This window comes from Parabacteroides sp. AF21-43, from assembly GCF_003635435.1.
GTDB classification, from domain to species: domain Bacteria; phylum Bacteroidota; class Bacteroidia; order Bacteroidales; family Tannerellaceae; genus Parabacteroides; species Parabacteroides distasonis.
Genome location: NZ_QTMG01000034.1, coordinates 1 through 57,145, shown reverse-complemented (window position 1 = coordinate 57,145; position 57,145 = coordinate 1). Strand labels below are relative to the sequence as shown.

Annotated in this window: 42 protein-coding genes and 1 tRNA gene; 26 read left to right on the top strand and 17 right to left on the bottom strand. The window is 46.8% G+C overall.

Translation table 11 applies throughout. The annotated features are described in order from the left end of the window. Positions 1 to 307: 307 nt before the first annotated feature. Both DWX84_RS18885 and DWX84_RS18880 read left to right on the top strand, forming a co-directional pair. Complete coding sequence (locus DWX84_RS18885; RefSeq protein ID WP_083434122.1) at positions 308 to 3,250, top strand: SusC/RagA family TonB-linked outer membrane protein; 2,943 nt, start codon at positions 308 to 310, stop codon at positions 3,248 to 3,250. Between the two features lie 13 nt (positions 3,251 to 3,263). Beyond that, entirely contained in the window at positions 3,264 to 4,808 is a 1,545-nt protein-coding gene (locus DWX84_RS18880) for a SusD/RagB family nutrient-binding outer membrane lipoprotein (protein ID WP_005865336.1), read from the top strand. 95 nt (positions 4,809 to 4,903) lie between these two features. Here the strand turns inward: DWX84_RS18880 and DWX84_RS18875 are convergent, their stop codons facing one another. From DWX84_RS18875 to DWX84_RS18865, 3 genes are all read right to left on the bottom strand, one after another. Continuing rightward, positions 4,904 to 6,376 carry an ATP-binding cassette domain-containing protein gene (locus tag DWX84_RS18875; protein ID WP_048927757.1) on the bottom strand — a complete coding sequence of 491 codons (1,473 nt, stop codon included), beginning with the start codon at positions 6,374 to 6,376 and terminating at the stop codon, positions 4,904 to 4,906. Positions 6,377 to 6,512: 136 nt separating this feature from the next. Further along, complete coding sequence (locus DWX84_RS18870) at positions 6,513 to 8,000, bottom strand: SusD/RagB family nutrient-binding outer membrane lipoprotein (protein WP_008771696.1); 1,488 nt, start codon at positions 7,998 to 8,000, stop codon at positions 6,513 to 6,515. A gap of 25 nt (positions 8,001 to 8,025) precedes the next feature. Next, entirely contained in the window at positions 8,026 to 11,271 is a 3,246-nt protein-coding gene (locus DWX84_RS18865; RefSeq protein WP_048927756.1) for a SusC/RagA family TonB-linked outer membrane protein, read from the bottom strand. A gap of 560 nt (positions 11,272 to 11,831) precedes the next feature. Between DWX84_RS18865 and DWX84_RS18860 the strand changes: the two genes are divergently transcribed. Then, positions 11,832 to 12,500 (top strand): DUF1080 domain-containing protein, encoded by a 669-nt coding sequence (locus DWX84_RS18860; RefSeq protein WP_048927755.1) that lies wholly within the window; start codon positions 11,832 to 11,834, stop codon positions 12,498 to 12,500. Between the two features lie 51 nt (positions 12,501 to 12,551). Here DWX84_RS18860 and argB read toward each other — a convergent pair whose 3' ends face one another. After that, positions 12,552 to 13,319, bottom strand: a complete 768-nt coding sequence (gene argB, locus DWX84_RS18855) for an acetylglutamate kinase (RefSeq protein WP_005855613.1) — start codon at positions 13,317 to 13,319, stop codon at positions 12,552 to 12,554. Positions 13,320 to 13,396: 77 nt separating this feature from the next. Here argB and DWX84_RS18850 point away from each other — a divergent pair. From DWX84_RS18850 to DWX84_RS18825, 6 genes are all read left to right on the top strand, one after another. Next, positions 13,397 to 13,469 (top strand) — tRNA-Gly (locus tag DWX84_RS18850). 361 nt (positions 13,470 to 13,830) lie between these two features. Continuing rightward, complete coding sequence (locus DWX84_RS18845; RefSeq protein ID WP_048927753.1) at positions 13,831 to 15,018, top strand: DUF4105 domain-containing protein; 1,188 nt, start codon at positions 13,831 to 13,833, stop codon at positions 15,016 to 15,018. Then, complete coding sequence (locus tag DWX84_RS18840; protein ID WP_083434125.1) at positions 15,015 to 16,601, top strand: alkaline phosphatase family protein; 1,587 nt, start codon at positions 15,015 to 15,017, stop codon at positions 16,599 to 16,601. The genes DWX84_RS18845 and DWX84_RS18840 overlap by 4 nt, the downstream gene beginning before the upstream one ends. Before the next feature lie 133 nt (positions 16,602 to 16,734). Next, positions 16,735 to 20,115, top strand: a complete 3,381-nt coding sequence (secA, locus tag DWX84_RS18835; RefSeq protein ID WP_005855607.1) for a preprotein translocase subunit SecA — start codon at positions 16,735 to 16,737, stop codon at positions 20,113 to 20,115. A gap of 96 nt (positions 20,116 to 20,211) precedes the next feature. Beyond that, positions 20,212 to 21,306 (top strand): alanine dehydrogenase, encoded by a 1,095-nt coding sequence (gene ald, locus DWX84_RS18830; RefSeq protein ID WP_005865321.1) that lies wholly within the window; start codon positions 20,212 to 20,214, stop codon positions 21,304 to 21,306. Positions 21,307 to 21,461: 155 nt separating this feature from the next. Beyond that, positions 21,462 to 22,205, top strand: a complete 744-nt coding sequence (locus tag DWX84_RS18825) for a lipopolysaccharide assembly protein LapB (RefSeq protein ID WP_005855602.1) — start codon at positions 21,462 to 21,464, stop codon at positions 22,203 to 22,205. A gap of 91 nt (positions 22,206 to 22,296) precedes the next feature. On the opposite strand, the gene rseP is transcribed toward DWX84_RS18825, so the two are convergent. The 8 genes from rseP to DWX84_RS18785 form a co-directional block, all read right to left on the bottom strand. Beyond that, positions 22,297 to 23,625 (bottom strand): RIP metalloprotease RseP, encoded by a 1,329-nt coding sequence (gene rseP / locus DWX84_RS18820; RefSeq protein ID WP_005865319.1) that lies wholly within the window; start codon positions 23,623 to 23,625, stop codon positions 22,297 to 22,299. 30 nt (positions 23,626 to 23,655) lie between these two features. After that, positions 23,656 to 24,807, bottom strand: coding sequence for a 1-deoxy-D-xylulose-5-phosphate reductoisomerase (locus DWX84_RS18815; protein WP_022193136.1), 1,152 nt, complete (start codon positions 24,805 to 24,807; stop codon positions 23,656 to 23,658). 6 nt (positions 24,808 to 24,813) lie between these two features. Next, positions 24,814 to 25,677 carry a M23 family metallopeptidase gene (locus tag DWX84_RS18810; RefSeq protein WP_048927751.1) on the bottom strand — a complete coding sequence of 288 codons (864 nt, stop codon included), beginning with the start codon at positions 25,675 to 25,677 and terminating at the stop codon, positions 24,814 to 24,816. Positions 25,678 to 25,705: 28 nt separating this feature from the next. Then, positions 25,706 to 26,227 carry a ribosome maturation factor RimM gene (rimM, locus tag DWX84_RS18805; RefSeq protein WP_008780929.1) on the bottom strand — a complete coding sequence of 174 codons (522 nt, stop codon included), beginning with the start codon at positions 26,225 to 26,227 and terminating at the stop codon, positions 25,706 to 25,708. Positions 26,228 to 26,239: 12 nt separating this feature from the next. Beyond that, positions 26,240 to 27,544, bottom strand: coding sequence for a UDP-N-acetylglucosamine 1-carboxyvinyltransferase (murA, locus tag DWX84_RS18800; RefSeq protein WP_044545151.1), 1,305 nt, complete (start codon positions 27,542 to 27,544; stop codon positions 26,240 to 26,242). Then, entirely contained in the window at positions 27,541 to 28,146 is a 606-nt protein-coding gene (locus DWX84_RS18795; protein WP_005855584.1) for a DUF4290 domain-containing protein, read from the bottom strand. Before DWX84_RS18795 ends, murA begins: the two co-directional genes overlap by 4 nt. A gap of 66 nt (positions 28,147 to 28,212) precedes the next feature. Continuing rightward, positions 28,213 to 28,710 (bottom strand): GNAT family N-acetyltransferase, encoded by a 498-nt coding sequence (locus DWX84_RS18790; protein WP_048927856.1) that lies wholly within the window; start codon positions 28,708 to 28,710, stop codon positions 28,213 to 28,215. A 95-nt stretch (positions 28,711 to 28,805) separates the two neighbouring features. Then, entirely contained in the window at positions 28,806 to 30,620 is a 1,815-nt protein-coding gene (locus DWX84_RS18785) for a glycoside hydrolase family 2 protein (protein ID WP_005855578.1), read from the bottom strand. Between the two features lie 395 nt (positions 30,621 to 31,015). Here DWX84_RS18785 and DWX84_RS21975 point away from each other — a divergent pair, with 395 nt between their 5' ends. The 13 genes from DWX84_RS21975 to DWX84_RS18715 all read left to right on the top strand — a co-directional run bounded on the left by DWX84_RS21975 (position 31,016) and on the right by DWX84_RS18715 (position 47,003). Beyond that, positions 31,016 to 31,300 carry a hypothetical protein gene (locus DWX84_RS21975; RefSeq protein ID WP_227793693.1) on the top strand — a complete coding sequence of 95 codons (285 nt, stop codon included), beginning with the start codon at positions 31,016 to 31,018 and terminating at the stop codon, positions 31,298 to 31,300. Positions 31,301 to 31,748: 448 nt separating this feature from the next. Then, positions 31,749 to 32,201 carry a hypothetical protein gene (locus DWX84_RS18775; protein ID WP_005865306.1) on the top strand — a complete coding sequence of 151 codons (453 nt, stop codon included), beginning with the start codon at positions 31,749 to 31,751 and terminating at the stop codon, positions 32,199 to 32,201. 11 nt (positions 32,202 to 32,212) lie between these two features. Continuing rightward, on the top strand, positions 32,213 to 33,982 hold the full coding sequence (locus DWX84_RS18770; RefSeq protein WP_122377593.1) for a T9SS type A sorting domain-containing protein: 1,770 nt from the start codon (positions 32,213 to 32,215) through the stop codon (positions 33,980 to 33,982). Between the two features lie 927 nt (positions 33,983 to 34,909). Beyond that, positions 34,910 to 35,344 (top strand): hypothetical protein, encoded by a 435-nt coding sequence (locus tag DWX84_RS18760; protein ID WP_005865304.1) that lies wholly within the window; start codon positions 34,910 to 34,912, stop codon positions 35,342 to 35,344. 201 nt (positions 35,345 to 35,545) lie between these two features. Beyond that, on the top strand, positions 35,546 to 36,397 hold the full coding sequence (locus tag DWX84_RS18755; protein WP_005855566.1) for a DUF3298 and DUF4163 domain-containing protein: 852 nt from the start codon (positions 35,546 to 35,548) through the stop codon (positions 36,395 to 36,397). Positions 36,398 to 36,410: 13 nt separating this feature from the next. Continuing rightward, positions 36,411 to 37,103, top strand: a complete 693-nt coding sequence (gene rsmG, locus DWX84_RS18750) for a 16S rRNA (guanine(527)-N(7))-methyltransferase RsmG (RefSeq protein ID WP_008778511.1) — start codon at positions 36,411 to 36,413, stop codon at positions 37,101 to 37,103. Further along, positions 37,100 to 37,738 (top strand): MBL fold metallo-hydrolase, encoded by a 639-nt coding sequence (locus tag DWX84_RS18745; RefSeq protein WP_005865301.1) that lies wholly within the window; start codon positions 37,100 to 37,102, stop codon positions 37,736 to 37,738. The genes rsmG and DWX84_RS18745 overlap by 4 nt, the downstream gene beginning before the upstream one ends. A gap of 12 nt (positions 37,739 to 37,750) precedes the next feature. After that, a complete protein-coding gene (gene gcvP / locus DWX84_RS18740) occupies positions 37,751 to 40,603 on the top strand; it encodes an aminomethyl-transferring glycine dehydrogenase (protein ID WP_122377592.1) in 2,853 nt (950 codons plus the stop codon). Then, on the top strand, positions 40,600 to 41,709 hold the full coding sequence (locus tag DWX84_RS18735) for a hypothetical protein (protein WP_122377595.1): 1,110 nt from the start codon (positions 40,600 to 40,602) through the stop codon (positions 41,707 to 41,709). Before gcvP ends, DWX84_RS18735 begins: the two co-directional genes overlap by 4 nt. Before the next feature lie 111 nt (positions 41,710 to 41,820). Further along, complete coding sequence (locus DWX84_RS18730) at positions 41,821 to 43,206, top strand: MFS transporter (RefSeq protein WP_008771675.1); 1,386 nt, start codon at positions 41,821 to 41,823, stop codon at positions 43,204 to 43,206. A gap of 155 nt (positions 43,207 to 43,361) precedes the next feature. Further along, positions 43,362 to 44,267 carry an electron transfer flavoprotein subunit beta/FixA family protein gene (locus tag DWX84_RS18725; protein ID WP_057329207.1) on the top strand — a complete coding sequence of 302 codons (906 nt, stop codon included), beginning with the start codon at positions 43,362 to 43,364 and terminating at the stop codon, positions 44,265 to 44,267. Positions 44,268 to 44,271: 4 nt separating this feature from the next. After that, positions 44,272 to 45,291 carry an electron transfer flavoprotein subunit alpha/FixB family protein gene (locus DWX84_RS18720; RefSeq protein ID WP_005865289.1) on the top strand — a complete coding sequence of 340 codons (1,020 nt, stop codon included), beginning with the start codon at positions 44,272 to 44,274 and terminating at the stop codon, positions 45,289 to 45,291. A 2-nt stretch (positions 45,292 to 45,293) separates the two neighbouring features. Then, positions 45,294 to 47,003 (top strand): acyl-CoA dehydrogenase family protein, encoded by a 1,710-nt coding sequence (locus DWX84_RS18715; RefSeq protein WP_122377591.1) that lies wholly within the window; start codon positions 45,294 to 45,296, stop codon positions 47,001 to 47,003. A gap of 136 nt (positions 47,004 to 47,139) precedes the next feature. Here DWX84_RS18715 and DWX84_RS18710 read toward each other — a convergent pair whose 3' ends face one another. The 3 genes from DWX84_RS18710 to DWX84_RS18700 are packed head-to-tail and all read right to left on the bottom strand — an operon-like array spanning position 47,140 to position 49,825. Further along, positions 47,140 to 48,447, bottom strand: coding sequence for an MATE family efflux transporter (locus tag DWX84_RS18710; RefSeq protein ID WP_057327313.1), 1,308 nt, complete (start codon positions 48,445 to 48,447; stop codon positions 47,140 to 47,142). Positions 48,448 to 48,461: 14 nt separating this feature from the next. Next, positions 48,462 to 49,304 carry a PAS domain-containing sensor histidine kinase gene (locus tag DWX84_RS18705; RefSeq protein WP_008771670.1) on the bottom strand — a complete coding sequence of 281 codons (843 nt, stop codon included), beginning with the start codon at positions 49,302 to 49,304 and terminating at the stop codon, positions 48,462 to 48,464. Next, positions 49,301 to 49,825 (bottom strand): response regulator, encoded by a 525-nt coding sequence (locus DWX84_RS18700; protein WP_122377594.1) that lies wholly within the window; start codon positions 49,823 to 49,825, stop codon positions 49,301 to 49,303. The genes DWX84_RS18705 and DWX84_RS18700 overlap by 4 nt, the downstream gene beginning before the upstream one ends. A gap of 176 nt (positions 49,826 to 50,001) precedes the next feature. Between DWX84_RS18700 and DWX84_RS18695 the strand changes: the two genes are divergently transcribed. Together DWX84_RS18695 and DWX84_RS18690 are read left to right on the top strand one after the other, a co-directional pair. Beyond that, positions 50,002 to 52,344, top strand: a complete 2,343-nt coding sequence (locus tag DWX84_RS18695; protein WP_057327312.1) for an FtsX-like permease family protein — start codon at positions 50,002 to 50,004, stop codon at positions 52,342 to 52,344. A gap of 49 nt (positions 52,345 to 52,393) precedes the next feature. Further along, entirely contained in the window at positions 52,394 to 53,074 is a 681-nt protein-coding gene (locus DWX84_RS18690; RefSeq protein ID WP_005865277.1) for an ABC transporter ATP-binding protein, read from the top strand. Positions 53,075 to 53,171: 97 nt separating this feature from the next. Here the strand turns inward: DWX84_RS18690 and tpx are convergent, their stop codons facing one another. Beyond that, complete coding sequence (tpx, locus tag DWX84_RS18685; protein ID WP_005865275.1) at positions 53,172 to 53,672, bottom strand: thiol peroxidase; 501 nt, start codon at positions 53,670 to 53,672, stop codon at positions 53,172 to 53,174. Positions 53,673 to 53,836: 164 nt separating this feature from the next. Between tpx and DWX84_RS18680 the strand changes: the two genes are divergently transcribed. Both DWX84_RS18680 and DWX84_RS18675 read left to right on the top strand, forming a co-directional pair. After that, positions 53,837 to 55,108 carry a DNA recombination protein RmuC gene (locus DWX84_RS18680; protein ID WP_121962381.1) on the top strand — a complete coding sequence of 424 codons (1,272 nt, stop codon included), beginning with the start codon at positions 53,837 to 53,839 and terminating at the stop codon, positions 55,106 to 55,108. Beyond that, on the top strand, positions 55,105 to 56,688 hold the full coding sequence (locus DWX84_RS18675; protein WP_122377590.1) for a YfcC family protein: 1,584 nt from the start codon (positions 55,105 to 55,107) through the stop codon (positions 56,686 to 56,688). Before DWX84_RS18680 ends, DWX84_RS18675 begins: the two co-directional genes overlap by 4 nt. Here DWX84_RS18675 and trxA read toward each other — a convergent pair. Further along, entirely contained in the window at positions 56,685 to 56,984 is a 300-nt protein-coding gene (trxA, locus tag DWX84_RS18670) for a thioredoxin (protein WP_005865269.1), read from the bottom strand. The two genes, DWX84_RS18675 and trxA, sit on opposite strands and share 4 nt — an antisense overlap. Positions 56,985 to 57,145: the final 161 nt, after the last annotated feature.

The following is a 57,145-nucleotide window of genomic DNA, read 5'->3' as shown; positions in this document are numbered from 1 at the left end:
GAAGAGCTTAGTTGCGGATTTGAGGATAATTAAAAAATTTCAATAAAATAATAAGAAAAGATAAACGGGGTAGAAAATTTGGAGACTTTTTTAGCCCCTAATTTAAATATTATAATATATACACAAGAGATTACGGCTTACATCAAGTATAAAGAATTACATATTTAACACTTTGAGAGATAAAAATATACATAAAATAACAGCGAACGATTCCTGCGTACATCATGATTTTCAGACTATAACGAGGTTCCGCGAAAACTAAGTAATAATAAAAAATAACCTATTATTCATAGGTTCCGCGAAGACTCTGGTATTCTCTTATGTGGGAATGGTGGCGAAAGAAGTTCCTATCGAGCCTGTAATGAAAGTGGAGCTACAATCAGGGGCACAGAACCTAAGTGAAGTCGTTATTACGGCCATGGGTATCTCCAAAGAGAAAAAAGCTTTAGGTTATGCGGTACAAGATGTAAAATCTGATGAATTAACGCAAGCGGCAAACTCCAGCCTATCGGGAGCCTTACAAGGAAAAGTCTCCGGATTAGAGATTAAGCCATCTAGCGGTATGCCCGGCGCTTCTTCTCAGATAACGATTCGTGGAGCCCGTTCATTTACGGGGGATAACTCTCCTCTATATGTTGTAGATGGCATGCCTATTTCTTCTGCCGCAGACATGAGTACTTACGATAGCGTTAGCGGAGCAGATTATGCGAACCGAGCAGTCGATATCGATCCTAACGATATCGAGAGCATTAACATCCTGAAAGGACAAGCAGCTTCCGCCTTGTATGGTATCCGTGCCTCTAATGGTGTAATCGTTATTACAACAAAAAGTGGTAAAGGGGCAAAAAAAGGGAAACCACAAGTATCGTTTTCTTCTAACTTGAGTTTTGACAAGATTTCCAGAAAACCTCATCTTCAGAACATATACGCTCAAGGTAGTAACGGTAAATTCAATCCTAACGCTTCAACTAGCTGGGGACCTAAAATCTCAGAATTACCCAATGATCCTACCTACGGAGGAAATACAGATAATACATACACCAAGCAATCGGGCAAACATGAAGGTATGTATTACGTTCCTCAACGTGCCAATGCAGGAATGGATCCATGGACTACTCCACAAATTTATGATAATATAGGAGAGTTCTTTGATTTAGGTACGACTTGGAACAATTCATTAAATGTCGCACAAGCATTGGATAGAGGCTCTTATTCCTTTTCTTTGGGTAGTACTACCCAAGATGGTATAGTCCCAACTACAGGTATGGATCGTTACAATGTAAAATTAACAGCGGAATCCCGATTGGAAGAGCATTGGACTACCGGTTTTTCCGGAAACTTCGTGAATTCAAAAATCCAAAAATCGACCGGAGCTAATGACGGTATCGTGGCGACCGTATATCCCGCACCCGCTCATTATGATTTAGCAGGTATACCATCCCATTATGCCAATAATTTATACCAACAAAACACGTATCGTGGTACAGGGGGATTCGACGCTGCTTATTGGTCTGTCAACAACAACGAATTTACAGAAAAGACCAATCGTTTCTTTGGTAACGCATATGTAAACTTCGGTACAAAATTCAATACCGAAAATCATAAGTTAGATGTAAAATATCAAATGGGGGTAGATGCTTATACTACCCATTATCAAGACATTTGGGGATATGGACATGCGAACGGAAAAGGACAGATAGAAAACTCGGGATGGACAACAACAACGTTCAACTCTCTATTAACCGCGACTTACGCATGGAAGATCTCCGAAGCTTGGGACTTTGATGCCTTACTAGGTAATGAGATCGTACAAGACAATAATAAATATTACTGGCAATATGGTGGTACATATAATTTCCCGGGATGGAATCACATCAATAACACCGTAACTAAAGATAATGAAGAAAAACAGAGCAGCCAACGTACAGTAGGTTTCTTTGGCAGTCTTTCTGCTTCGTATAAGAATATGTTATATTTAAATGTTACGGGCCGTAATGACTATGTATCTACAATGCCGGCAGGTAACCGCTCATTTTTCTACCCCTCCGTATCGGTAGGCTGGATATTGACAGAATTAGAACCTTTAAAGAATGAAATCGTAAATTACGCAAAAATACGTGCTTCGTACGCTGAGGTTGGACAAGCCGGGAAATACTATCAGAACTACTATACGACTCCTTCTTTTGGTGGAGGATTTTATAGCGGGACACCTTTGATGTATCCTATCGATAGCCAAAATGCTTTCACGGAATATGGGATCGTGTATGACCCTAATTTGAAACCTCAAAATACTCGTTCTTATGAACTAGGAGCGGATATTAGTTTCTTCAACAATTTGGTATCGATTAATTACACTTACTCTCGCCAAAATGTAAAAGATCAAATTTTCGAAGTACCATTAGCTTCTTCCACGGGATCAAGCAGTTTTATGACAAATGGAGGAAAGATTCACACGAACGCTCATGAGTTAACGGTGAATATCAATCCAATCCGTTTGAAGAATGTAGATTGGAATATCGGGATCAACTGGAGTAAGATCGATAATTATGTAGATGAATTGGCTCCCGGAGTAGAAAGTATCTTCTTAGGCGGATTTACGACTCCTCAAGTACGTGCGGGTATTGGTGATAAATTCCCGGTAATATACGGAGTCTCTTACGCAAGAGACGATAACGGTAACTTGATTGTCGACGAGGATGGAGTTCCCATGGCTGGTAAAGATGATGTAATCGGTAAAGTCTCTCCTGATTTCATCCTTGGTTTCAATACAAATTTACGTTTGTGGAAATTCAACATTAGCGCTGTATTCGACTGGAAGCAAGGAGGACAGATTTATTGTGGTACAAATGGTCTTCTTGACATGTATGGTGTAAGTAAAAACACTGAAAATCGAGAAGGATCATTCCTTGTTGAAGGAGTTAAGGAAGATGGTTCCAAAAACACGACACCTATATCCGGAGCGAACGAGATGCAACATTATTATGAGACTATCAATAATATCAATGAATCTTCCGTATATAATAGCTCGTTTATTAAATTAAGAGAATTAGCTGTTAGTTATCCTGTATTCCAGAAAAAATGGTTAGAAGTCAACTTGAATGTTTTCGCAAGAAATATCTTGGTTTGGTCCGAACTTGCTAACATAGACCCGGAATCCACTCAAGGAAACACGAATATGGCTGGTTCTTTTGAACGTTTCTCATTACCAACAACTTCTAGTTACGGTTTTGGTCTAAATGTTAAATTCTAAAATGATTACTCATATGAATAAATATAAGTTAACGCATGGATTATTGGCTCTGGCATTGCTGGCAGTTCCTATGATTTCTTGTACAGATAGCGTAATGGACGATATTAATGTAGACAAAAATCACGCACAGGATGTACAAGCCAAATTTATTGTAACAGACTTGATCACTTCTACCGCATTCAGCACCGTAGGAGGCGATTTCTCTACTTATGCATCTGTATATATTGAGCAAGAAGCAGGTATTCATAATCAGTTATTCAATGCCGAGACTCGAAATGGAGAACCATCTTCAACAAATACTTATAACAATGTATGGTCTTCTACCTATACCAACCTAAAGAACGCTAAAACAGTAATAGCTAAGTGTTCCGGAGAAGGAGAAGAAGCAGGTAACCAAATCACGCTAGGAATCGGACAGTTTTTCGCCGCCTATAACCTAGCGGTACTTACCGATTTATTTGGAGATGTGCCTTGGACAGAAGCTTGCGATATGAATATTAGCATGCAGCCTAAAATAGACTCTCAAGAATCTATTTACAGTGACATCTTTAAATTAATAGATGACGCTATCAGTAATTTCGATGGTACAGATGCCATGGGAGCGGTAGGAACAAATGATCTGGCTTATGGGGGCAACGGAGGTAAATGGAAAAAAGCGGCTTACGCCTTAAAAGCCCGATTAACAATGCATCTCTTAAATAGAGCATCGGACAAGACCGCTTCATTGAACACTGTCCTAGATTGCATATCTAAATCGTTTGAATCTTCAAGCGAAGAGTTAAAATTTAATTTCTATGATGGTGTCACCAATATCAATCCTCTATTTGGGTTCTGCTTTACTCGTGATGCTCTAGCCGCTAGCCAAAGTATAGTGGAAAAGTTTGTAGAACGTAACGATCCGAGGGGAACACGTGCCTTTATGGACCCGGACTGGGTACAACGTGAAGATCCTTCAGAGGTTAACGCCGCACCAAACGGGAAGCCTGAACAAGTGCAATTCACATACGACACTTCCATATTTTATGGCTCTTCTTTAGCTCCGACAATGATGCTAAGTTATCATGAATTATTATTCCTGAAAGCAGAAGCTCTTTGTCGATTGAATAAAAAAGACGAGGCTGAACCAATACTAAAAGAGGCGATACAAGTAGCATTTAATAACATGAATCGTTCTATCCAAGCAACGATCAATTGCCCGGATTTATTAAATTATGGAGGGGCTACAGCAAAAGCCGATCTAACAGAAGAGGTTGCCGCTGAATATTTTGATAAGAACGTAAAACCGTTATTCGAGGCTAACCCGCTGAAAGAAACCATGATCCAGAAATATCTTGCTTTCTTTGGCGCATCAGGTGAGGCTGTCGAGGCTTATAACGATTATCGTAGATTAAAAGCGGCGGGTGAAGACTTTATCACATTAAAAAATAAAGGTAAATTCCCATTACGCTTCATTTATGGCTCTGGTGACGCAACAGCAAATAACAATATCAAGGAAGCTGTTGGCGATGGCCAATATGTATACAGCGAACCGGTCTGGTGGGCGGGTGGTAGCCGTTAAATGACCTTATAAATTCATAGTTATGATTTTTTCAATTCATACTTATCTTTTGAAAAATCATAACTATGTTTTTTTCAAGTCCTTATAAGGATAATTTACGCATGCTTCACTAGCTCGAACCGCTTGTCTACGCAAGCAGGTAATTCATGCGGGTAATGGGTTACGTAAATCAAGGTTTTTCCCGGGCGATCGCAGAATTGCTCGATAATAGCAGCCGCCTTTTTCTTATTGCTCACATCCAGACCGTGGAGAGGCTCATCTAATATAATTAAATCGGGATCTTTCACGAAAGCTCTCGCTAATAAAGCCAAACGTTGTTCTCCCGATGATAAGGTCAAGAATAAACGGTCTTTCAAATGTTCGATGCCAAAAACTTTCATCCACTCCAAGGCTACCGTTTCTTGCTCCGCATTACACTTACGAAACAAGCCGATCGAATCGAAAAAGCCGGAACCGACAATATTCAAGGTAGGGACATTCTCTTTATAATATAAGTGCATCTCCGGCGATACATATCCGATACGCTTCTTGATATCCCAAATACTTTCCCCGGAACCTCTCTTTCTATCAAACAAATACAACGTATTCGCATACGACTGGGGATTATCCGCGTAAACCAAACTCAGCAAGGTAGATTTACCAGCGCCATTCGGACCGAATAACGCCCACTTCTCCCCATTCTTGATTTCCCAATCCAAATCTTTCAAGATCGTACGGCTACCATAGCGTATTTTCACATGTTCCATGCGTAAAGTCACCTCATGTAAAGAGGCTATCTTGTTCATATCCACAGGCAAACGAACCTTTCCAACTTCCTCGCATGCATGAATGCCTTCCGTTGGAAAAAGACGGGCGATTAATTCCGTATCCGACATAAACTCCTCTCGAGTCAGCGGAGGCAAGCAAGTACAATCATGGATAGGCAATACATGCGTGATCATTGCCGGTATGTCATTGGGGTTAGATAATAACAAGACAACTTGAACACCATTCAATTTTGTCATTTGCCCCAGCATCTCTACCAATAAATCCCGGGAAGGAGCGTCTAAGCCGATAAAAGGATTATCCAAGATCAAGACACGAGGACGGCTAAGCAACGTCCTGACAATCAAGAATTTTCGTAATTCACCACTTGATAAGAAGATCAACCGCTTAGGCAATAAATCCTCTATACCGAAAAGAGTCAATATCTTCGCTAAATTATCAGAGCCCGCATATTCCTTCAACAATTCCTCGACAATAGGCATCTCCTCCGTCTCTGTCGAATGCCAACGCTGTTGGTAATAAGAATTCCGGCAATCCGCCAACGAATAAATATCCTTAAACGCTATGCTCTTGATAAAGTCACTCACCTTACCATCCCCGGAGAACACGACCTCACCTTCCTTAAAAGCGAATTTACGCTGCATAATATCCGCTATCAAGGTTTTACCAGCACCATTCGGACCGATTACAGCCCATTGCTGCCCTTCATCAATTCTCCAATTCACGGGTGTCGTAAACCGCAATTCCGGCAAACGAGTAACGATATTCTTAATATCGACCACCATCATTCCTTCTTTTTCCATCTTTTTTCTAAATAAGCCGGACAAAGGTACATAGTTTATTTAAAAATGACAGCATAATGACAAAAAAAGGGGCCACTCATCACGAGCAGCCCCTCTATAGTATACAGGCACTTGGTATGTCTATGTTAACTAGTAGTTAATGAACGCCTGTACGTGTATCCCACCACATTTGTTTACCCCACAAATTATCCACGACTTCCGCATCAAACGGAGCGCAATTCGCATTGTTCAAATTACGTTCCTTATCAGGATACGGAGAGCGGAACGGGGGTACGTTATGATTAGAATAGTTTGCCGGACGGCCCGGAGCCGGATACAAGTTGTCTGGCACGCCTGTACGGCGATACAATGACCAACCTTCCATTCCTTGCTTGAACATGGCAACCCATTCCTCATAATAAATCTGTTTCTTATCATTCGTGAACTTACCCGCGTTCGCAAGGTAATCCGCTATATCTTCGGCAGATACGCTATTCTCTTCCATGGAATAGGTAACAGCCTTATTGTATGCGTCCTCTGCGGAGATTCCGGTATTCCATCCCAACATAGATGCCTCAGCGACACAGAACCAAGGCTCAGCGACACGCATATAAGGAGAAAAACCAGCCAAGTCCGTGAAGAAACGTGCTCCCCAAATGGAATATTTAGAAGCTACCGCATTCGCTTTCGCCCCGATCGTATAACCTACATACTTAGGCTCACCGGCCTCCACACTTTCTTTTGTGGGTTGGAAATAAGATGAGCAACGAGGGTCCTCACGTGTATTCATATGATCCACGATCACGTCTGCGGCACAATACTCCGTCTTACGTGTACGATAACCGTCTGCCATCGGTTCGTAATAGTTGGGGTCTGTTCCGATCCACCAGAAGAAAGCATTATCATCGTTGCTTTCCATGATCGGATACTTAGTGGGATTACCCATGACTTCCTCTACGGTCTCCTTAGCCAACGCCGGGGAAACCTCTGAGATACGCATCGCTAAACGAAGACGCATAGAATTACAATATCTCTGCCACTTCTCGATATCACCACCGAATAACAAGTCTCCCTCGCCTAAGTCATCACTACCACCATCGGCAAAGCCATCCGCAGCTTCCTTCAACGTAGCCAATAAGCCCGGATAAATATCCTCTTGCTTATCGTATTTCGGCTGCAAGACCCCATCTGTCATCTTAGCGGCATCCGTATAAGGGACATCCCGCCAACGATCCGTGGCTACCTGCATCAAATGAACCTGCATAACCTTCGATACGTTCAGCATATTAGGAGTCTCATTAAACGTGGCACGCTTCTCGATATCTTTTAGGTTATTCAATATACGATACAAATACTCCCAGTTCGTATCCTGTACACCCGTACGGAAATTATAGCGGGACTCGTCGATATAAGTCATCTTCGAAGCATATCCGCAGAAAGTCATCGGCTCATCCATCGCGAACCACCGATCATACAGACGATAGGATGTGTAATATAAAGAATACGCCAGAAGATTCGTCGTAGGCACATCCGTAGGGCTATCCGGGTCTGTATTGACCTCCTCAAACGAATCGGTACACGAGCTACCGAATACAGTAGCACCGACCATCATAGCCATCATGAAATTCTTGATATATCTTTTCATATTAAATTCCTCAGATTAATGTTGATTAAAATGTTACACCTAATTTAAGACCAAAGCTACGAGAAGGAGGATAAGAGTTGGACTCAAAACCTACACCAGAGTTAAATCCTCTGCTTGTAGCCGTAGTCTCGGGGTCATCGCCACCGGTACTTGTAGACTCCGGATCAATATGAGCGATATTTGACTTATGCACCCAAAGCAACGCCAAGTTCGTACCAACCAATGATACATGAGCGGCCTTGATACATTTAGTCTTCTCTAGAATTGATTTCGGGAAATTATACGTCAGGTGAGCCTCACGCAATTTCAAGTAAGAACCATCGAATACCGACATCTCACAAATCGTATAATAATTATAGAAGAAGTCCTCCGCGTTGACAGCGACATCATTAATCTTACCATCAGCGGTCTTGAAGACCTTGTCCGTCATATAATTCTGGCCAAGTACGACGCCATTCTCACGCAAATCGCCTTCTGCTGTGTGTTTCAAGATACCTGTCTGAGAACCGAATGCTTGTGTAACAGAATACACGTCACCGCCCAAACGGAAATCCAATAAGAAACCGAAGCTCCAATCCTTATAAGAGAACTCATTGCTGAAACCAGCCAACCACTTCGGCGTAACATCACCGATCTCTTTTCCAGCCTCGTAGACAGGAATACCATCCTCTACCAAGATCGAGCCATCCTCATTATATACGTAACCTGTACCTACCAAAGTACCCCAGCTCTTACCGACCATAGCATAGTTCTTCACGCTCCAGCTACTACCGATTTGGTAAGCGTCCAAGGACTGTCCGGTAACGGGATCTGTATAAAGCTCATCGATTCGGCTCTTATCCTTCGCCCAGTTCAACGTAGCCGTCCAGTTGAATCCCTTCGGATTCTTGATGATATCACCGGATACCTGCAACTCGACACCCTTGTTGCTGATCTTTCCAGCGTTGATATACATAGAGGTATAACCAGTAGAGGTAGCCACGTTCGCATTCATGATCTGATCGCTCGTCACCTTATTATAATATGCGGCATCAATATGCAAACGATTGTTGAACAAATTAGCCTCAACACCAACTTCCCAAGTCTTTACGCTCTCCGGACGAAGATTTGTAGGAGGAAGGATTGTCGGATTATAGAACAATGTAGTACCATTGAACGAAGAACTGATCAATGAATAATAAGCGTTCGAACGATACGGGTCCGTTGCGGAACCGATCTTTGCCCAACCACCACGTAATTTCAAGAAATTCAAATAATCGCCATTTTGCAATCCGGGGAATGTCTCGGTCAAGATCCAGCTACCACTGAAAGAAGGATAGAAGAAAGCGTCCTTGATCGTAGAGTCCCAGTCATTACGGACACTGACCTCGGCATAAGCCATATTCTTGTAGCCGATAGAGGCATTAGCGTATACAGAGTTTGAACGACGTTTCTCATGGTCGTTCAAGGTGTACGGGGTTCCATGAGCGTTCGCTACGGTAAACAACCCCTCTGCGGTCAATTCGTCCGCACCTGTCCCCATGATAGCTGTTTGATAATCACGATAGTTGGCTCCAGCCAAACCATTCAAGGCCCAATCACCGAAGTTCTTGTTCACGTAGGCGATAAAGTCTGCGTTAAACTCAGTCATCGAACGGTCGAAGCTACGGAAATATCCATTCGGATAGTCGATATTCCATAAAATACGAGAGAACTGATTAGAATCGTAATGATCCAAGCCCATACGACCTTCAAACTTTAACCAATCGGTCGGTTTGATATACAAAGAGGTCTTGCCATAGAAACGATTACGATCATAACTATTGGTATTCTTATTCAATGTCCAATACGGATTCGCATGGAAAGACTGTATCCAGTTATAATGCGTATATTTTCCATACTCATCCACTTGATCCCAATTATTCTTCAAATCCTTCAAATCAACTTGACGACCAAACCACTGCATGATAGACTGCAAAGCATTCGTACTGTTATATCCCGTACCCGGCAAGTTCGCACTTTTCGTGCGAATATAATTCGCGGACAAGTCGAAATCAATATACTTATTAAACGTCATTTTCGTGTTCACCGCCATAGCATAGCGCTTCTGATCAGTGTTCGGGGTCGTACCGCCTTGATCACGGAAAGATAAAGACGCGCGTGTAGACGTTTTATCCGTAGAGGCAGACAAAGCCACCGTATGATTCATAGAATAACCCGTTTGGAAGAAATTCTTGATATTGTCCGGGCAGGAAACCCAAGGAGTAGCCTGACGCACGCCATCGATCACCGGGCTATTGTATTGCGGCAAATTCAATCCGATATCCAAGCGAGGTCCCCAAGACTCATCCGCGTTATCGTTGATACCACTCCCCATACCATCTACATAATTGTAACCATTCTCCAAGGCAAAAGCTTGATAATCGCCAGAATATCCCCCCGCTTGCGCTTCCTTCCAATCATACTCGGAAGCGTAATAGCCTTGTCCGTACTTATTCTGCAATCTAGGCAAATTATAAACCCGGTCAATCGTGATATCACCCTCATAAGAGATAGATACACCCTTGTCTTTCTTACCGGATTTAGTAGTAACCAAGATAACGCCATTACCGGCACGCATACCATACAAAGCGGCAGATCCACCCTTTAACACAGAGATAGACTCTATATCCTCCGGATTAATATCATTCAAGCCGGAACCCAAGTTTACAGTGGCACCTTTCGCATTATCATTAGCGATAGGCACACCGTCCACGACGATCAACGGTTGGTTATTACCAAAAGAGGAATTACCGCGAACCACGATATTCTGCGACGCACCAACCTGTCCACCTTGAGAAGTAATCTGCACACCGGCGATCTTACCGGAAAGTGAGGTCGCCAAGCTCTGTTGGCCAGCTTTTGTCAACTCATCAGATTTCACCTCTTGCAGGGCATAACCCAAGGCTTTCTTCTCACGAGTCAAACCCATAGCGGTTACAACCACCTCATCCAACGCTTTTGAATCCGAGTCCAAAACAACGTTGATCACGGATGCCACAGGGACTTCCTTCGTTTTCAATCCTACATAAGAAATAAAGATCATCTTAGCGTCTCTCGGTACATCTAAACTAAAGTTTCCCTCAAAGTCCGTAACCGTACCAATCGTAGTGCCTTTCACAACGACAGCCGCACCGATCACGGGTTGCTGATCTTCCGATGATATAACATTACCTGTTATCTTCATCGTCTGTGCCGTTGCGACTCCTATGCCTATAAACAAGCATAATAACAAAAAAGTCAACCTTCTCATAAACACACTTTTTATTTAACAATTAATTATTTAAATCAAAATTCACACATAACTTACCATAGTTTACGAAGAACTTAGTTTATAACAGCAGGATTATACATGCATATATATAAAATTACATTAAAATATTTACTTTACTTTTACATACAATCACACATACACCTAATCTTCACACTGCAAATATAAAGAATATTTTCTGTTAAAAACAAATAACACCATGATTTTGTGTCATTAAAACAGTCAAATATATTTCACAACGTCATTTTTAGACCTATTAAATTCATATTTTGACACATAAGCAATATCATAATAACACAAAACCAATCAAGCAATAGGTATTTTTCAGTTAATCTATTTTACAACAATAAAGATTATACAAGATTTTAATATCATTTTAACAAACTATTTGATCTTTGATAAAAAAAAGAAGATTTCCTTAAGAATCATAGCATTTCAACCTATTTCGCTTTCACTTGTAAATAAAATCGTTCTTCGTAGACTATGTTTCTTCCAAAATAAATGAATACATTTGCCTCACGTAAATCTTTAAAACTAATAGCATGAAACATTTTCTTTTAGCCATGGCTACTTTATGGTGTGTGGCAGGTACATTCTCCTCATTCGCGGCGGATAACAATAAATGGAAGCCTCTCTTCGGTAAAAATCTGGAAAACGCCAACTACAATCCGGAAGTTTGGAGCGAGACTGATGGCGTGTTAGGTGCCGTGAAGGACGAGTCTATCTGGACAAAGGATGAATATGAGAACTTCGAGCTGGATCTTGATTTTAAGACCGACGTGGGCACGAACAGCGGAGTAGTCGTTTACTGTACGGACACGAAGGATTGGATACCCAACTCGGTAGAAATACAGATAGCGGACGACCATTGTGAAAAATGGGGAAACGGCAAGCCGTATGAGAAATGCGGAGCCATTTACGGACATCTAGGCGCCGTGCAAGACAAGGTAGTCAAAAAACCCGGGGAGTGGAATCATATGCGTATCAAATGCGCCGGACAACATATCATGGTTATCCTCAACGGAAAGAAAGTTACCGAAATGGATATGAGCAAATGGACTTCCGGCACCAAGAACCCGGATGGAAGCGATATCCCAAGCTGGCTGCCCAAACCTTTCGCCGAATTACCGACAAAAGGATTTATCGGATTACAAGGAAAACACGGGGATTCATTAATCTGGTTCCGTAATATCAAGATTCGGAGTCTTTGATAGACCTATTATATAATGTACGTGAGGGGCTATAAACAGCCCCTCATTTATTTAAAAGACTCTCGTCCCTTTTCCTTGGTGAATCTCCGAGGCTTGCGTAATAATCACCTGCTTCACCCCGGCGTCTATCGCTTGGTAAGCGTTTTCTAGCTTTGGGATCATGCCCCCTTGGATAATTCCCTGTTCTACATATCCCTTAAACGCTATACGATCGATTTCCGGTATCACGCTCTCATCATCGTTCTCGTCCAACAAAACGCCTTTTTTCTCGAAACAGAACATCAATGTCACCTCAAAATGTTTCGCCAACGCTTTAGCGGCTTCTCCCGCTATCGTATCAGCGTTCGTATTCAACATATGGCCTTGTTTATCATGTGTAAGAGGAGCCAGTACCGGCACGATACCTTGATGGATAAGAGAGGCTAGCAAATCGGCATTCACCTCTTTCACGTCGCCTACGAAACCATAATCCACCTCTGCCACGGGACGTTTGTCGGAGCGCATCAAATTCATGTCCGCACCGGTCAATCCTAAAGCGTTTACGCCCAACGCCTGCAAGCCCGCTACGATGTTTTTATTCACCAACCCGCCATAGACCATTGTCACGACCTTCAAGGTCTCGGCATCCGTAATACGGCGACCGTTCACCATCTTGCTCTCGATCCCTAATTGGGCGGCAAGCTTGGTAGCCGAGCGTCCTCCCCCATGCACCAAGACCTTATATCCCTCGATAGCAGCGAAATCGTTCAATAATTGACGAAGCGTTTCTTCTTCCTCAACGATCTTCCCTCCTACCTTTATCAAGACTAGTTTTTCCATACTTAATTCTTTTTTATAAAATTTTCTCGCCAAAGTTACTAAAAAAAGAAAGATTTGTATACATTTGCACTCGCAATGCGGTAGTAGCTCAGTTGGTAGAGCATCAGCTTCCCAAGCTGAGGGTCACGAGTTCGAGCCTCGCCTACCGCTCTATCAGGCATTAGGCGATTATCCAAATAAGGATGGTCGCCTAATTTTGTTTTATCTCCTCAATGCTCCTTCTAAAAGCAACGTCTGTTTCTCTAGCTAGAAACTAGAGTTTTGTGCAAGGGAAACTTCTGTTTCCTCATAGGAAAACTTTTGTTTTCCCTAGAAGAAACTAAAGTTTCTTAAAAAAAATCCGCAAAAACTGCAACACTCTTATAATCAAAGACGTAACCAAGTTTCCTTTTCCCTTTATAATAAAAACAAAGCTATCTCTTTTCTCGACATAAAGCCATATGTTATGCTTAAACGATCTATACTGTTTAAGAAAAATAATCTACCTTTGCGTCAAATAATCAAGAAGAGAATGACAAAAAGCATATTTCTATTTCTGCTGGGGATTCTTTCCCTATCGGCGATGGCGCAACCCAAACTGAGCGAGGAAGCCCGTATCAGTCTGATGACCAGCGCACCATACGATGAAGAGGTATTCACCGTGTACGGGCATGCCGCTCTACGCATATACGATCCCAAGCAAAATATAGATTATATATTCAATTACGGTATATTTGATTTCTCCAAGCCTAATTTTATCTACCGATTCGCTAAAGGAGAGACGGATTATAAACTGGGAGTAGCCGATTTCCAAGACTACGTGATCGAGTACCAAATGCGGGGCAGCGATATCACGGAGCAAGTATTGAACCTCACCCAAGAAGAGAAAGAGCATATATGGGATGCCCTGCTTATTAATTACAGGCCGGAGAACAGGGTATATCGTTATAACTTCTTCTTCGATAATTGCGCTACCCGCCCTGCCGCGATCTTGGAAAAGGAGATCAACGGGAGCGTCGATTATCAGTATCCCTATCAATCCCAGACCTTCCGGGATCTTATTAATTATTGTACCCGAAACCATCCGTGGCTCACATTCGGATGCGACCTAGCGCTAGGCAGCCCCACCGACCGGGAGGCCACCCAGCACGAGATGCTCTTCCTCCCCCCTTATCTAAAAGAAGCGTTCTCTAAAGCCACCATCACGGGCCCGGACGGGACAATCCGCCCATTGGTGAGCGAGACCCACGTGATCGGAGCCGGGGAAGCCGACGAGCCGGAAAAAGATATCTGGGATTTATTCACTCCTTTAGTCTGCGCTTGGCTTCTGTTCGGAATCGTTTTAGGGCTTACTTGGATCGAATGGCGCAAAAAAAAATACTTCTTGTGGGTGGATTGTGTCCTTTTCTCGGTAGCCGGAGCCGGAGGTGTCATCCTCTTCTTTCTTAGCTTCATATCCGTCCATCCCTGCACGTGGCCGAACTGGTCTTTGGTATGGTTACAGCCGCTGGATTTGATCGCTGTTATTTTGTTTTGCGTAAAAAAGCTGAAGAAGGCTGCATATTACTATCATTTTATTAACTTTGCGGCGCTTACGCTGATGTTACTGGGATGGTATTTCATTCCGCAACATCTAAACAGTGCCTTTATTCCGCTTGTAGCCTCGATTTGGGTTCGTTCGGGTTGGGGTGTTTACAGAAATATATGGAGAATCGGATGAGAAAAATTATAACGTCACTTATCGCTATCCTCGTGGTAACAAACCTTGAGGCGCAGCAACGTACCCCCAAATTGGTGGTATGTATTACTGTGGATCAGCTAAGGGGCGACTATATAGAATACTTTTATAATACATTTGGTGAACGTGGCTTCAAGCGTTTGATGAACGAGGGGTTGGTGTACAACAATATCCGCTTCGAGTTCTCGGACATAGACCAAGCCAGCGCGTTCGCGACTCTTTTTACCGGAAGCAACCCTTGCTTCAGCGGTATCGCGGGGGAGAAGACGTTTGATTTCGAGAAAGAGAAAGAGGTCTCGATCTTAAATGATCCTGAATATCTGGGTAATTACACGAAAGAGAATTATTCGCCCAAAAATTTATTCAGTTCCACGATCGGCGACGAGTTGAAAATCGCCTCTCAAGGAAGAAGCGACGTATATTCCATCGCCCCGGATGCCGAGAGCGCCATCCTTTCCGCCGGACATGCGGCCAACGGAGCTTTCTGGATGGATAACACCAACGGGAAATGGGCTACCACGACGTACTATAAGGGTATCCCTTGGTATGTAGACCGCTATAATAACGGCCCGGAATCCTTGGTGTCACGCTTGGAAACCATGGTATGGACTCCTACCCTTCCGATGGAGAAATACGATGCCTTTCCTTACGTATTGGATGATCTTCCTTTCCGCTATACGTTCAGCGAGAAGTTCGCGAACTGCTATCCGAACCTAAAGACCTCGCCGTTTATCAATAAGGAGATCAATCGTTTGGCCCTCCAGTTCCTAGAGTACGGAGGGTTTGGTACACGCAGTTGCCCGGATATGTTGTCTATCACGTACTACGCGGGCAATTACCGGGGTACGATGAGCAAAGAATACACCCGGGAGATTCAAGATACGTATTATCAACTCGATCAAGATATCGAGAAGCTACTGGATACGATCGACAAGAAAGTGGGCTTGGCCAATACATTGGTAGTCTTCACCGGTTCCGGTTATTATAAAAGCGAGGAGTCTTATCCGGACGGCCTGATGGTGAACGGTGGCGAGTTCCACCCGAAACGTTGTCTGGCCCTGCTTAATATGTACTTGATGGCCATTTACGGCCAACATACCAGTTGGGTACAAGGATACTACAACAACCAGATCTACTTGAACCGCAAGGCGATAGAAGACGCCAAGCTGGATTTGACGACTTTACAGAACAAGGCCGCCGAATTCATACAGGAATTTAGTGGCGTACAACTCGTCACCACGGGCAGGAGCTTGCTTACGGGCGACTGGAACGAGGGAACCGCCAAATTCCGTCAAGGTACGCACCATTTGAGACGGGGCGATCTGATCATCGAGTTGCAACCCGGTTGGAAAGTGAACCTCGACAATCCGAAAGAAAAAGTCAAGATTATACGCAATAATGCTGTTATCACCCCGCTGGTATTTATGGGCAACGGGTTGAAACCCCAACATATCTACCGCGAAGTCAAGGCCACTGAGGTAGCCCCCACGGTAACCCATGTGCTAAGAATCAGGCCACCAAACGCTACGCAAAGCTTGCCACTCTGGGAGCTGACAACCAAATAATAGAGAATTGATCATTAAAGTTGATAATTATCAAGGGTTGTGTGGCTCTTCTTTTATTTATTATTATCTAATTATTCAAACAACAAAGTAATAACAGACGATAGTTGCTCAACTATCCATTAACATAAGAATCATGGGATTTAATGAGTTTATGACGAAGCTGTTCGGCAATAAGTCGCAGCGTGACCTTAAAGAAATCACACCTTACGTAGATAAGGTAAAGGCCGTATATCCGTCAATCAAGGCACTCTCGAACGACGAGTTGCGTGCGAAAACAGATGAGATCAAACAACGTATCCAAGACTACGTAGCCGAGGAGAAAGCGCAAGTGGAAGAGCTTCGCAAAGGCATCGAGGATAAGGAACTGGAAGAACGTGAGGCGATCTGGGCCGAGGTAGATAAAATTGAGAAAGCCATCACGGACAAGATGGAAGTGGTACTGGAGCAATCCTTGCCCGAGGTATTCGCCATCATGAAAGATACGGCCCGCCGTTTCGCCGAGAATGAGGAAGTGGTAGTTACCGCTAACCAATTCGACCGGGATCTGGCCGCTCGTTTCGACTTTGTCCGCATCGAGGACGATAAGGCGATCTACGCCAATCACTGGAAAGCCGGTGGTAACGAGATCACTTGGGATATGATCCATTACGACGTTCAGCTATTCGGTGGCGTCGTTCTTCATAAAGGTAAGATCGCCGAGATGGCGACCGGTGAAGGTAAGACCTTGGTGGCTACCCTTCCGGTATTCTTGAACGCCTTGACACGTAACGGCGTACACGTGGTAACCGTGAATGATTACTTGTCAAAACGTGACTCCGAGTGGATGGGACCGCTTTATATGTTCCACGGGCTTTCCGTAGACTGTATCGACAAGCACCAGCCGAACTCCGAGGCTCGCCGTAAGGCTTACGAGGCGGATATCACGTTCGGTACGAACAACGAGTTCGGTTTCGACTACTTGCGCGACAATATGGCGATCAGCCCGAAAGACTTGGTACAACGCAAGCATAACTACTCCATCGTCGATGAGGTGGACTCCGTATTGATCGATGACGCTCGTACGCCGCTGATCATCTCCGGACCGATCCCTCGTGGCGAGGAACAATTATTCGAGCAATTCCGCCCGAACGTGGAGGTTGTCGTGAACGCGCAGAAAGACCTTTGCTCCAAATTATTGATCGAGGCCAAAAAGAAAATGGCTAGCGACGACCAGAAGGTCGTTGAGGAAGGCTCTATCCTTCTGTACCGCTCCTTCAAGGGATATCCCCGCAACAAAGCGTTGATCAAGTTCTTAAGCGAGCAAGGCGTAAAAGCTCAAATGTTGAAGACGGAAGAATATTTCATGTCCGAGAATATGCGCCATATGCACGAGGCGACCGATGAGTTGTATTTCGTGATCGACGAGAAGAACAACAGTATCGAATTGACGGATAAAGGTATCGACCTATTGACCGGTAAGACGGACGACCCGACCTTCTTCGTACTTCCCGATATCACTTCCCAATTATCTCAATTGGAGAACATGACCGGCACCGAGGAAGAGAAACAAGCTCAAAAAGACGAGATCTTGGCGAACTATTCCGTTAAGAGCGAGCGTGTACATACCATCAACCAGTTGTTGAAAGCTTACACCTTATTCGAGAAGGATGATGAGTACGTGGTTATGGACAACAAGGTCATGATCGTTGACGAGCAGACGGGTCGTATCATGGACGGACGTCGTTATTCCGACGGTCTGCACCAAGCGATCGAGGCTAAGGAACGTGTAAAGGTAGAGGCCGCTACACAAACATTCGCCACGATCACCTTGCAGAACTACTTCCGTATGTACCATAAATTATCCGGTATGACCGGTACGGCGGAGACGGAAGCAGGCGAGTTCTGGGATATCTACAAATTGGACGTGGTAGTGATCCCGACCAATCGCCCGATCGCCCGTAACGATATGAACGATCGTATCTACAAGACAAAACGTGAGAAATATAACGCTGTCATCGAGGAAATCGTTCAGCTGACGGAGGCAGGCCGCCCGGTATTGGTGGGTACAACATCCGTAGAGATCTCCGAGTTATTGAGCCGTATGCTTACGATGCGTAAGATCCAGCACAATGTATTGAACGCTAAGTTGCACCAGAAAGAGGCCGAGATCGTGGCCTTGGCAGGTCAGAAGAGTACGGTTACGATCGCTACCAACATGGCCGGTCGTGGTACCGATATCAAGCTGTCCAAGGACGTGAAAGACGCAGGCGGTTTGGCGATCATCGGTACGGAACGTCATGAGAGCCGTCGTGTAGACCGTCAGTTACGTGGTCGTGCCGGACGTCAGGGAGACCCGGGTTCATCCGTATTCTTCGTATCTCTGGAAGACGATTTGATGCGTTTATTCGCTTCCGAGAAGATCGCCGGCTTGATGGATAAGCTTGGTTTCAAGGAAGGCGAGGTTCTGGAGCACAATATGTTGAGCAAGTCCGTAGAACGTGCCCAGAAGAAGGTAGAGGAAAACAACTTCGGTATCCGTAAACGTCTGTTGGAATACGACGACGTGATGAACTCACAACGTAACGTAATCTACACCCGCCGTCGCCACGCCTTGATGGGAGAGCGTATCGGTCTGGACGTATTGAACACGATTTACGATACTTCTACGGCTATCGCCGATCAACACGCCGAGGACTTCGAGGGCTTCAAGTTAGAATTGTTCAAGACATTCGCCATGGAAAGTCCGTTCACGGAAGACGAATTCAAGAGCATGAAACCGGAGCAACTCGTAGAGAAATTGTTCGAGGAGGCATTGAAGACTTATAAACGTCGCATGGAACGCATGACGCAAGTCGCTCACCCGGTCATCAAGCAAGTGTACGAGAATCAAGGAGCGATGTACGAGAACATCATGATTCCTATCACGGACGGCAAGCGCATGTATAATGTATCTTGTAACCTGAAAGAGGCTTACGACACGGAATGTAAGGCAATCGTTAAATCCTTCCAGAAATCAATCGTATTGCATATGATCGACGAGGGATGGAAAGAGCATCTACGTGAGATGGACGAGCTGCGCCACTCCGTACAAAACGCTAGCTACGAGAACAAGGATCCATTGTTGATCTACAAACTTGAATCTTACAACCTGTTCAAGACAATGGTAGACAACATGAACCGTAAGACAGCCGCCATCTTGATGCGTGGACAGATCCCGGTACGTGAGGAGCCGACCGAGGAGCAACGCCAAGCCATGCAAGCCCGTCAAGCGGCCGTAGCCCAGCAAGCAGCCCAAGCGATCGCCGAGGAAAGAGCCCGTCAACGTATCGCCGTACAAGAGGCCGCCCCGGAGAAGCACGAGGATATGAGCCGTTACCGCACGGAGAAAACAGACTTGAGCGGAAACAACACCCAAGCCGAGGCACCTCAGCCGAAGCAAGCTCCGGTCCGTGCCGAGAAACGAGTAGGACGCAATGATCCATGTCCTTGCGGAAGTGGCAAGAAATACAAGAACTGCCACGGACAAGGTTTATAAGGAACAAGAAATAAGATAAAAAAAGAGGGACAGAATACCAATCTGTTCCTCTTTTTTGTATATTGCAGGCATATAAACCCATTAAATGCTACCATTATGATTATTGGAATTCCAAAAGAAATCAAAAACAACGAGAACAGGGTAGCTCTTACTCCCGCCGGAGCCAAAGAGTTGGTGAAAAGAGGTCATACCGTGTATGTACAACACACGGCTGGTATAAACAGTGGTTTCGCCGATGATGCCTATGTGGCGGCAGGGGCCCGGATACTCCCGTCCATTGAGGATGTATATGGAATTGCCGAGATGATCGTAAAAGTAAAAGAACCGATCGCCAGCGAATATCCCTTGGTACGCAAAGGACAGCTTGTCTTCACCTACTTCCATTTCGCATCCGACGAGGCTCTCACCCTTGCCATGATAAAGAGCGGCTCCATCTGTCTGGCTTACGAGACCGTGGAGAACCCAGATCATACGTTACCCCTTTTGATTCCTATGAGTGAGGTGGCCGGACGCATGTCCGTACAGGAAGGCGCTCGTTTCCTTGAGAAACCGCAAGGTGGCAAAGGCGTATTGCTAGGTGGCGTGCCGGGCGTGAAACCGGGTAAGGTATTGGTTTTAGGCGGTGGTGTGGTAGGCCACAACGCCGCCTTGATGGCCGCCGGGCTAGGCGCCGATGTCACGATCGCCGACATCTCGCTTCCCCGCTTACGCTATCTGTCCGAGACGATGCCGAAAAACGTGAAGACGTTGTTCTCTTCCACGCATACGATCGAACAGGAATTACCCACAACCGATTTAGTGATCGGCGCCGTATTAATCCCCGGAGCCAAGGCCCCGCACTTGATCACCCGGGATATGTTGAAATTATTAAAACCGGGCAGCGTATTGGTAGATGTAGCCATCGATCAAGGCGGTTGCTTCGAGACCTCCCATCCGACTACGCACGCCAATCCGGTTTATGAGATAGACGATATCCTCCATTACTGCGTAGCCAACATTCCGGGAGCGGTCCCGCAGACTTCCACGTTAGCCTTGACCAACGCTACCCTGCCGTACGTGATCAAGCTTGCCGACAGAGGTTGGGAAAAAGCCTGCGAAGAAGATCCGGGCCTAGAACTGGGATTAAACATCGTGGAAGGAAAGATTGTCTACCCCGCCGTGGCTGAGGCTTTTCCTTCACTCAAAGCATAAGTTCCAAAGAATCTTTCATTAGTAGGGATTGCTTGCGGCAATCCCTTTTTTATGTTTTCTATTTTTATTGTTTTCTAAAAAACGTAAAATATCTTGGCTTCTTTTCCCGCACACCTTAACTTAGAGCACAAAATCAATTAAATTTAATAATTACCATGAAGAAAATTGTTTTATTAGTGGCTTTATGCCTATGTGTGGGAAACCTATTCGCACAAGACGCTGACAAATTAAGAGATGAAGGTGACGCTGCTTTGAAAGCAAAAGATTACGCTACCGTCGTAACAAAATACGGCGAATACTTGAAACAAAACAATTACCAAGACACCGCCCGTATCTTCAATTGCGGATACGCCGCTAATCAAGCGAAGAACTACGCCGAGGCCGCCAAGTATTTCGACATGGCCGTTAAGATGAACTACAACGTAGACGACTCTTATGTAGGCGAGGCCATGGCTTACCGTAACTTAAACAAGACAGAAGAATTCCTGACTACCGTAAAAGAGGGATTAAAAGTGATTCCCGATGGAAACAAGAATAAGACCAATCTGGAAAAGTTGCTTTACGGTTACTGCATCAAACAAGGACAAGCCGCCCAAAAGAAGGGAGATCTGGCCGGTGCCGAGAAAATGTACAAAGAGGTCCTAGCCGTATCGAACAAGGATTACCAGAGCAACGCTTACTACAGCCTTGGCGCCATGCTGTATGGCAACGGAGCGAAGATATTACAGGCCGCTACCCCGATCGCTACTTCCGAGCCGGATAAATACAACGCCGAGAAAGCGAAAGCCGACAAAGACTTCAAGCAAGCGAAAGAATATTTGACAAAGGCTGTCGAACTCGACCCGAAAGACGAGAACTCCAAGAAGATCCTCGCTTCTATCAACGACATCCTGAAATAAGAAAGAGGACTTTATTCATACAAAAAAACCTCCCGGATCACATAGAAAAGTGATCCGGGAGGTTTTTTGTATCTAGTTGTAGAGACGTACGTTACTTGAAGAAGAAGCGGAAGATGTCATTTCCATTCGCATAGATCAATAAAGCGAACAGGATAAACATACCTGCCATTTGGGCATACTCTAGGAATTTATCGCTCGGTTTGCGACGGGCCACTACCTCATAGATCAAGAACATCACGTGTCCGCCATCCAAGGCCGGAATCGGCAAGATATTCATGAACGCCAAGATGATAGATAGAAAAGCCGTACGTTCCCAGAAAATCCGCCAATCCCAGACAGACGGGAACAATCCGCCGATCGTACCGAAACCGCCCAAACTGGAGGCACCTTCCTTCGTAAACACATATTTCATGTCGTTCACATATCCCTTCAAGGTATTAATACCTAATTTAATACCGGCGGGGAACGACTCGAAAAAGCCGTATTCGCGGGTCACGGTCTGATAGAGATCCGTAGGCAACATCACCGCTACGCCAATTTTCCCGGCCGAGTCCGTCCTCATGGTCAACGACTCCAACTGGCCGTTCCGGTAGAAATCTACTGTCACCTCTTCGCCCTTATTCTCTAACAATAACCCGGAGGCATCATAAAACGTCGGGGTAGCCACACCGTTAATAGCCACCACGCTATCCTTCGGCAGCATGCCAGCGAGAGCCGCCGGGGCATTCTTGTCGGGAAGCTCACGAACAACCATCGGGATACGCAAAGGATCGGCGAAGCCTTTTCCGTCACGCATGCAACGTTGCATCATATCCTCCGGTATGGAGATCACGGTCTCCCGCCCGTCACGGAGCACCGTCACGGTCTTTGCCTCCACCACCTTGCGGAAACTGTCGCTACCGAAACGCTCCAACTCCTCATTGTCCGCTCTCAGCAAGATATCACCGTCCTGAAAACCGACGTTCTGGAACGTCTCGCTATAATTCATACCCATCTTCATGTTCTTCAAAGGCAAGTACGTATCGCCCCACGTAAACAAGATCATGGAATAAATAAACAAAGCCAGCAAGAAGTTGAACACCACGCCCGCTACCATAATCATCAAACGCTGTCCGGCCGGCTTGGAGCGGAACTCGTAAGGCTTGGGCGGCTGGGCCATCGCCTCCTTGTCCATACTCTCGTCGATCATACCGGAGATCTTACAATATCCTCCCAACGGAAGCCAGCCTACGCCGTATTCCGTGTCACTGTTTTTCGGCTTGTACTTGAATAGCGAGAACCACGGATCGAAGAAGAGGTAGAACTTCTCTACCCGCACCTTGAAAATCCGAGCAAAGATAAAATGCCCGAACTCGTGGACAATCACCAGTATCGATAAGCTCAAGATAAGCTGTAACGCCTTAATCAAAAAAGTTTCCATCTACTATTGTTTGTTCTGTTTTAAATTATTTCAAAATAACTCGGCCGCCAACCGCCTAGCCTCGGTGTCGGTAGCCACGTAATCCTCATACGAGGGATTGACGATAAACGAGGCTTTCCGCATGGTCTGCTCGATCACGTCGCTCATTTGCAAGAAGCCGATACGATCTTGCAGGAAGGCGGCCACCACCACCTCATTGGCGGCATTCAAGATACAGGGCATATTCCCTCCTTGGCGGGCCGCCTCGAAAGCGAAAGCCAAGTTGCGGAAACGTTCCATATCCGGCTCCTCGAACGTCAAGGTCGAATATTGGTTGAAATCCAGACGGGGCGCCATGCTCCTCATACGTGTCGGGAACGAGAAAGCGTAGGCGATCGGCAATTTCATGTCGGGAATTCCCAGCTGGGCGATCACAGCGCCATCCTCAAACTGCACCATCGAGTGGATCACCGACTGCGGGTGCACCACCACCTGTACCTGATCCGGCGTGACATCGAACAACCATTTCGCCTCGATCATCTCGAAGCCCTTGTTCATCATCGAGGCCGAGTCTATCGTGATCTTCGCCCCCATCGTCCAGTTCGGATGCCTCAAGGCCTGCGCCTTCGTCACGGTAGCCAGCTCCTCCAGCGTCTTCCGCCGGAACGGACCACCGGAAGCCGTCAGCAAGATCTTCTCGATCGGATTATCGTACGCACCTGTTAAACATTGAAAAATGGCCGAATGTTCCGAGTCCACCGGCAAGATAGGCACCTTATGCTCGGCGGCCAGCTTCATGATCAGCTCGCCGGCCACGACCAATGTCTCCTTATTCGCCAAGGCGATCGCCTTTCCCGCCTTGATCGCCGAGATCGTCGGTCGCAAGCCGGAATAGCCCACCATCGCCGTCAGCACCATATCGATCGGCTCCGACTGCACCATCTGGGCGATAGCGTCGGCACCCGCCCATACCTTGATCGGCAGGTCTTCCAAGGCCTCTTTCAGCTCGGGATATTTCCGCTCATTGGCGATCACCACCACCTCCGGCATATATTTCCGGGCCTGATTGATCAATAAGTCCACTTGGTTATTCGCGGTCAAGGCATACACCTCGAAAAGATCGGAATGCTCGCTCACTACCTCCAAGGCTTGGGTTCCGATGGAACCGGTCGAGCCTAATATCGCTAACTGTCTTTTTTTCATGGATTATCAAAAAGCTATATATTCTTCCGGATTCACCGGATTGCCTTTATACCACAACTCGAAATGCAGGTGCGGTCCGGTAGACAACTCTCCCGTATTCCCGACCAGAGCGATCGCCTCACCGGCTACCACATGGTCTCCCACCTCTTTCAGCAACAATTCGTTGTGCTTATAAACCGAGATGAATCCGTTCTTATGTTGTATTTGAATTACGTTTCCGTGGTTCGGATCGAAACCGGTATAGATCACCGTACCATCCAACGTAGCCAAGACACTCTCCTTCGGGGCCGCGGCCAGATCCACGCCATAATGATGGACATCCGTCTCATAATGAGAGGTGACCACGCCATTCACGGGCTTATAGAAAAAGACCCCCTCGGTCGGTACCTTGCCCGGGTCGGTCAATACCGATAAATTATATTTCTCCTCTTCCTCGTAATCTTTCACGAAGCGAGTCTCTTCCTTGCTACGAGGAATCTCATAGTTAATATCGTTGCTAGCCAAAGAATCTATCTGACGGATCGAGTCCAAGGGCATCGTACCGGAAAGGATTCCGGCCACGTTATCCAGATAAAGGGACTGGATCTCCATCATACGCTCCAACGAATCCGCCCGCAAGGCATTCTGCATAATCTCCTTGCGAACCTCCACGTCGAGATAACCCGGCAAGTAGTTGCGAATCGGTGTCTTGATGATGATAAAAGCGGTAACGGCGATCAAGAAAAAGGCGAACACCGCCAAAGTGACAAACGCCGATAACTGCGAAAGCCGGAAAGACCACACCTCCTCCAACGTCCCCTCATTGATGAAGGAAAGTTTATATTTAAACCGGATCCGGTGCCAAAACGATTTCGTATTCTTCTTTTTCAACCCCTAATCTTCAATTATAAATTCTCAATTATAAATCAATCAGTCCCTCCGGCAAAGACACAGTGAGGCTACGGGCCTCATGGTCGGCCTCGGTGATCAACTCCTCCACGGCTGGGATCAACAGCTCCTCGCCTTTATGATCGACACGCAGAAGGACGTTGATTGTCGTCTCATCCACGTCTGTTATCTCTCCTAAATAGCCTTTCTGTACGTCCGTCACGGTATAACCGATAAAACTGTCCCACGTCATATCCCCCACGAGATCCTCCTCGTCCACGGCGTCCAAAGGATAAAACACCTCCTTGCCCACAAACATGCGGGCATCCTCCTCGGAATTCACGTCCTCCAGTTTCACCAAGACCACCGTATCGGTCTTATAGCGGAAATCCTCCACGAAGAACGGTACCAAGATACCATCCATCTCGCAAACAATGTACGGGTCCTCGGCATCTTCCAGCACATCGCTATTCGTCACCAACGACAACTCCCCCTTGATGCCATGGGGCTTGGCAAACTGCCCGATCTTGAAAACCTCTTCTTCTCTAATCATCGCCTAAAATCTTTAAATCCTCGTGATACGTGCCCCGATCCGGTTCAATCGCTTATCGATCCCTTGATATCCCCGGTCGATCTGGTCTATATTATGGATCGTGCTGGTGCCCTCGGCGCTCATGGCGGCGATCAGCAAGGCGATACCCGCACGGATATCCGGGGATACCATCGTAGAGCCCCGTAACTTGAAGCGGTTGCCCAGCCCGATCACCGTAGCCCGGTGCGGGTCGCAAAGGATGATCTGGGCTCCCATATCGATTAGCTTGTCCACAAAGAACAAGCGGCTCTCAAACATTTTCTGGTGGATCAGCACGCTTCCCACGGATTGCGTAGCCACTACGAGAAATACGCTCAGCAAGTCCGGTGTAAGCCCCGGCCAAGGAGCGTCGGCGATGGTCATGATAGAACCATCGATAAACGTATCGATCTCGTAGGAATCATGCCGGGGGATATAAATATCATCGCCTCGCTGCTCCACGGTAATACCCAAGCGGCGAAAAGCGTCCGGGATGATTCCCAGCTTATCATATCCTGTATTCTTGATGGTGATCTCCGATCCGGTCATAGCGGCCATACCGATAAAGCTACCCACCTCGATCATATCGGGGAGGATGGTATGCTCCGTGCCGGAAAGCGACCGTACACCTTCTATTGTCAATAGGTTAGAACCGACACCTGAGATTCTCGCTCCCATGCGGTTCAGCATCGTGGAAAGTTGTTGCAGGTAAGGCTCGCAGGCGGCGTTATAGATCGTCGTCACCCCCTCGGCCAGCACGGCAGCCATCAAGATATTCGCCGTTCCGGTCACGGAAGCCTCGTCGAGCAGCATATAAGCGCCTTTCAACTGGCGTGCCTCTATCTCGTATACTTGCCGCCCGGCGTCGTAGCTAAAGCAAGCGCCCAGCTTCTGGATTCCCACGAAGTGCGTATCCAGCCGGCGTCGCCCGATCTTGTCGCCACCCGGTTTCGGGATCAGCGCCCTGCCGAAGCGGGCTACCAACGGGCCTACGATCATCACGGAACCCCGCAGGCTACCACTCTTGCGCAGGAACTCCTCGGTACTCAAATACTCCATGTCCACGTCGTCCGCCTGAAAGGTATAGGTATCGGCGGACGGATGCTCCACCTTGACCCTCATATCCCTAAGGAGCTGGATTAAGTTATTCACGTCCAAGATATCAGGCACATTGTGTATGGTCACCTTCTCCGGTGTTAGCAATGTCGCGCAGATCACCTCCAACGCCTCATTCTTGGCGCCTTGCGGAACGATCTCGCCGGACAAGCGATAACCACCTTCTATAACGAACGAGCTCATCTGCCTTTACGCGTAAAGTTCCTTTTGTTGCCGCCACTGTTATTACGGGCCAAGATATCACGGCTCTCGGCCAATTTGTGTTCCTCCTCGCTCAATACGATCTTGCCGCTAGACAGCTCGTCCAGATCCTTGAAGATCTTACGGTCGTCCACGCTTTCCTTGTTCCAAGTAAGGAACGATTTCTTCATCTGGTTTGCCAGCAGCCGCACGAGCTGGTCTTTCTCCATACCGGGTTGCAGCTCCGTGGCCTTGCGGATCATCAGCTCCAAGGTCTTTCCGTAATGGCGGTAGCGTATACGGTTATTGTTGTACGGGATACGAGGCGGACGGCTATACAGGTTCTCCTTCTTGATGATCTCGTACGGATAGTCTATATCGAGCTTAAAATCGGCCATGATCGCCAGATGATCCCAGAGGATATGCTTAAAGTCATTTACGTCACGCAAGTGCGGGAACATGTTTCCCATAATGTTGATAATCGTGTTGGCGCAACGCTTACGCTCTTCCCTGTCTTGGATAGTCACGCAATAGTCCACCATATTTTGGATATTGCGTCCGTATTCGGGCAAAGTCAATCTTTTTCCTTCTGTATTGTATTTCATTCTTTACATTTTGTTTATCGCGAAGATAGGTATATTAATTGAGAATTGAAAATTGAGATTCGAAAGTTACCTCTCGTTAGGCTTAATTATCAATTCATAATCTACCACGTCCAGCCACCGCCCGAATTTCAGCCCTACTTTCTCGAAGTGGGATACTTTTCTGAACCCCAGCTTCTCATGCAGCGAGCAGCTAGCCTCATTCCCCTCGGTAATGCAGGCAATCAAGGCGTGGTAGCCGCCTGCCCGACATTCCTCGATCAGCCTTTCCATAAGCTGCCGGCCGATCCCCTTGCCCTTGTATCTCGGGGATAAATAAACGGTGGTCTCAAGCGTATATTTATAAGCTGCCTTTTCTTTCCACGCATGGGCATAGCAATATCCCACGACCTCATCATGATCTACGTATACCAGATAAGGATAACTCGCCGAGATCCCGGCTATGCGACCATCCATCTCCTCCACCCGCAAAGGTTCCGTCTCGAACGTAGCCACGCTATTCACGACATATTCATTGTATATATCCACGATCGCCTTGGCGTCTCGCAAACTCACATTCCGAATCATATTCATTTCGCTAAAACAATCCGATCCGGGAAAGAATCTCTCTTTGCCCGGACCGGATCTATCATCGAGTCAAATAACTATTTTTTCTAAGCCTTCTACTCAGACAAGGCCTTGATCACCTCTTGGTTCGCCTTGCGCACCTCGGCCTCATTGATCTTGATCACCTTGCGATCGTAGGTCATAAGGCCGTTCACCTCACCTTCTACGTCCGTGGTTTGCGTGTAGACAGCGGCGGAGAAGCCCTTCGGAACCATTTTCTTCAGCTCACGGGCGTACTTCACGTACTCGGCGGTCACCTCATCGCTATTCTTAAACTGTACATAGCCCCAGTTGCGTTTGTTCCACCACAAATGGTTCTCCACGGCCAAGCCGATACCACCATACTCGCCCAATACGTTCACACGCACCGGATCGAACAGGTACATCGCCGGGCCCGGGTAATTATGCAAATCCAAGATATCGCCGCACGCACGGAAATTACCGCCACTGGCCGGATTCACCAGACGGGAAGGATCGTATGTTTTTGTCCACTCGGCAGCCTTCTCGGTATCGAACTGGCCCCAAGCCTCGTTGAAGGGCACCCATACTACTACGCTAGGATTCGAGACGCACAGGTCCATGATCTCCTTCCACTCCTTGTAATAATTACGGATAGACTCCTCGGTACGCTCCTTGTCGGTTCCACCGTTATACGTATGAGGCGCCCATTGGTTACCCATGTCGCCGCTAGGCATATCCTGCCAAACCAGCATACCTTCCTTATCGCAATGATAGTACCAGCGGGCCGGCTCTACCTTCACGTGCTTGCGGATCATGTTGAAGCCCCACGCTTTCGTCTTCACGATATCATACAGCAACGCCTCGTCCGTGGGAGCCGTGTAAAGCCCGTCGGGCCACCAGCCTTGATCCAGCGGGCCGTATTGGAACAGGTTCTTGTTGTTCAAGCGCATACGCATGATGCCGTTGGCGTCACGCTCGGCGGATATCTTACGGAAGGCGGTGTACGATTTCACCTCGTCCACCTTCTTGCCATTCTTCGACAAGCTCACCTTCATATCATATAAATAAGGATTGGAAGGTTCCCACAACGTAGGATTTTGCACGGCCAAGCGTAATTCTGTCCCTTGTACGCCCTTGGCGGTAGCAACCACCTGCCCCTTATCGAGCAAGCTGACCTCCACGATGTCCGACACCGGGGAGTCGGAACAAGCCCCGACCGTCACGCTCATCACGCCATTATCGATATTCGGGATCGCCTTGATAGAGGTGATATGCGAGGAAGCGACCGGCTCCAGCCATACGGTCTGCCAGATTCCGGTGACCGGCGTATACCAGATTCCCTCCGGGTTGGCCACTTGCTTTCCACGGGGTTGGTAGCCTTTATCGCTCGGGTCCCATACACGCACCACCAGCTTATGCGTACTTTTGCCATTCAGATAGGGAGTGATATTCAAGGAAAACGGGGTAAAGCCTCCCGTGTGGGAACCGATCAAGATATCATTCACGAACACGTCCGCTTTCCAATCCACGGCGCCGAAGTTCAACAAGATATCTTTTCCTTTCCATGAGGAGGGCACCGTAAAGGTTCGTTTATACCACAACTCATTCTTCTCCCCCACTTCTTTTTGCACGCCGGACAAGGAGGATTCCACGGCGAACGGCACCAAGATATTCCCATCGAAACTCGTCGGCTCTGCCTGTCCTTTTGGAAGGATAGCGTATTCCCACTCGCCGTTCAAATTCTGCCAATCCGCACGTTCCATCCCGGGGCGTGGATATTCTGGCAATACATTCCGGGGATCTACTTTCTCAGCCCAGTCCGTCTTGATCTTGTCTCCGGCGGGCTTCCACTGCGCCCCGGCGCTACAAATCGTTGCGAACGCACAAAAGGCTAACAATAATTTTCTCATGATATTATTTACATTTTGAATTGATAATACACTTTCAGCAGACAAAGATAATAGAAAATATCCAAAATCCACATCGTCCTCGGATACCAATAGGAGAACCGTACCCAAATCGATCTAACCATAAAATACCCGGAATATCTCTTGTGACAGAATCTCACTAGGTAAGGTTATTGTATTTTTTAATGTTCCTATTTTACATCAATATCATTTCCGGAAAAACACGTACGTGAATATCCAAAAACATGTACGACTTTTCGGAAAAACATGTACGTGTTTTAACGCAAACATTACGATGTTTTTTACGACTCTGATTTTCAACCCCTTGCAAACAAAACCTCATTTTCTGCTTATTGTAAAATTCTTCTGATTCAAGGATACCCGGAAAAGAAGGAGTAATGGCACGACCTATTAAAAAGGAGCCGGATTATTTCCCGCTCGACACGGATTTACTAAGCAACCGTAAAATCCGTCAAATAAAGCGCAAATACGGATCTGACGCTTTTCATTATATATTGCCCTGCTTTGTGACATCTATGCCAATGGCTATTATATCACGGCCTACAAGAAAGAGCGTGAGCTTGCCTTCCTCCGCAAGGTATTCCAGCAATACAAGGCCGGTTACCCACTGGAACGTCTCTACCCCGCCCATGTCTACCAATCCCTGCAAGAGCGGAGATTGATCAACGACCCCCCCCGAGGAGAAACGCCACGCCATGAGCCTCTTCGCCTATTGGCGACCACCGGGTCACCTGCCCATCAGCGAGGACTATCGGCTGACGATGGTGCGACAGCAGGCGATGGCGTGGTTGCTGCGGAGGTATTTCGATGGGCCGATAACAGAAGAGAAAGCAAAACGAACCATCTCCTTTGGAGATTAAGAAATAAAACATACACATTGTTAATTTAATGCAAAATCATAAATATAATACTTTTTCAAGCCAATAAATAATAATTAAATCATATCTTTGGAAAAAAGATAAAATAAAATTACAAGTCATGCTCTAACAGCCTTCATGTTTCTATAAAATGTAAGACTGAATCTAAACTAGCCAAACCAACTTCTACTTTTTAGTAAAGCGTATGGTTTTCTATTTCTAATAATAAAGATATTAAATTAACATTCTATTTATGAAAATCATTATTTTGCAATTCATGGCAATAATCGCTATGATCCTTATAAGTTGTAACGATAAGGAAAACAGCGTGTACCTAAAAAATGGTTCCTACTCGGAATGCGCCACGGGGAAAAACTTGACCAAGGCGCAAGAAGAGACCGCTTATGTAGAAATCAGTGCAGTTAACACAAACACTCTAAGAGTGGACATGTACCATGTCCAACTGAATTGCGCTCTGGAAAAAATAGAGTCGAGTATCAGTTATAATGAAAAAGTAATCATAATTAAATTCACGCCAATTGGCGATGATGCTAATTGTCTTTGTGGAAGACAATTAACATATGAAATCAGCAACCTTCAAGAAGGGCAGTCTTATGATTGTGTGATCATGCAAGAGAATAGTGAATATGCCTCTTTTAAATTTGATTTCACAAGAGATCTAACACAAACAATTAATCTAAATTAAATTACGACATTATGAAAAAAATGTATTTTATCATCATTTATGTGCTTCTACTATCTATAGGAGCCATAAACAGCGCAAATAAATCCATAACTAAACTCGAAGCTTATAATATAGTTATTAGTGGCATTGATTCGACTACATTAGATTCCACTGAAATATTTGTATCCAAGCAGATATTACCAGCCAACACAGTCATTGAGATTGGTGATAAAAGTATAGAATCCCCGGATTATGGCTCTTGGATGTTTTTCATAAATAAGTATCCTTTATCCAATTGGGGACACTCTTGTAACTATATGTTTATCGGAAGTAACAATGGTGAAGTAGATATAATAGAGAGTAATTTCTACCCTACTAAACCATCATTGGCTGATATGGATAAAATAAAGTCTAGCGTAGTTACATTTGATGAGTCTGTTTTTGTCAAGCCTATGGCAAGGCCTCAGCTCCTTCAAACAAAGGCAACATATGATAGCAACAAATATGCAGTAATAATTAGTGGAGGAGGAAATCCCTCTGTCAATTACCCGAGATATTGGAACGATTGCTCTTCTATTTATCAGACATTGCTTTATACGTATAATTATGACTCTGCCCATATTACCGTTATAATGTCAGATGGAACGAGCAGCAACATCGATAGAAGCACTGGCGATTCTTCGCCGTTAGATTTAGACGGAAATGGAACAAACGATATACAATTTGCGGCGACAAGCAATAATATCAAGACTACTTTTAGCAATCTTGCGTCGAGGCTTACCTCCAACGACTATCTTTTTATTTTCACAATAGATCACGGAAATTATGACTCTTCCGGGAACTCTAGTTTAACATTATGGAACGATGAGAATTTGTATGCATCAACTTTCGCTCCTTGGGTGAATGCCATTAATGCCAAAGCGATCAATATCGTAATGGGACAATGTTTCAGTGGCGGTTTTATCTCTTATTTTAAAAATAATCCAAAGGTTTCCATATCAACGGCTTCCACTAAAGATCAGCCATCTTCTTCCATGAGTGACGGCCGTTACGATGAATTCGTTTACTATTGGACGGAGGCTGTCACGAAGAAAGCTTCTTCTGGATATATGGTAGGAGATGTTAACCAAGACGCTTTTACAACAGCTCATGAAGCATATGATTACGCAAGGACTCATGATAAGAAAAATGAAGATCCACAACACTATTCTTCGGATTTACTCTCTCATTTTTTAGCCCTAAATGGGATGAGAGCAAGAACTACGAGCGGAACGATTGCAGTAGAACGTGGAGAGACATTTAATTATTCCGGTATGGAAACTATCAACTGGACTATTCCCTTAAATTCACCTGTAAATATATCAATCAAATTCCCAACGAATATAGTGTACAAATGGAATTGCAGCGGTGGAAATCCCGGTAATTTTTATTCTTCATCATCTACAACAGCCTCTGTGTTAGCAAATTCAAGTAGCACATCGCCTATTGTCATTACAGCTAAAGCTGATGGCTCCACTTTAACGCAGACATTCCGCCTATATCTAAAAAACACCTATAGCATCATGAATGACAATTCATCTATACTAAATATCAATTTAGAGAATCAAGAAACTAACAATCTATTAAGTAAGTCGCAAGACTCTTATGAAATATACTCTATTAATGGAACAAAATGTAAGTCTGGATTACTAAATAGATACAATTCCATAGATATATCTTCTCTGGCGAATGGAATGTACTTTGTTACGATTCATAATTCGAATTCGATCTTGCAAAAAGAGCAATTCATCGTTAATCATTGAGAAATAAGAAGACTATCCGAGCCGGGTAAGAAATTCTCTTTACCCGACCCATTTCAATCAGTCCTTGCAAGAGCGGGGATTGATACACGATACCCCCGAGGAGAAACGCCACGCCATGAGCCTCTTCGCCCATTGGAGACCACCGGGTCACCTGCCCATCAGCGAGGACTATCGGCTGACGATGGTGCGACAGCAAGCCATGGCATGGTTGCTGCGGAGGTATTTCGATGGGCTGATAGCTAAAGAGAAAGCATAAGAACGAGTAGTATGCACTTGCATATCTGTTAATAATTCGCCAATAAAAACATTGATTTACAAAATATATAGTTATATTTGCATCGTCATGTGGCTATAGCGTTAGTTGAAAAGCATGGCGACATATTATGTATTAGAGCATCGAGTGTTATTCTAGGCATTGTCAAACATCCCTAAAAGCAAAGTCAACTAGAATAACAAACTTCATGCTCACGCTGTTGTATTATCTCAAATATACAATAATGGCGTGAGCTGTCGTTTGTTATAGTTGACAAAGGTATGGGGATACCTGACAAGCCTATAACAATATAACGGCAGCTTCACGCTTTTTTTTTGTGTCTGCCCATAAAAACTCTATTTCTCCAATAATTATACATTTGGCCTATAATTAATCGAATTTAACAACATGGCTTTTCAGAGGAAAAGCTTGGTTATTTAGTTAAATAAAGAAAAGAGCTATCTCGTTCGTGAGAATATAGGTAGCTCACTATTGTTTAACCTTTTTAATGCGTTCACATCCTATTGATGGTAGACTTGTGCCAATAGGCTATAGTTAAATTTTATCATCATTACCCATAATTTCCTTCAAACTATAATGGTATGATAAAAACTAATTGTACATTTAGGGCAATCCTATTTTAGTTGTTAACTAATTAAAACTGATTCAGAAACATGAGAACTTCTTTATTTATATTTTTCATGGTCATTTTTATTGGTTGTAGTGAAAATGACATTATCGATGAAGGGGAAAAACCAGAAGATCCTCAAGCCGAAATAGAGGTTTATTATGACCAAGAAAGTACAAGCTCAAGAAAACCTGATGCAGGCGCAAAAGTGTATTTGTATTATGACATTAATATAACGACAGAGTTTGGTGGCCTTGCATCTTATGAAGGAAATGGAATATTAAAGTATAAAAGGTATAATACAGTCATTAAGCCAGATTCTGTTTTATATACAGATTATTTAGGAAAGACTGTTTTTGATCTAAAGCCTATGGATGAGATGTCTATAGTGGCAGAAAGCTCTTATTTTCCAAATATGATAACCTATACAGTTTGCTTTCATCTAGATGAAAGCATGAAAATAACATTTGTATTCTCATAAGGCTAGGTACGCCCCTAGGTGATATAAAATGGGAACTATCCTTCTCACGCAAGAGAACACCCGGAAAGTATCGGACAAATAGACAACTCAACCCGAAAACCACCGAGGAAAGATTGTCCTCTTATTAAACTTCATCGTGCAATTTGATTATACAATTTAATAACGTACATTCGCGTACAAATAAATTAAATCTGTAGTCCGATGAGAACGCATTTACGCGAAAGCATGCTGGCGCTTCTTTTGATAGGTATCTTAGCCACGGGTTGCGATACCGGAACGAAGAAGGCTTCCGAAAACAGTATCACGTTTGATTCTATCAGCGTGGAAAAGACTTACCATTTGTTAGATAATCCGGATAATCCCAATTGCAATCTAGAGATCAAGTTCGTTTATCCCCGGAAATATTCGGATAAAGAGGTTCTTAAGAATCTACAGAGACAGTTCGTCTCCTCTTATTTCGGCGAGAATTATGAGCAATTATCCCCCGAGGAGGCGGTACGGAAATATACCGACGACTATCTGGCCGCTTATAAGGATCTGGAAGAGGATTACAAGGCTGAGGTGGCGAAATCCGACGAGACACCGGTGGGCTCTTGGTTCTCTTACTATGAGATGTCGTCGGATGATATCGCCTTCAACCAAGACGATATCATCAGCTATACGGTAAGCTTCGAGAACTATACGGGCGGAGCGCATGGCGCACATTCCTACAATAACCATGTAGTGAACCTCAAGACCGGTAAGCCGATCACCGAGGAGGAGATATTCGTGGACAACTATCAAGACAATCTGGCGCGAATATTGGTAGATCAGATCGCCAAGCAAAACAACGTATCCGACGCCAAGGAACTGGAAAATATCGGTTTCTTTAGCGTGGACGAGATCTTCCCGAACGGTAACTTCCTCGTAGACGAGACGGGTATCACCTATTCTTTCAACGAATATGAGATAGCGGCATACGTGGTAGGCGTCACGAACGTCCATCTCCCTTACAAGGAAATCCGCTATTTGCTGCGGGATGACAGCCCGATAAGTCAGTTAATTGAAAATTGAGAATTGAAAATTAATGATAGATAAACCTATAAACAGATGTCCTATGGAACAAAATACAGAGAAATTTTCAATTCTCAATTCTCAATTTTCAATTCTCACATCTTATTTCCCCGATCTCACCGACCGGCAAAAAGAGCAGTACGCCGCCCTATATGACCTATATACGGATTGGAACGCCAAGATCAACGTGATCTCACGGAAGGATATCGAGAACCTATATCCGCATCACGTGCTTCACTCGCTGGGTATCACCGATATGCTGCGTTTCAAGCCGGGTTCCTCGGTGATGGATCTGGGTACGGGAGGCGGTTTTCCCGGCATCCCCTTGGCGATCTTATTCCCGGAGACCCATTTCCATCTGGTAGACAGCATCGGGAAAAAAATCAAGGTGGGACAAGCCGTGGCCGAGGCGATCGGGCTGGAGAACGTATCCTTCCGCCATTGCCGGGGCGAGGAGGAAAAGCAGCTTTTCGATTTCGTGGTAAGCCGTGCCGTGATGCCTCTGGCGGATCTGGTAAAGATCGTCCGCAAGAATATAAAGAAAGAACAGATCAACGCATTGCCCAACGGATTGATTTGCCTGAAAGGTGGAGAGCTGGCGCACGAGATATTGCCTTTCCGGAACCAAGCGATAAGCATGGATCTGAAAGACCATTTTAAAGAAGAGTTTTTTGAAACTAAAAAAGTAGTGTACGTACCCTTATGATTACGATAAAATCTTTCGAAGTAAACTATTTCTCCGAGAATACGTATTTGCTATACGATGATACCAAGGAGGCGGTCCTTATCGATTGCGGCTGCCTGCGCAAAGAGGAACAAAAAGAAGTAAGCGACTTTATCGCCCAAAACGGGCTGACGCTGAAACGTTACCTTTGTACGCACCTCCATCTGGATCACATATTCGGTAACGAATTCATCCATGACACCTACGGATTGAGCCCGGAAGCCCATAAAGCGGACGTGGAGGGCCTTCCCTCTCCCGAGGAGCAAGCCAAGGCATTCGGCCTGCCGATGAAGGCGAAAAGCATCCCGGTAGGGAAATATCTGGTAAACGGGGAAATCATAAAGTTCGGGAAATCCGAGCTGGCGGTATTGAGCGTTCCCGGTCATTCGCCCGGAGGCGTGGCTTTCTATAACAAGAAGAACGGTTTCGTGATCGTAGGAGACTCCTTGTTCGCCGGAAGCATCGGCCGTACTGATCTATGGGGAGGCAACCAAGATGTACTGCTTGCCGCTATCAAGGACAAATTACTGTCGTTGCCGGACGAGACCGTGGTATACCCCGGCCATGGCCCCGAGACACGAATCATTGATGAGAAATTAAATAATCCTTATTTATAAAATACTAGAATTATGGACACAAATAAGTTTGTAAACCGCCACGTGGGCATCTCAGCGGAAGATATTCCCGCTATGTTGGAGACGATTGGCGTGAAGTCTTTGGACGAGTTGATCGATCAGACCATTCCGGCCAACATCCGTTTGAAAGAGCCGTTGAACCTCCCGGAGGCCATGACGGAACGTGAGTTCGCCGAGCATATCGCCGAGCTGGCCTCCAAGAACGAGGTATTCACCTCTTATATCGGTATGGGTTGGTACGACACGGTTTGCCCGGCCCCGATCCAACGTAACGTATTCGAGAACCCAGTTTGGTACACCTCCTATACTCCGTATCAGGCGGAAGTATCCCAAGGACGCTTGGAGGCGTTGCTGAACTTCCAGACCGTTATCTGCGAACTGACCGGATTGCCCTTGGCGAACTGCTCGCTACTCGACGAGGCGACCGCGGCAGCCGAGGCGGTTACCATGTTCCATGGTTCACGCAGCCGTGCGCAGGTGAAAGCGGAAGCGAATACGGTATTCGTCGACGAGAACGTGTTCGCCTCTACGCTGGCCGTCATCCACACCCGCATGATCCCGCAGGGCATCCAGGTGGTAGTGGGCGATTATAAGAAATTCGAGTTCACGCCGGACGTGTTCGCCGCCATCGTACAGTTCCCGAACGCGGATGGTTCGATCGAGGACTATAAGGAATTCGTGGCCCGTGCGGGCGCCGCCGGAGCCAAGGTAGGCGTAGCCGCCGACTTGATGAGCTTGGTATTGCTGACTCCTCCGGGAGAATGGGGAGCGGATGTCGTATTCGGTAGCAGCCAGCGCTTCGGTATCCCGATGTTCTACGGGGGTCCTTCCGCCGCTTTCTTCGCTACGAAGGACGATTATAAACGTACGATCCCGGGACGTATCATCGGTATCTCCAAGGACGCTTACGGCCATCCGGCTTATCGCTTGGCCTTGCAGACCCGCGAGCAACATATCAAACGTGAGAAGGCTACGTCCAATATCTGTACGGCTCAGGCGTTGTTGGCTACCATGGCCGGCTTCTACGCCGTATATCATGGAGCGGAGGGGTTGCGTAACATCGCCGGACGGATTCATTCCACGGCCGGATTCTTGGCCAAGGAGTTGGAGAAACTGGGATATACGCAATTAAACAAGGATTATTTCGATACCTTGAAGATACAGCTTCCTTCACACGTGTCGGTGAACGCGCTGCGTGAGATCGCCTTGGAGTGCAAGGTGAACTTGCGTTACTTCGAGGCCGGACAAGTGGGCGTCAGCATAGACGAGACGACATTGCCTACGGACATAGGCGTATTACTATACATCTTCGCCGGCGCCGCAGGTAAAGACTATATGCTGGACGAGTCTATCCCCGCCCAGACTTATTTCGACGCTAAATTCGCCCGTACCTCCGATTTCTTGCAGCAAGACGTATTCAAGAAATATCATACGGAGACCGAGTTGATGCGTTACATCACCCGTTTGGGACGAAAGGATGTTTCCTTGGCTCAATCCATGATCTCACTGGGGTCTTGCACGATGAAGCTAAACCCGGCTTCTACGATGTTGCCGCTTAGCCGTGCGGAATTCATGAATATCCACCCGTACGCTCCGGAGGAGCAAGTGGAAGGCTATACGGAGCTGATCGAGAACCTGTCTTCTTACTTATGCACGATCACAGGCTTCAAGGGCTGTACGTTGCAACCGAACTCCGGCGCCGCCGGCGAGTACACGGGTCTTCGTGTGATCCGTGCTTATCAGGAAAGCATCGGCCAAGGCCATCGTGATATCGTTTTGCTTCCGGCTTCCGCCCACGGAACCAACCCGGCCAGCGCTATCCAATGCGGATATAAGACCGTAACCGTTAAATGCGACGAGAATGGTAATATCGATCTGGAAGATTTCCGCGCGAAAGCCGAGGAGAACAAGGAGCGTCTGGCTGCCAGCATGATTACCTATCCGTCTACGCATGGTATCTTCGAGGTGGACATCAAGGAGATGTGCGACATCGTTCACGCTTGCGGAGGACAGCTTTATATGGATGGCGCCAACATGAACGCGCAGGTAGGATTGACAAATCCGGGTACGATCGGCGCCGATGTATGTCACTTGAACCTGCATAAGACCTTCTCTTCTCCTCACGGAGGTGGTGGTCCCGGCGTAGGCCCGATCTGCGTGGCCGAGCATCTGGTTCCGTTCTTGCCGCAGCATCCGGTGCTTTGGGGCAGCGACTTGAATACGGTATCCGCGGCTCCTTATGGTAGCGCCGGTATCCTGCCGATCACGTACGCTTACATCCGCTTGCTGGGTACGGAAGGTCTTGAGACAGTGACGAAGACGGCCATCTTGAACGCCAATTACTTGGCCGCTAAGTTTAAGGATACGTACGGCATCGTTTATACCGGAGCGACAGGCCGTGTAGGTCATGAGTTGATCTTGGAATGCCGCACGGTAAAAGAGCGTTCGGGCATCGACGAGGGCGATATCGCCAAGCGTTTGATGGACTTCGGCTACCACGCTCCTACCCTATCTTTCCCGGTACACGGCACCTTGATGGTAGAGCCGACCGAGAGCGAGAGCAAGGCCGAGCTGGATCGTTTCGTAGAGGTAATGGAATGTATCTGGAGCGAGATCAAGGAGGTGGAGGAAGGCAAGGCATCCAAGGAGGACAACGTCTTGAAGAACGCCCCGCATCCGGAATACGAGGTGACCGCCGACGAGTGGAAACACGCGTATCCCCGCACGAAGGCCGCCTTCCCGCTGGAATGGTTGCACGACAGCAAGTTTTGGATTAACGTAGCCCGTGTAGATAACGCTTATGGCGATCGTAACTTAATACCGACTTTATGCGCTTGCGAGATATGAAGAAGCTCTTTATCGCTTTGGCGGCCGTCGCTCTGACGGCTTGCGTCAAGGCTCCCGAGAAAACAGTCAAGGTCTACGCATGGCAAGGCGAAGGTGGGAATACCACCGAGCAAACCTTACAGGCGGACTTTAGTAAATGGCATGCTCACGGAGTAGACGGGATGTGCTACAACGCCGGCCACGACACGGAGAAAATTCAGCGTGCCGCCAAAGCGGCCCATGCCAATGGCATGGAATATCACGCATGGATTCCCGCCATGTTGCAACATGGATTGGACTCCACCCTCTACGCCGTGAACCGGAAAGGCGAGTCGGCCTATTCCGTACAGGCGTATGTGCCTTATTACAAATGCCTGTGCCCGAACCAAGAAGGTACGGCGGAGTTCTTGCTGAATCTGTATGGCAAGGTAGCCGATATCCCGGAGGTGGATTATATCCATCTGGATTATATCCGTTACGTGGATGTCATCTTAGCCCGCGGACTTTGGGAAAAATACGGTTTGGTGATGGACGAGGAATATCCTACGGCGGACTATTGTTATTGCGACAAATGCGTAGCCGATTTCAAGGCCGCTACCGGTATCGACATCAAATCCGTAGAGGATCCTTCCAAATGCGAGGAATGGGCGCAGTTCCGTTGCGACCTCATCACGAAATTGGTAAACCGCATCGCCGACGAGGTTCACGGCAAAGGCAAGAAAGTGAGCGCCGCCGTATTCCCGGGGCCGGACTCTCACGCCAAGTGGATGGTTCGTCAAGAATGGAATAAATGGAATATCGACGCTTTCTTCCCGATGAATTATAACGATTTCTATCTGGAGGACGCTTCTTGGCTGGCTCCGATCGTGAAAGAGGAAGTAGCCTCCGTGCAAGGCAAGAAGCCGGTTTATAGCGGTTTGTTCATCTGCGAGGATTGGCAGAACAAGGCGAATATCAAGGACCCGGAAGGCCACGGACTGATCCCGTCCGAGATCGAGGAGGCCGTAAGAGGCTCCATGGAAAACGGAGCGGCTGGCGTGGCGTTGTTTACGCCGGGCAACATGACGGATGAGCATTGGAAAGCTTTCGATAAGGCGATCCACCAACCGTATACCGTAAAGCCCTAATTCGTAATTACTATACGATAAAACAAAGACGAGGAGGCGCAGCTCTTCATTTTCTCACCTGCGCCTCCTCTTTTACTTATCCATCTAATCTATCTTACTAATAAAAATATCATGACAACTAAGAAACAAGAGAAAATCAAGTTCAGTAAAGCATTCTGGGTAGCGAACACCGTCGAGTTGTTCGAGCGAGCCGCTTATTACGGCGTATTTATCGTCATCACCCTTTATCTTAGCCGCATCTTAGGCTTTAACGACATTCAGGCTGCCAGCATCGCCGGTATCTTTTCCGCTTGTCTGTATCTGCTGCCCACGTTCGCCGGAGCGTTGGCCGATAAGATCGGTTTCCGCAACTCCATGTTACTGGCTTTTACTTTGTTAACTTGTGGTTATCTAGGACTAGCTGTTTACCCTACTTGGCTTCAATCCGCCGGACTTGTTGAATACAGCACGACGACTACCTTTACGGGATTGCTGGAGAGCAATCTTCAGTACGGCATTATCCCTATCATGGCCTTGATCGTATGCGGCGGGGCTTTTATCAAGAGCGTTATCTCCGGTACGGTCGCTAAAGAGACTACGCCGGAAACCCGGGCAAAGGGCTTCTCTATCTTCTACGCAATGGTAAATATCGGGGCTTTCTCCGGAAAGACCATCGTGAAGCCGCTTCGCGAGGCGTTGGGTAACGAGGGGTTGATCACCCTGAATTATTTCTCGGCCAGCATGACGTTCCTTGCCTTGCTAGCCATCTGGTTCTTCTACAAAAGCGCCCAGCACTCGGGCGAGGGCAAGACGTTCGGGCAAATTTGGAACGCCCTGATCAAGGTTTGTAGTAACGGACGGTTATTGATCTTGATCCTCATCATTACAGGCTTTTGGATGGTTCAGCACCAGCTGTATGCCACGATGCCTAAATACGTGCTTCGTTTGGCCGGCGAGGGGGCCTCTCCTTCTTGGTACGCCAACGTAAATCCATTAGTCGTAGTTCTGACAGTCAATCTGGTCACGCGGATGATGCGGAAACGGACAGCGCTTACCTCCATGACGGTAGGGATGTTTATCATGCCGGTATCCGCCCTCTGCATGGCATCCGGCAATATGCTGGATACTAATTCCTTGATCTTAGGGATGCATCCCGTAGCCTTCATGATGGTGGTGGGTATCGTCTTCCAAGGGCTGGCGGAGACGTTCATCTCTCCTCGCTTTCTCGAGTATTTCTCCTTGCAAGCACCCAAAGGAGAAGAAGGTCTCTATCTTGGATTCAGCCATTTGCACTCTTTCTTATCCTCTATCTTCGGATTCGGATTATCTGGATTCCTTTTAAGTAAATACTGTCCGGAACCCACGCTGTTCGCCTCTCACGAGGAATGGCTCGCGGCAAGCGCAAACGCTCATTACATCTGGTATTACTTCGGTGCGATAGCCTTGGTCTCCGCTATAGCGTTGATCGTGTACGGACAAGTCGTAAAGAGATCGAGAACCAATCATCGCTACGAGTAATCAACAGGCAATACATGCTCAAACAGATACGAAGTGTGCAATTTCCCGACTAAAGTTCTTTGTTATAAAGAATGTTTGATTACTTTTGCACCTCGAGATTAACAAGAATGTAGAAGTATTATATCAACATAAAAATCTAATATTCCTAATATAATATGAGTTTAAGAATTATTGTTTTAGCGAAACAGGTCCCGGATACACGAAACGTGGGAAAGGACGCCATGAAAGCGGACGGTACGATCAATCGCGCCGCCTTGCCTGCGATCTTTAACCCGGAAGACCTGAACGCGTTGGAACAAGCGTTACGCTTGAAAGACGCTTACCCCGGGACAACAGTTACGCTGCTGACGATGGGCCCGGGACGTGCCGCCGAAATCATCCGCGAGGGTTTGTATCGTGGTGCTGACGGCGGTTTTTTGTTGACCGACCGTGCGTTTGCCGGAGCCGACACGCTAGCCACATCCTATGCGCTTGCCACGGCTATCAAGAAAATCAACGATTATGATATTATCATCGGTGGTCGCCAAGCGATCGACGGCGATACGGCACAGGTAGGTCCGCAAGTCGCCGAGAAATTGGGACTGACCCAGATCACGTATGCCGAGGAAATCCTGAACGTAGATAAAGAGGCCGGACGTATCACCGTAAAACGTCATATCGACGGGGGTGTCGAGACCGTGGAAGGTCCGCTTCCGATCGTAATCACCGTGAATGGTTCCGCCGCTCCCTGCCGTCCTCGTAATGCGAAGTTGGTACAGAAGTACAAATACGCCATGGGTAAACAGGAACGGAACACGCAACCCGCCTGTCACCAAGATGGAGAACCGACCGTTCGCTACCCGGAATTGTACGAGACCCGCCCGTATCTAGATATCCAGGAATGGAGCGTAGCCGACGTGAATGGAGACTTGGTTCAATGCGGCCTTAGCGGTTCGCCGACAAAGGTAAAAGCGATCCAGAACATCGTCTTCCAGGCCAAGGAAAGCAAGACGATCTACGGTTCCGACCAAGATGTAGAGGATTTGATTGTCGAACTATTAGCTAACCACACCATCGGATAAGATTATGAACAACGTATTTGTATATTGTGAGACAGAAGGCACGAGCGTTGCCGATGTAAGTCTTGAGCTTCTGACCAAAGGTCGTAAGCTAGCCAATCAATTAGGCTGCCAACTGGAAGCGATTGTTGCCGGCTCCGGCCTTGAGGGTGTAGAGAAACAAGTATTGCCTTTTGGCGTCGACAAGGTTCATGTGTTCGACGCTCCGGGTTTATTCCCGTATACATCACTTCCTCATTCTTCCATCTTGATTAATTTGTTCAAGGAGGAGAAACCGCAGATCTGCTTAATGGGCGCTACGGTGATCGGTCGCGACTTGGGTCCTCGTGTATCCTCGGCCTTGACAAGCGGCTTGACGGCCGATTGTACCTCTTTGGAGATCGGCCCGCACGAGGATAAAAAAGCGGGTATTACCTATGAGAACTTATTATATCAGATCCGTCCGGCGTTCGGTGGTAACATCGTAGCCACGATCATCAACCCGGAACACCGCCCGCAAATGGCGACCGTTCGTGAGGGCGTGATGAAAAAAGAAGTCCTTGACGAGAACTATAAAGGTGAAGTGATCCGCCACGACGTAGCGAAGTATGTCCCCGAGACAGACTATGTGGTGAAGGTGATCGACCGTCATGTAGAGAAAGCGAAGCACAACCTGAAAGGCGCTCCGATCGTAGTGGCCGGAGGTTATGGCGTAGGCTCCAAGGAGAACTTTAATTTATTGTTCGATTTGGCGAAAGAGCTTCACGCCGAGGTAGGCGCCAGCCGTGCGGCTGTCGATGCCGGTTTCTGCGACCACGACCGTCAGATCGGTCAGACCGGTGTCACGGTGCGTCCGAAATTGTATATCGCTTGCGGTATCTCCGGGCAGATCCAGCACATCGCCGGCATGCAAGACGCCGGTATCATCATTTCGATCAATAATGATGAGAACGCCCCGATCAATACGATCGCCGATTACGTAATCAATGGTACGGTAGAAGAGGTGATTCCTAAGATGATTAAGTATTACAAAAAGAACAGTAAGTAAAGATGGCTAATTATTATACAGACATACCGGAACTCAAGTATCACTTGAACAATCCGATGATGGAACGTATTTGCGAGCTGAAGGAACGCGAGTACAGAGACAAGGAAGAGTTCGACTACGCGCCGCAAGATTATGCCGACGCGATAGACTCGTACGATAAGGTGCTGGAGATTACCGGAGAGATCACCGGAGAGATCATCGCCCCTAACGCGGAAGGCGTAGATGCCGAAGGTCCTCACTGTGCGAATGGCCGTGTGGAATATGCTTCCGGCACGAAGCAAAACCTCGACGCAATGGTAAAAGCCGGTTTGAACGGTATGACGATGCCTCGCCGTTTCGGTGGCTTGAACTTCCCGATCACGCCGTACACCATGTGCGCGGAGATCGTAGCGGCGGCTGACGCCGGCTTCGGTAATATCTGGTCATTACAGGATTGTATCGAAACCTTATATGAGTTCGGCAACGAGGATCAGCACAGCCGTTTCATCCCACGTATCTGCGCGGGAGAAACCATGTCTATGGACCTGACCGAGCCGGACGCTGGCTCCGACCTGCAATCCGTGATGCTAAAGGCTACCTTCGACGAGAAAGAGAATTGCTGGCGGTTGAACGGCGTAAAACGATTCATCACGAATGGCGACGCGGATCTTCACCTCGTATTGGCCCGTTCCGAGGAAGGTACCAAGGATGGACGTGGTTTGTCCATGTTTATCTACGACAAACAGGAAGGGGGCGTAAACGTACGCCGTATCGAGAATAAATTGGGAATCCACGGCTCTCCTACTTGCGAATTAGTTTACAAGAACGCGAAAGCAGAGCTTTGTGGCGATCGCAAACTGGGCTTGATCAAATACGTGATGGCCTTGATGAACGGCGCGCGCCTAGGTATCGCCGCACAATCGGTAGGCCTCAGCCAAGCCGCTTACAACGAAGGATTAGCCTACGCCAAAGACCGCAAGCAGTTCGGTAAGGCAATCATCGACTTCCCCGCTGTTTACGACATGCTCGCCATCATGAAAGCGAAGCTGGATGCCGGACGTGCGTTGTTATACCAAACCGCTCGTTACGTGGATATTTACAAGGCACTGGACGACATCGCCCGTGAGCGCAAACTGACTCCGGAAGAGCGTAAGGAACAGAAGCAATACGCCAAATTGGCGGATTCTTTCACCCCGTTGGCAAAAGGTATGAATTCCGAATACGCCAACCAGAATGCCTATGATTGCATCCAAATACACGGAGGTTCCGGTTTTATGATGGAGTATGCTTGCCAACGTATCTACCGCGATGCCCGTATCACCTCCATCTATGAAGGTACGACGCAATTGCAGACCGTAGCGGCCATACGTTACGTGACAAACGGGTCTTACCTGGCTACCATCCGTGAATTCGAGGCGATCCCTTGCTCCGCCGAGATGGAACCGCTGAAGGCTCGTTTAGTAGAGATGGCCAATAAGTTCGAGGCTAGCATGGCGAAAGTAAAAGAGTCTCAAGATCAGGAATTACTCGATTTCGTGGCTCGCCGCTTGATGGAGATGGCCGCTGATATCATCATGGCTCATCTATTGATCCAAGACGCGACGAAAGCACCGGAGCTGTTCGCTAAGTCCGCGGTTGTTTACACCAATTACGTAGAGGCTGAGATAGAGAAACATCAGAGTTATATCGGACGATTCAACCCAGAAGAATTGATCTCATACAGACAACGATAAACAACTATCATTCTACATAACAAAGAAGGCGAGACTTGATTATCAACCAGATAGAAGTCTCGCTTTCTTTGTTTATTACAATGGGCATTATAAGCTCCTTATACTGGGCATTATAAGCCGCTTACGATGGGCATTGTCAGTTGCTTATAATGGGCATTGTAATTTTCCTATATCGCCAAAGTATCCATTGCATACCACCTCGCAAGGAGAGATATCCAAGGAAAGCCATCCATAACGCATGATTTCCCATCGATCGATAAAACAGGTAATAAATAATAAAGAAAGTAGCCGAGGCCACAAGCATCGAGTAAAGCATCTGGCGTGTAGCCGTGGCCCCGATAAAGATACCGTCCCAAAGGAAAGCGGAGAATCCACATAAAGGGATCGCCAATACCCAATAGAAATAATCCCCGGAAGCCTCAATGACCGAGGTATCGTTCGTCAACAGTCCCAGAAAATCCCTCCCCAAAAACGCATAAAGAATCGTGAATGATAAAGAGAGGCCGATTCCCCATAGAAACAATAAACGAATGCATCTACGTAACCCCACATCGTTTTTAGCCCCAATAAACCGGCCGGCTAATGCCTCTCCCGCATAAGCGAAACCATCCATTATATAAGAGAACAAGGTAAACAACTGCATCAACAAGGTATTTACGGCCAATATCACATCCCCTTGTCTCGCACCTGTAGAAGTAAAGAAGGTAGTAACAGCGACCAAACACAAGGTCCGGAAAAATATATCACTATTGACCGAGAAGAAGCGACGCATCTCCTCCCCACCCCAAAGACCATTCCAATCGATATACGCTTTCAGACGCCCATAATATTTCAACCAAAGAGCAAACGCCATGAAGAGGCCCGCATATTGGGCGATCAGTGTTCCCAACGCTACGCCTTCCACCTTCATACCCAGCACAAACACGAAACATAGGCTGGCCGCAATATTCACGATATTTTGCGTGATAGCGATAAACATCGGAAAACGAGAATTCTGCATACCGATGAACCAACCGGCAAAGCCATATAAACCCAATATGGCCGGCGCTCCCCAGATACAGATATTAAAATAGAGAGAGGCCCATCGCTTCACCTCCTCCGTTGCGTCGATCAAAACAAACGCACCCCTCAGGATCGGGGATTGAAGGATCCAAAGCCCGAGGGAGATCAAAAGCCCTACCCCGACAGCCCGCAGCAAGGTCCGGACTACCTCCGTCAAGTCCCGTTTCCCATAGACTTGGGCGGTCATCCCACTTGTCCCCATCCGGAGAAAGCCGAATATCCAATAGATCATGTTAAACAGCATCCCGCCCACGGCGATCGCCCCAATGTACGACGCCGATCCCAGATGCCCTACGATCGCCACATCCACCAGGCCCAACAAAGGCACGGTTATATTGGAGACGATAGAAGGTATGGCCAGCTGAAGTATTTTCCGATTCATATCCTATCCTAAATTTATCCTACGCAAGAAATTATAAACGTCACTTGATAACCCGGCACAGAGCGCTGCGCCAAACAAAGATCCCCGCCTTGCCGCACCATCATCTGCCGGGAAAGCGACAAGCCGATACCGGAACCCGTCCTTTTAGTCGTGAAGAAAGGAATAAAAATCTCCCGTTCGATAGCCACCGGAATAGGCGCACCATTGTTGCTGACCCACAACCCCTTCTTCCAACGCACATCCACGGTCGTAGCCCCTGCCTCGCAAGCATTCCGGATCAGGTTAATCAGCACTTGCCGCAACATATTCTGATCCGTACACATCGTAGCAGACAAAGGGATGGAAAGATGCCACTCTAAATCGGGATAAAGAGCCCGGATCCCTTCCATAAAATCATTCAAATAGACCTCTCCGATAACAGGTTCTTGCAGTTCCGCCAGTTTCCGGTAGCTGTCCACGAACAGGGCAAGTCCCCGGCTGGTATCGTGAATGGCACGGATCCCCTCCTCGTAAACCGTCCCGGCAATCGCGGGATGCTCCAGATAGGCCTGGCTGATACTGGCGATAGGCGTAGTGGCATTCATAATCTCATGCGTAAGCACACGGGTCAGCCGTTGCCACGATTCCACCTCATTGCGGGCAAGCAACTGCCCGATGTCCCTGCCCGTCTCGTTAAGGGCCTCTTGCAACGCCCGCTCCCCGAAGAACAGGCCTTTCACAGGAAGACGAAACGTAAATTCTTGGTTACGAATCGCCTCACGCATCAGATGCGCCCGGTCTCTCAACAATACCTGATGGCGGTAGAACCATCCGATAAAGAGAACGACAACGACTCCCAAAGTGCCTATCAACATCATCGCTTTTTTATTTTAGCATACAACGTCTGCCGGGTAATTCCCAACAATTCGGCGGCCCGGCTGATATTGCCGTGGCAACACTCCACCACCTTGCTCACATGTTCCGCCTCGACCTGTTCCAATGGAACCACTTTACGCCCGGCATCAATCGCATCTTTTAAGACACGGATCAGCTCTTGATTATCCCACGGCTTGGCAACAAAGTCTGCCGCCCCCATCTTCAAACCACGCACCGCCAACTTGATATCAGCATATGCCGTCACCAGTACCACCGGGATAGCCGGATGCTTCTTGTGGATCGCCCGAAGCCAAAGCAAGCCGTCTTGTCCGGAGTTTCCCCCTTGCGTGAAGTTCATGTCGAGCAAAATCCCGTCCACCACCTCTTGTGCCAATACCGTAAGAAGCGTGTCGGGAGAAGCGAGTGTCAATACCCTGTCAAACTCACCGGCCAAGCAGATCTTGACCGCCGTAAGAATCGCCGGATTGTCATCTACCACCACTATTGTCCCGTAATTTGCCATATCCGATTCGTTTGTTTTTCCTTTATCTCTTTTATCGGGGATAAAGGTACGGAAAAAGGCTGTATGAATATCATACAAGTGGGTGTATGATTTTCATACAAACTACCGCGACCGGGCATCCAAGCCCTTGCCAGATGCCAACCGCTCTATACCTTTGTATCAAAAACAAGCAAAATATGAAATCGTACTTTACCTTTCTCGGCCGCAACAAACTCTACACAGCCATCCAGTTCTTCGGATTAGCTATCGCACTGGGAGTTGTCATCCTTCTGACCTCGTATGCCGACACCGAATTTAATATCGGTAACAATCAATCGTACTCTCACCAATTATATGCTGTCGGCTATGGAGATGGGATCGGTATGACAACCGGGACTGCCCCGGAATTGTTCCCTTCCATTCCGGAAATAAAAGAGTGGACACGCCTGATCCATATTGAAGCGGCCGACTTCATGGTAGACAACCAATATTATCAAGTAAACGGCATCGCGGCAGATCCTAATTTTTTCCAGATGCTCAACTATACGCTCATCGGATGCGACCGCAACAAAGCACTGATCGGAACAGACGAGGTCATCCTCTCCGAGCCATTCGCCCACAAAGTATTCGGGAATGAAAATCCGATCGGCCGTACCGTGATGTACTTGAACCAGACACCGCTACGGGTCATTGGGGTTCTCCCGGCTTTCAGCTCGACAGAGCTGTTGAAACCGATAGACATCTTGATTCCTTTCAAACTGGCAGAAAAGGATTATGCATGGATGGACAGTTATGGTTCAACGCAAATACTCATTACGTTGGAAGAAGGGGTAACTCCCGATGTTGTTACCCGTAAACTACTCGATAAGTATAAAGGCTATTGGGAATACTGGAAAGAAGACAACAGCACGAACAGGCTTTTTTGGGGTTCTTCGGTGACACGCATGGACGAGATTTATTTCTCTCCCCTGAACCAATACGGCCCTTTCCGTAAAGGGACACGGAAACAGGTACAAATCTTGTTCTCGTTAGCATTCGTGTTGCTCCTCTCGGCTATCTTCAATTACATCAACCTAACTGTATCGCAAACCAGCAAACGAGCCCATGAAATGGCAACCCGCCGGTTGATGGGTGACTCGGCAGGGCAAATCGTATTACGCTACCTCGCAGAGTCCGCTATCTTCACAACCGGTTGTTTCATCGGCGGTTGCTTAGTTGCCGTCATCACAAAGCCCTATTTCGAGTACTTGCTCTCCACCCGGATCGCTTTGGTCTCTTCACCGGCGATGGTAGCCTATTCGCTGTTACTATGGGTAGGAATCGCCGGCATATCGGGATTGTTACCAGCCATCATCACCTACAAATACAGTCCGATAGATATCGTAAAAGGAAATTTCCGCATGCACAACAAGCAACTGTTCAGCCGCTTGTTCATCATCGTGCAGAATGTCATCAGCACGGTACTCATCACCTTGGGACTCACCATGGCCTTCCAAATATACCACCTTGCCACCCTGCCGACCGGTTATAATACAGACCTGGTATTCGTCAAGACATGGGACTTGGGACACACCTACGACAAGCAAGTCATCCTCCAGAAACGTTTACAGGCATTGCCCCAAGTGACAGAAGTAGCATTGGCACGAAAACTGCCTTTCTTCACTGGTCACGATGGTGTACTGCAATCGGAAGAAGAAGGATACTCGTGGCTCCACCTTTCGGATATGGACAGCGCCGCATTCCGGCTGTTGGGCTTCGAAGTGGTAGAACGTTGGTCTGACCCACTGCCCGGCATGGTTTGGGTAACGGAAGAGACTTGCCGTCGTTACCAGCTTTCATCCGGCAGACCCCATTTTGGAAAAAACAGCGACAAGGGCGGCTATCGATACAACGTCTGTGGTGTCATCCGCAACTATCGTTCGCTGGGCGCGTTGAACACACCCCAACCCGATTCGCATGGAGCCGTTATGGTGTTGAACCCACAAGGCTACATCATCCGTCAAATCGTCAAGACACAAGGCGATCGGGCGGAAGCCTTAGCCGCCATCCGCCGCACTTGCAGGGAAGTGTCCAATGAAGTGATCGGGATACCGAAAGACTTGGAAGCCGATTATATCGACGATTATATGGACAAGGATTTAACCCATGAGAAGAACACGCTGATGCTTGTCCTTTGCTTCATGACCATCTCCATTCTCATCTCTGCCTTGGGACTGCTGGCCATGTCGATAAGCTACACCGAACAGCAAAGCAAACGGATCGCCTTGTGCAAGGTGATGGGAGCCGAAACAAGTGGCGCGGTATGGGAACTTTCCAAACGATTCATGGCACTCTCGTTGCTTGCCGCCTGTTTCGCCCTGCCCATCAGCGTGAAAGCGGTTCAAATCAGTTTAGAGTCGTTCTATAACCGCATCGCCTTCCCGTGGTATCTCATAACCGCGGCAGTTTTGGCAACCATAGCCATCGCTTTCGTGTCAATCATCGGGCAAACCTTGAAAGTCGCCCGCCGTAACCCCATCAAAAGTATCCGGACCGAATAAAAGCAACATTCTATAATAGGTATACATTCTCACAAAAACAAGACAAGTCATGATTCAAATAAAGAACCTCAGCAAAAACTTCCGGACGGAAGAAGTAGAAACCATCGCGCTCAATGGCATAAGCATGGAAGTGAAAAAGGGCGAGTTCATCGCCATCATGGGACCCAGCGGATGCGGCAAATCAACCCTGCTGCATATTCTCGGCCTGCTAGATAACCCGGACGAGGGCAGCTATCTATTAGAAGGCGAAGAGGTGGGACACCTAAAGGAGAAAGACCGTACACGCTATCGTAAGGGACGCATTGGTTTCGTGTTCCAAAGCTTCAATCTCATTGACGAGCTTACAGTCGAGGAAAACGTAGACCTCCAATTGAAATACCTCGGCATCCCCAAGGCTGAGCGCAAACAACAAGTACTCGACATCCTGCGCAAAGTACGCCTCAGCCAACGTGCCAAACATTATCCGCAGCAACTCTCCGGCGGCCAGCAGCAACGTGTCGCCATCGCTCGCGCCGTCGTAGGTAAACCGATGCTGATATTGGCGGACGAACCGACTGGAAACCTCGACTCTAAAAACAGTCTTGAAATTATGAAATTACTCAGTCAACTGAATGCCGAAGGGACTACGATCGTCATGGTGACACACTCGCAACATGACGCGACCTACGCCGACCGTATCATCAATCTCTTCGATGGGCAAATCGTCGACGAGCTGGAAGGAAAACTTTAGCCTCTTCACACAAAAACGAAGGCCGCGGGATTCACATCCGACGGCCTCCTACACTAACCCTTAACTTTAACCAATGAAAAACAATAATCTACTATATTTATTTCAACGCCGCCAAAGCCGCGTCGTAATTCGGCTCGGTAGTAATCTCGGGAACAAGTTCCTCATAAACCACCTTACCAGCTCCATCGACTACTATCACGCCACGGGCTAATAACCCTTTCAGCGGACCGTCTACCAGAAGCATCCCGTACTTATCCTCAAAACATGAACACCGGAACACTGACAATGTAATCACTTTATCAATACCTTCCGTAGTACAGAAACGTCCATGCGCAAAAGGTAAATCTTTAGAAACAGCTAATACTACCGTATCCGGATGCGAAGCGGCTTCTTTATTGAAGCGTCTTACCGAGGCCGCACATACACTTGTATCCAAGCTCGGGAAAACATTTATCACCACTTTCTTTCCTTTCAAGTCGCTTAACGACAATTCGGATAAATCACTTTTTACACCCTTGAAGTCCGGAGCCTCTGTCCCAACTTTCGGCAACTCGCCGTTCGTATGAATTTCGTTACCTTTTAATGTTACTTTTGCCATCTTTGTATGTAAATTTAATAGTCTTACTTAAGTTGGCTGCACAAATATAAGCAGCTTTCTGTCGATAAAACAAACGAAAATAAACAATGTTCTTTTATTTAACTCTATTTAACTGCTGTTGCAAAATACAGATTATCTATCTTTGACGTCAAAATCAAAAACAGATGGATTGGATTATTATCGGCGGACTTCTTATAATCATCGTGATGCAAATCCTTTTGCGTCCTAAACAGCTAAATAATAACAAAGAAGACCTAGAAAAGTTGCTAAACGAGATACAACGCTCGTTCGACCGTATCGAGAAAAACTTTAGGGAAGACTTCCGCCTGAACCGGGAAGAAAGCCGTTTGGTAGCGAAAGATAACCGAGAAGAACTGGCTCATTCCATGAACGAGTTCAGGGAAGCTTTCGAACGTGGTATCGATTCTTTTAACAGGTTGCAGAAAGAGAAATTCGCCGCCTTGGACGAACGCCAGCAGAGATTAGTGGATAACACGGAAAAAAGACTGGAAGAAATCCGAGTCACCGTAGACGAGAAACTTCAAAAGACATTGAACGACCGTATCGGGCAATCTTTCCGTTTAGTCACCGAACAATTAGAAAGTGTACAAAAAGGACTGGGCGAGATGCAAACCTTAGCGCAGGATGTAGGCGGGTTAAAACGGGTACTTAGTAATGTTAAGACCCGGGGAAATATCGGGGAGATCCAACTCAGTATGTTATTGGAGCAGTTATTGGCACCAGAGCAATACGAGGCGAATGTACATACCCGGAAAGGTTCGGATGCTGTCGTTGAATTCGCTGTCAAGCTCCCCGGGCGGGATGATGCCCGAGAATTCGTATACCTTCCCATAGACGCTAAATTCCCGAAAGATGTATACGAACAGCTCCTAGACGCTTACGATGCCGCAGATTCCCAAGCGATCGAGGCGGCCGGAAAATTATTGGAGACAACGATCAAGAAGATGGCTAAAGATATTTCGGACAAATATCTGGCGCCTCCCGCCACGACCGATTTCGGCATTATGTTCCTGCCGTTCGAGGGCATTTACGCCGAGGTCGTACGCCGTTCCGCTTTATTGGAGGACTTGCAACGAAACTACAAGGTAGTCGTAACAGGTCCCACTACCCTAGCGGCCATATTAAACAGTTTACAAATGGGCTTCCGTACATTGGCGATCCAAAAGCACTCAGGGGAGGTATGGACGATCTTAGGAGCCGTGAAAAAAGAATTCGAGAAAGTAGGCGGTATGCTCGAGAAAGCCCAAAAGAACTTGCAAACCGCCAGCGGGCAAATAGAAGAGGTCTTAGGTACCCGTACCCGTGCCATCCAACGTAAACTCAAGGATGTAGATACGCTTAGTGACCGTGAGGCCCGGGCTATCCTTCCCGAGATCGGAATATTAACTGAAGAAGACGAAAAAGCAGAATCATGAAAAAGAGACAAATACCCCACACTTACGTAATTATCTTTTACATCATCTTATTTTGCGCCATATTGACATGGATTATTCCCGGTGGGCAATATACGGAAAGTATCAGCCCGGACAGAGAGCGAACCGTTGTATATGAATCCGTGGAAAGCGTACCCCAGACTTGGGAGGTACTCTCCGCCTTTTATAAAGGATTTGTAGACAAGGCGGATATCATTGTCTTTATCCTTATCATCGGCGGGGCATTCTGGATCGTGAACGACAGTAAGGCTTTTGATATCGGAACAGTCAGTTTCCTGCGGAAAGCACGCAAAATGGAGAACAACCCTATTCTTCGTAAAATAGGTGTGGACAATTTCTTATTAACTGCTATCATGCTACTTTTCAGCCTATTCGGAGCCGTATTCGGGATGAGTGAGGAGACCATCGCTTTTTGTCTGGTCTTAGTCCCGATGGCGATATCTATGGGATACGATTCCATAACCGGCGTATGCATGGTTTTTATAGCGGCAGGATTAGGTTTCGCCGGGGCGATTTTAAACCCTTTCACGATCGGTATAGCGCAAGGCTTGGCGGGGATTCCTCTTTTCTCCGGTATCGAGTATCGCATCGTTTGCTGGTGTATTATCAATGCGGTAGGCTTCACATGGATATTGCGTTATGCCGCCAAGGTAAAAAAGAACCCTCAATTGTCTCCAGTCTATGAGGATGATCAATATTGGAGAGATTTGCATAGTACCAATTCCTTGGAAATCGTATACAGAACCCCGAAAGCCGCATGGATCAGTTTCGTCCTATTGACTATCGTACTCGTTATCTTTTCGATCTATTATCCCCAGACATCCTTAAAAATAGGAAATAGCGTAATCAAGGGACTACCCTTAATTCCGATTCTTAGCGTAGCGTTCGTGATCTGCTCGATATTTGCCCTACGGAAAACCGTGCACTTATATATATTGAACCTTTTATTCTTCACGATCTTTTTCTTGATAACAGGCGTAATGGGCTACGGTTGGTATATTATGGAAATAGCGACCTTGTTCTTCGCCTTGGGCATAGCGGCGGGAATTGCCAATGGACGCAATCCGAATGAGCTTGTGAAACTATTTTTAGAGGGCTGCAAGGATATTATGAGCGCCGCCTTAGTCGTTGGCTTGGCTGGAGGTATTATCGTAATCCTGCAAGACGGTAAAGTGATCGATACGATTCTCTTTAACCTAGCGAAAGGGATGGAAGGTTTGGGACAAGTAGCTACGGTCGGGATGATGTACGTTATTCAAACGCTTATCAATTTAGTTATTCCTTCCGGAAGCGCCAAAGCGGCCCTTACCATGCCTATCATGGCCCCATTCTCGGAGTTGATCGGTTTATCCAAGCAGGCCACCGTCATGGCCTTTCAGTTTGGCGATGGCTTCACGAACCTGATAACTCCCACATCAGGTGTCCTGATAGCGGTTCTAGGAGTAAGCCGTATCCCGTATGATAAATGGTTCAAATGGGCATGGAAGTTCATCCTTGTCCTAGTGATCCTTGGATTCCTTTTATTGATCCCGACGGTATTGATCCCGATGAACGGCTTTTAATCAATATAGCTTTGCACCTTCTGTAAAAGGCTTCCGTAGTCCATCACGCCGGAAGAGCGCCATATGATCTCACCTTTCTTGAAGATGATCAAAGTGGGTACAGATTGAATCCTCAACTGTCTGGCAAGTGCCTCGTTCTTATCTACATCAATTTTAAGGACACGCACTTGTCCCGCCAGCTCCTTCCCCAATGCCTCGACCGTCGGACTCAACACCTTACACGGGCCGCACCATGTCGCAAAAAAATCCACCAATACAGGTTTATCCCCTTTAATGATATCGTCAAATGTTTCCATCTTATCTACTTTTTAAATATTTACAATCTGTTTAATCTCAAATACAGGAATCCTGCTTAATAGCCCTTATCCCATCAAAAACAAAATTATGAAATTCTATCTCGAAATCTTCTATATAATAACCGATAGATAACGGCTCACCCGATAAACCTGGGGGATTA

Bases quoted from the DNA above. Each gene is read 5' to 3' on its own strand.
- DWX84_RS18880 (WP_005865336.1), top strand. From the start codon at position 3,264: ATGAATAAATATAAGTTAACGCATGGATTATTGGCTCTGGCATTGCTG.
- DWX84_RS18875 (WP_048927757.1), bottom strand. From the start codon at position 6,376: ATGGAAAAAGAAGGAATGATGGTGGTCGATATTAAGAATATCGTTACT.
- DWX84_RS18870 (WP_008771696.1), bottom strand. From the start codon at position 8,000: ATGAAAAGATATATCAAGAATTTCATGATGGCTATGATGGTCGGTGCT.
- DWX84_RS18865 (WP_048927756.1), bottom strand. From the start codon at position 11,271: ATGAGAAGGTTGACTTTTTTGTTATTATGCTTGTTTATAGGCATAGGA.
- DWX84_RS18860 (WP_048927755.1), top strand. From the start codon at position 11,832: ATGAAACATTTTCTTTTAGCCATGGCTACTTTATGGTGTGTGGCAGGT.
- argB (WP_005855613.1), bottom strand. From the start codon at position 13,319: ATGGAAAAACTAGTCTTGATAAAGGTAGGAGGGAAGATCGTTGAGGAA.
- DWX84_RS18845 (WP_048927753.1), top strand. From the start codon at position 13,831: ATGACAAAAAGCATATTTCTATTTCTGCTGGGGATTCTTTCCCTATCG.
- DWX84_RS18840 (WP_083434125.1), top strand. From the start codon at position 15,015: ATGAGAAAAATTATAACGTCACTTATCGCTATCCTCGTGGTAACAAAC.
- secA (WP_005855607.1), top strand. From the start codon at position 16,735: ATGGGATTTAATGAGTTTATGACGAAGCTGTTCGGCAATAAGTCGCAG.
- ald (WP_005865321.1), top strand. From the start codon at position 20,212: ATGATTATTGGAATTCCAAAAGAAATCAAAAACAACGAGAACAGGGTA.
- DWX84_RS18825 (WP_005855602.1), top strand. From the start codon at position 21,462: ATGAAGAAAATTGTTTTATTAGTGGCTTTATGCCTATGTGTGGGAAAC.
- rseP (WP_005865319.1), bottom strand. From the start codon at position 23,625: ATGGAAACTTTTTTGATTAAGGCGTTACAGCTTATCTTGAGCTTATCG.
- DWX84_RS18815 (WP_022193136.1), bottom strand. From the start codon at position 24,807: ATGAAAAAAAGACAGTTAGCGATATTAGGCTCGACCGGTTCCATCGGA.
- rimM (WP_008780929.1), bottom strand. From the start codon at position 26,227: ATGATTAGAGAAGAAGAGGTTTTCAAGATCGGGCAGTTTGCCAAGCCC.
- murA (WP_044545151.1), bottom strand. From the start codon at position 27,544: ATGAGCTCGTTCGTTATAGAAGGTGGTTATCGCTTGTCCGGCGAGATC.
- DWX84_RS18795 (WP_005855584.1), bottom strand. From the start codon at position 28,146: ATGAAATACAATACAGAAGGAAAAAGATTGACTTTGCCCGAATACGGA.
- DWX84_RS18790 (WP_048927856.1), bottom strand. From the start codon at position 28,710: ATGATTCGGAATGTGAGTTTGCGAGACGCCAAGGCGATCGTGGATATA.
- DWX84_RS18785 (WP_005855578.1), bottom strand. From the start codon at position 30,620: ATGAGAAAATTATTGTTAGCCTTTTGTGCGTTCGCAACGATTTGTAGC.
- DWX84_RS21975 (WP_227793693.1), top strand. From the start codon at position 31,016: ATGGCACGACCTATTAAAAAGGAGCCGGATTATTTCCCGCTCGACACG.
- DWX84_RS18775 (WP_005865306.1), top strand. From the start codon at position 31,749: ATGAAAATCATTATTTTGCAATTCATGGCAATAATCGCTATGATCCTT.
- DWX84_RS18770 (WP_122377593.1), top strand. From the start codon at position 32,213: ATGAAAAAAATGTATTTTATCATCATTTATGTGCTTCTACTATCTATA.
- DWX84_RS18760 (WP_005865304.1), top strand. From the start codon at position 34,910: ATGAGAACTTCTTTATTTATATTTTTCATGGTCATTTTTATTGGTTGT.
- DWX84_RS18755 (WP_005855566.1), top strand. From the start codon at position 35,546: ATGAGAACGCATTTACGCGAAAGCATGCTGGCGCTTCTTTTGATAGGT.
- rsmG (WP_008778511.1), top strand. From the start codon at position 36,411: ATGATAGATAAACCTATAAACAGATGTCCTATGGAACAAAATACAGAG.
- DWX84_RS18745 (WP_005865301.1), top strand. From the start codon at position 37,100: ATGATTACGATAAAATCTTTCGAAGTAAACTATTTCTCCGAGAATACG.
- gcvP (WP_122377592.1), top strand. From the start codon at position 37,751: ATGGACACAAATAAGTTTGTAAACCGCCACGTGGGCATCTCAGCGGAA.
- DWX84_RS18735 (WP_122377595.1), top strand. From the start codon at position 40,600: ATGAAGAAGCTCTTTATCGCTTTGGCGGCCGTCGCTCTGACGGCTTGC.
- DWX84_RS18730 (WP_008771675.1), top strand. From the start codon at position 41,821: ATGACAACTAAGAAACAAGAGAAAATCAAGTTCAGTAAAGCATTCTGG.
- DWX84_RS18725 (WP_057329207.1), top strand. From the start codon at position 43,362: ATGAGTTTAAGAATTATTGTTTTAGCGAAACAGGTCCCGGATACACGA.
- DWX84_RS18720 (WP_005865289.1), top strand. From the start codon at position 44,272: ATGAACAACGTATTTGTATATTGTGAGACAGAAGGCACGAGCGTTGCC.
- DWX84_RS18715 (WP_122377591.1), top strand. From the start codon at position 45,294: ATGGCTAATTATTATACAGACATACCGGAACTCAAGTATCACTTGAAC.
- DWX84_RS18710 (WP_057327313.1), bottom strand. From the start codon at position 48,447: ATGAATCGGAAAATACTTCAGCTGGCCATACCTTCTATCGTCTCCAAT.
- DWX84_RS18705 (WP_008771670.1), bottom strand. From the start codon at position 49,304: ATGATGTTGATAGGCACTTTGGGAGTCGTTGTCGTTCTCTTTATCGGA.
- DWX84_RS18700 (WP_122377594.1), bottom strand. From the start codon at position 49,825: ATGGCAAATTACGGGACAATAGTGGTGGTAGATGACAATCCGGCGATT.
- DWX84_RS18695 (WP_057327312.1), top strand. From the start codon at position 50,002: ATGAAATCGTACTTTACCTTTCTCGGCCGCAACAAACTCTACACAGCC.
- DWX84_RS18690 (WP_005865277.1), top strand. From the start codon at position 52,394: ATGATTCAAATAAAGAACCTCAGCAAAAACTTCCGGACGGAAGAAGTA.
- tpx (WP_005865275.1), bottom strand. From the start codon at position 53,672: ATGGCAAAAGTAACATTAAAAGGTAACGAAATTCATACGAACGGCGAG.
- DWX84_RS18680 (WP_121962381.1), top strand. From the start codon at position 53,837: ATGGATTGGATTATTATCGGCGGACTTCTTATAATCATCGTGATGCAA.
- DWX84_RS18675 (WP_122377590.1), top strand. From the start codon at position 55,105: ATGAAAAAGAGACAAATACCCCACACTTACGTAATTATCTTTTACATC.
- trxA (WP_005865269.1), bottom strand. From the start codon at position 56,984: ATGGAAACATTTGACGATATCATTAAAGGGGATAAACCTGTATTGGTG.